This window comes from Frigidibacter sp. (genome assembly GCF_030695035.1).
Taxonomy (GTDB): domain Bacteria; phylum Pseudomonadota; class Alphaproteobacteria; order Rhodobacterales; family Rhodobacteraceae; genus Frigidibacter.
The window spans coordinates 54334-110492 of record NZ_JAUYTT010000025.1 but is presented as its reverse complement, the minus strand read 5'-3'; the positions used below and the strand labels follow the sequence as shown (position 1 = coordinate 110492).

The 56159-nt window shown below is 67.1% G+C and carries 55 protein-coding genes and 1 tRNA gene (1 of these 56 running past the window's edge); 22 read left to right on the top strand and 34 right to left on the bottom strand.

The features are described 5' to 3' along the window. On the bottom strand, positions 1-743 hold the 5' portion of the coding sequence (locus Q8S30_RS20480) for a LysR family transcriptional regulator (RefSeq protein WP_305667875.1). It extends 220 nt beyond the left edge of the window; the window shows 743 of its 963 coding nt (coding positions 1-743); it begins with the start codon at positions 741-743; its stop codon lies beyond the left edge, outside the window. A 260-nt stretch (positions 744-1003) separates the two neighbouring features. Here Q8S30_RS20480 and Q8S30_RS20475 point away from each other — a divergent pair, with 260 nt between their 5' ends. Next, positions 1004-2371, top strand: a complete 1368-nt coding sequence (locus Q8S30_RS20475) for an aminotransferase (protein WP_305667874.1) — start codon at positions 1004-1006, stop codon at positions 2369-2371. Positions 2372-2470: 99 nt separating this feature from the next. Here the strand turns inward: Q8S30_RS20475 and phaR are convergent, their stop codons facing one another. The 3 genes from phaR to phaC form a co-directional block, all read right to left on the bottom strand. Then, positions 2471-3034, bottom strand: coding sequence for a polyhydroxyalkanoate synthesis repressor PhaR (gene phaR / locus Q8S30_RS20470; protein WP_305667873.1), 564 nt, complete (start codon positions 3032-3034; stop codon positions 2471-2473). A gap of 245 nt (positions 3035-3279) precedes the next feature. Further along, positions 3280-3732 carry a phasin family protein gene (locus Q8S30_RS20465; protein WP_305667872.1) on the bottom strand — a complete coding sequence of 151 codons (453 nt, stop codon included), beginning with the start codon at positions 3730-3732 and terminating at the stop codon, positions 3280-3282. Between the two features lie 175 nt (positions 3733-3907). After that, entirely contained in the window at positions 3908-5725 is a 1818-nt protein-coding gene (gene phaC / locus Q8S30_RS20460) for a class I poly(R)-hydroxyalkanoic acid synthase (RefSeq protein WP_305667871.1), read from the bottom strand. A 108-nt stretch (positions 5726-5833) separates the two neighbouring features. On the opposite strand from phaC, the gene phaZ reads away from it, so the two are divergent. After that, positions 5834-7108: a polyhydroxyalkanoate depolymerase gene (gene phaZ / locus Q8S30_RS20455; protein WP_305667870.1), complete on the top strand. Its 1275-nt coding sequence runs from the start codon at positions 5834-5836 to the stop codon at positions 7106-7108. 49 nt (positions 7109-7157) lie between these two features. Here phaZ and Q8S30_RS20450 read toward each other — a convergent pair whose 3' ends face one another. The 3 genes from Q8S30_RS20450 to Q8S30_RS20440 all read right to left on the bottom strand — a co-directional run bounded on the left by Q8S30_RS20450 (position 7158) and on the right by Q8S30_RS20440 (position 9728). After that, positions 7158-7895: an alpha/beta fold hydrolase gene (locus tag Q8S30_RS20450; protein ID WP_305667869.1), complete on the bottom strand. Its 738-nt coding sequence runs from the start codon at positions 7893-7895 to the stop codon at positions 7158-7160. A gap of 88 nt (positions 7896-7983) precedes the next feature. After that, positions 7984-8976, bottom strand: a complete 993-nt coding sequence (locus Q8S30_RS20445; RefSeq protein ID WP_305667868.1) for a carboxylesterase — start codon at positions 8974-8976, stop codon at positions 7984-7986. Further along, positions 8976-9728, bottom strand: a complete 753-nt coding sequence (locus Q8S30_RS20440) for an alpha/beta fold hydrolase (protein WP_305667867.1) — start codon at positions 9726-9728, stop codon at positions 8976-8978. The genes Q8S30_RS20445 and Q8S30_RS20440 overlap by 1 nt, the downstream gene beginning before the upstream one ends. Positions 9729-9892: 164 nt before the next feature. Here Q8S30_RS20440 and thrS point away from each other — a divergent pair, with 164 nt between their 5' ends. Both thrS and Q8S30_RS20430 read left to right on the top strand, forming a co-directional pair. Continuing rightward, on the top strand, positions 9893-11839 hold the full coding sequence (gene thrS / locus Q8S30_RS20435; protein ID WP_305667866.1) for a threonine--tRNA ligase: 1947 nt from the start codon (positions 9893-9895) through the stop codon (positions 11837-11839). Between the two features lie 210 nt (positions 11840-12049). Continuing rightward, a complete protein-coding gene (locus tag Q8S30_RS20430) occupies positions 12050-12256 on the top strand; it encodes a cold-shock protein (protein ID WP_161346994.1) in 207 nt (68 codons plus the stop codon). Positions 12257-12308: 52 nt separating this feature from the next. Here the strand turns inward: Q8S30_RS20430 and Q8S30_RS20425 are convergent, their stop codons facing one another. From Q8S30_RS20425 to pdxH, 9 genes are all read right to left on the bottom strand, one after another. Then, complete coding sequence (locus Q8S30_RS20425; protein ID WP_305667865.1) at positions 12309-12632, bottom strand: hypothetical protein; 324 nt, start codon at positions 12630-12632, stop codon at positions 12309-12311. Positions 12633-12702: 70 nt separating this feature from the next. Then, a complete protein-coding gene (locus Q8S30_RS20420) occupies positions 12703-13038 on the bottom strand; it encodes an arsenate reductase family protein (protein ID WP_305667864.1) in 336 nt (111 codons plus the stop codon). Between the two features lie 53 nt (positions 13039-13091). Beyond that, a complete protein-coding gene (locus Q8S30_RS20415; protein WP_305667863.1) occupies positions 13092-16781 on the bottom strand; it encodes a vitamin B12-dependent ribonucleotide reductase in 3690 nt (1229 codons plus the stop codon). 560 nt (positions 16782-17341) lie between these two features. Then, positions 17342-17512 (bottom strand): hypothetical protein, encoded by a 171-nt coding sequence (locus tag Q8S30_RS20410; RefSeq protein ID WP_305667862.1) that lies wholly within the window; start codon positions 17510-17512, stop codon positions 17342-17344. 55 nt (positions 17513-17567) lie between these two features. Further along, a complete protein-coding gene (locus Q8S30_RS20405; RefSeq protein ID WP_305667861.1) occupies positions 17568-17813 on the bottom strand; it encodes a hypothetical protein in 246 nt (81 codons plus the stop codon). Positions 17814-17997: 184 nt separating this feature from the next. Beyond that, a tRNA-Pro gene (locus Q8S30_RS20400) sits at positions 17998-18074 on the bottom strand. Positions 18075-18138: 64 nt separating this feature from the next. Continuing rightward, positions 18139-18600 carry a DUF192 domain-containing protein gene (locus Q8S30_RS20395; protein ID WP_305667860.1) on the bottom strand — a complete coding sequence of 154 codons (462 nt, stop codon included), beginning with the start codon at positions 18598-18600 and terminating at the stop codon, positions 18139-18141. Then, complete coding sequence (locus Q8S30_RS20390) at positions 18597-19148, bottom strand: cold-shock protein (protein WP_371135568.1); 552 nt, start codon at positions 19146-19148, stop codon at positions 18597-18599. Before Q8S30_RS20390 ends, Q8S30_RS20395 begins: the two co-directional genes overlap by 4 nt. Positions 19149-19262: 114 nt before the next feature. After that, the gene (gene pdxH / locus Q8S30_RS20385) at positions 19263-19883 is read right to left on the bottom strand and encodes a pyridoxamine 5'-phosphate oxidase (protein WP_305667859.1); all 621 of its coding nucleotides are present in this window, start codon (positions 19881-19883) and stop codon (positions 19263-19265) included. Positions 19884-19998: 115 nt separating this feature from the next. On the opposite strand from pdxH, the gene fabI reads away from it, so the two are divergent. The 6 genes from fabI (at position 19999) to trpE (ending at position 26777) form a co-directional block, all read left to right on the top strand. Further along, complete coding sequence (fabI, locus tag Q8S30_RS20380; RefSeq protein ID WP_305667858.1) at positions 19999-20823, top strand: enoyl-ACP reductase FabI; 825 nt, start codon at positions 19999-20001, stop codon at positions 20821-20823. A gap of 3 nt (positions 20824-20826) precedes the next feature. Beyond that, positions 20827-21441 carry a LysE family translocator gene (locus Q8S30_RS20375; protein ID WP_305667857.1) on the top strand — a complete coding sequence of 205 codons (615 nt, stop codon included), beginning with the start codon at positions 20827-20829 and terminating at the stop codon, positions 21439-21441. A 24-nt stretch (positions 21442-21465) separates the two neighbouring features. Beyond that, positions 21466-21969: a xanthine phosphoribosyltransferase gene (gene gpt / locus Q8S30_RS20370; protein WP_305667856.1), complete on the top strand. Its 504-nt coding sequence runs from the start codon at positions 21466-21468 to the stop codon at positions 21967-21969. A gap of 68 nt (positions 21970-22037) precedes the next feature. After that, positions 22038-23216 (top strand): aminotransferase, encoded by a 1179-nt coding sequence (locus Q8S30_RS20365; RefSeq protein ID WP_305667855.1) that lies wholly within the window; start codon positions 22038-22040, stop codon positions 23214-23216. A gap of 94 nt (positions 23217-23310) precedes the next feature. Further along, positions 23311-25173, top strand: coding sequence for a peptidylprolyl isomerase (locus Q8S30_RS20360; RefSeq protein ID WP_305667854.1), 1863 nt, complete (start codon positions 23311-23313; stop codon positions 25171-25173). Positions 25174-25265: 92 nt separating this feature from the next. Next, the gene (gene trpE / locus Q8S30_RS20355) at positions 25266-26777 is read left to right on the top strand and encodes an anthranilate synthase component I (RefSeq protein WP_305667853.1); all 1512 of its coding nucleotides are present in this window, start codon (positions 25266-25268) and stop codon (positions 26775-26777) included. An 83-nt stretch (positions 26778-26860) separates the two neighbouring features. Here the strand turns inward: trpE and Q8S30_RS20350 are convergent, their stop codons facing one another. Next, positions 26861-28723 (bottom strand): divergent polysaccharide deacetylase family protein, encoded by a 1863-nt coding sequence (locus Q8S30_RS20350; RefSeq protein ID WP_305667852.1) that lies wholly within the window; start codon positions 28721-28723, stop codon positions 26861-26863. Between the two features lie 251 nt (positions 28724-28974). Here Q8S30_RS20350 and Q8S30_RS20345 point away from each other — a divergent pair, with 251 nt between their 5' ends. From Q8S30_RS20345 to lexA, 7 genes are all read left to right on the top strand, one after another. After that, on the top strand, positions 28975-29556 hold the full coding sequence (locus tag Q8S30_RS20345; RefSeq protein WP_305667851.1) for an aminodeoxychorismate/anthranilate synthase component II: 582 nt from the start codon (positions 28975-28977) through the stop codon (positions 29554-29556). Then, complete coding sequence (gene trpD, locus Q8S30_RS20340) at positions 29553-30569, top strand: anthranilate phosphoribosyltransferase (RefSeq protein WP_305667850.1); 1017 nt, start codon at positions 29553-29555, stop codon at positions 30567-30569. Before Q8S30_RS20345 ends, trpD begins: the two co-directional genes overlap by 4 nt. After that, positions 30566-31231, top strand: coding sequence for a uracil-DNA glycosylase (locus tag Q8S30_RS20335; RefSeq protein ID WP_305667849.1), 666 nt, complete (start codon positions 30566-30568; stop codon positions 31229-31231). Before trpD ends, Q8S30_RS20335 begins: the two co-directional genes overlap by 4 nt. A 301-nt stretch (positions 31232-31532) precedes the next feature. Further along, the gene (gene trpC / locus Q8S30_RS20330; protein WP_305667848.1) at positions 31533-32351 is read left to right on the top strand and encodes an indole-3-glycerol phosphate synthase TrpC; all 819 of its coding nucleotides are present in this window, start codon (positions 31533-31535) and stop codon (positions 32349-32351) included. Beyond that, on the top strand, positions 32348-32824 hold the full coding sequence (gene moaC / locus Q8S30_RS20325; protein ID WP_305667847.1) for a cyclic pyranopterin monophosphate synthase MoaC: 477 nt from the start codon (positions 32348-32350) through the stop codon (positions 32822-32824). Before trpC ends, moaC begins: the two co-directional genes overlap by 4 nt. Then, on the top strand, positions 32821-34002 hold the full coding sequence (locus tag Q8S30_RS20320) for a molybdopterin molybdotransferase MoeA (protein WP_305667846.1): 1182 nt from the start codon (positions 32821-32823) through the stop codon (positions 34000-34002). The genes moaC and Q8S30_RS20320 overlap by 4 nt, the downstream gene beginning before the upstream one ends. An 84-nt stretch (positions 34003-34086) precedes the next feature. Next, positions 34087-34800 (top strand): transcriptional repressor LexA, encoded by a 714-nt coding sequence (lexA, locus tag Q8S30_RS20315; protein WP_305667845.1) that lies wholly within the window; start codon positions 34087-34089, stop codon positions 34798-34800. A gap of 138 nt (positions 34801-34938) precedes the next feature. Here lexA and Q8S30_RS20310 read toward each other — a convergent pair whose 3' ends face one another. Then, positions 34939-36045 carry a DUF6456 domain-containing protein gene (locus tag Q8S30_RS20310; RefSeq protein WP_305667844.1) on the bottom strand — a complete coding sequence of 369 codons (1107 nt, stop codon included), beginning with the start codon at positions 36043-36045 and terminating at the stop codon, positions 34939-34941. A 222-nt stretch (positions 36046-36267) separates the two neighbouring features. Here Q8S30_RS20310 and Q8S30_RS20305 point away from each other — a divergent pair, with 222 nt between their 5' ends. Further along, on the top strand, positions 36268-36612 hold the full coding sequence (locus Q8S30_RS20305; protein ID WP_305667843.1) for a DUF6477 family protein: 345 nt from the start codon (positions 36268-36270) through the stop codon (positions 36610-36612). 73 nt (positions 36613-36685) lie between these two features. Here Q8S30_RS20305 and Q8S30_RS20300 read toward each other — a convergent pair whose 3' ends face one another. Then, the gene (locus Q8S30_RS20300) at positions 36686-38227 is read right to left on the bottom strand and encodes a trimethylamine methyltransferase family protein (RefSeq protein ID WP_305667842.1); all 1542 of its coding nucleotides are present in this window, start codon (positions 38225-38227) and stop codon (positions 36686-36688) included. Between the two features lie 245 nt (positions 38228-38472). On the opposite strand from Q8S30_RS20300, the gene guaA reads away from it, so the two are divergent. Together guaA and Q8S30_RS20290 are read left to right on the top strand one after the other, a co-directional pair. Then, positions 38473-40029: a glutamine-hydrolyzing GMP synthase gene (gene guaA, locus Q8S30_RS20295; RefSeq protein ID WP_305667841.1), complete on the top strand. Its 1557-nt coding sequence runs from the start codon at positions 38473-38475 to the stop codon at positions 40027-40029. A gap of 122 nt (positions 40030-40151) precedes the next feature. Then, the gene (locus tag Q8S30_RS20290; RefSeq protein ID WP_305667840.1) at positions 40152-41066 is read left to right on the top strand and encodes a bifunctional helix-turn-helix transcriptional regulator/GNAT family N-acetyltransferase; all 915 of its coding nucleotides are present in this window, start codon (positions 40152-40154) and stop codon (positions 41064-41066) included. A 3-nt stretch (positions 41067-41069) separates the two neighbouring features. Here Q8S30_RS20290 and Q8S30_RS20285 read toward each other — a convergent pair whose 3' ends face one another. The 14 genes from Q8S30_RS20285 to Q8S30_RS20220 all read right to left on the bottom strand — a co-directional run bounded on the left by Q8S30_RS20285 (position 41070) and on the right by Q8S30_RS20220 (position 54036). After that, complete coding sequence (locus Q8S30_RS20285) at positions 41070-41687, bottom strand: TetR/AcrR family transcriptional regulator (protein WP_305667839.1); 618 nt, start codon at positions 41685-41687, stop codon at positions 41070-41072. Continuing rightward, positions 41687-42622, bottom strand: coding sequence for a polyphosphate kinase 2 (gene ppk2, locus Q8S30_RS20280; protein ID WP_305667838.1), 936 nt, complete (start codon positions 42620-42622; stop codon positions 41687-41689). Before ppk2 ends, Q8S30_RS20285 begins: the two co-directional genes overlap by 1 nt. A gap of 85 nt (positions 42623-42707) precedes the next feature. Beyond that, the gene (locus tag Q8S30_RS20275; protein ID WP_305667837.1) at positions 42708-43646 is read right to left on the bottom strand and encodes an alpha/beta fold hydrolase; all 939 of its coding nucleotides are present in this window, start codon (positions 43644-43646) and stop codon (positions 42708-42710) included. Position 43647: 1 nt separating this feature from the next. Further along, entirely contained in the window at positions 43648-44583 is a 936-nt protein-coding gene (gene metA / locus Q8S30_RS20270; protein WP_305667836.1) for a homoserine O-succinyltransferase, read from the bottom strand. A gap of 65 nt (positions 44584-44648) precedes the next feature. Continuing rightward, positions 44649-45512, bottom strand: coding sequence for an ATPase (locus Q8S30_RS20265; protein WP_305667835.1), 864 nt, complete (start codon positions 45510-45512; stop codon positions 44649-44651). 31 nt (positions 45513-45543) lie between these two features. Further along, the gene (locus Q8S30_RS20260) at positions 45544-46443 is read right to left on the bottom strand and encodes a DMT family transporter (RefSeq protein ID WP_305667834.1); all 900 of its coding nucleotides are present in this window, start codon (positions 46441-46443) and stop codon (positions 45544-45546) included. A gap of 162 nt (positions 46444-46605) precedes the next feature. Next, positions 46606-47724, bottom strand: coding sequence for an outer membrane protein transport protein (locus Q8S30_RS20255; RefSeq protein ID WP_305667833.1), 1119 nt, complete (start codon positions 47722-47724; stop codon positions 46606-46608). Positions 47725-47868: 144 nt separating this feature from the next. Then, positions 47869-48804: a DMT family transporter gene (locus tag Q8S30_RS20250; RefSeq protein ID WP_305667832.1), complete on the bottom strand. Its 936-nt coding sequence runs from the start codon at positions 48802-48804 to the stop codon at positions 47869-47871. A 53-nt stretch (positions 48805-48857) separates the two neighbouring features. Beyond that, positions 48858-49127 (bottom strand): putative quinol monooxygenase, encoded by a 270-nt coding sequence (locus Q8S30_RS20245; protein WP_305667831.1) that lies wholly within the window; start codon positions 49125-49127, stop codon positions 48858-48860. Positions 49128-49138: 11 nt separating this feature from the next. After that, positions 49139-50215, bottom strand: a complete 1077-nt coding sequence (locus Q8S30_RS20240; protein WP_305667926.1) for an ABC transporter ATP-binding protein — start codon at positions 50213-50215, stop codon at positions 49139-49141. Between the two features lie 47 nt (positions 50216-50262). Next, the gene (locus Q8S30_RS20235) at positions 50263-51069 is read right to left on the bottom strand and encodes an ABC transporter permease (protein WP_305667830.1); all 807 of its coding nucleotides are present in this window, start codon (positions 51067-51069) and stop codon (positions 50263-50265) included. A 31-nt stretch (positions 51070-51100) separates the two neighbouring features. Beyond that, positions 51101-51994: an ABC transporter permease gene (locus Q8S30_RS20230; RefSeq protein ID WP_305667829.1), complete on the bottom strand. Its 894-nt coding sequence runs from the start codon at positions 51992-51994 to the stop codon at positions 51101-51103. Between the two features lie 150 nt (positions 51995-52144). Beyond that, complete coding sequence (locus Q8S30_RS20225; RefSeq protein WP_305667828.1) at positions 52145-52621, bottom strand: aldehyde dehydrogenase family protein; 477 nt, start codon at positions 52619-52621, stop codon at positions 52145-52147. Positions 52622-52626: 5 nt separating this feature from the next. Next, positions 52627-54036: a PLP-dependent aminotransferase family protein gene (locus Q8S30_RS20220; RefSeq protein WP_305667827.1), complete on the bottom strand. Its 1410-nt coding sequence runs from the start codon at positions 54034-54036 to the stop codon at positions 52627-52629. Positions 54037-54122: 86 nt separating this feature from the next. On the opposite strand from Q8S30_RS20220, the gene Q8S30_RS20215 reads away from it, so the two are divergent. Next, complete coding sequence (locus tag Q8S30_RS20215; RefSeq protein ID WP_305667826.1) at positions 54123-54347, top strand: DUF1127 domain-containing protein; 225 nt, start codon at positions 54123-54125, stop codon at positions 54345-54347. Positions 54348-54435: 88 nt separating this feature from the next. On the opposite strand, the gene Q8S30_RS20210 is transcribed toward Q8S30_RS20215, so the two are convergent. Continuing rightward, positions 54436-55077 carry a lytic transglycosylase domain-containing protein gene (locus tag Q8S30_RS20210; RefSeq protein WP_305667925.1) on the bottom strand — a complete coding sequence of 214 codons (642 nt, stop codon included), beginning with the start codon at positions 55075-55077 and terminating at the stop codon, positions 54436-54438. Between the two features lie 308 nt (positions 55078-55385). Between Q8S30_RS20210 and ssb the strand changes: the two genes are divergently transcribed. Continuing rightward, positions 55386-55925 (top strand): single-stranded DNA-binding protein, encoded by a 540-nt coding sequence (gene ssb / locus Q8S30_RS20205; RefSeq protein WP_305667825.1) that lies wholly within the window; start codon positions 55386-55388, stop codon positions 55923-55925. Positions 55926-56159: the final 234 nt, after the last annotated feature.

The window sequence follows — 56159 nt, the reverse complement described above, 5'->3', positions numbered from 1 at the left end:
AACCCCAGCGGCGTGAGGATCGTCCAGCCCGCCCCCTCGGCCACCATCGCCATGATCGCGTGATAGCTGTCCAGCTCGAACCGGTGCGACAGGCGCAGGTTCTGCCGCGCCAGATGCGCCGCGATCTGCCGGCCCATATGGTGCCGCGCGGTGTACTGGATCAGCGGCAGAGCGGAGAGTTCCGCCAGCCCCGCCCCCGCCATCCGCTTGGGCACCGCCGCCACGAAGGGCTCGGTCAGCAGCGGATGCACCTCCATCCACTCGGCCGAGGCGCCCATATCGGCGGCCACCACAATGTCGAGCGCGCGGGCGTCAAGCTGGTCCAGCAGCCAATGGCTCGCGCCGGTTTCCAGCAGGAACTGCCAGCCGTGAAGGTCCGCCGCCATGCCCGACAGCAGCCGCGGCGTCACCTCGGCGTCGAAATCCTCGATCATCCCCAGCCGGAACGAGGTCAGCCGCGACAGGTCGGCGAGGCCAAGGCTGGTGCGCGCCTGAGTAAGTTCGTTGAGGATGGCCTGCGCATGGCGGCGGAAGATCTCGCCTGCCGGGGTCAGCGCCACGGGCCGGGTGGAGCGGTCCAGAAGCTCCGCCCCAAGCGCCGCCTCAAGGCCCGTCAGCTGCTGGCTGATGCTGGAGGGGCTGGCCCCCAGCCGGCGCGCGGCCGCCGAAATGGCGCCCTCTTCCGCGGTGACAAGGAACACCTCGATGGCCCAGAGCGTGACGCGACCTTGCGTTTCGACCATGCGCGCGTCCTTTGCGGGTTCGCCCGACCGGGCCGGTTGCTGCGACGCTAGGGGCAAACGTTGGCGCGTGCAATCGGGGCCTTGTCCCGCCCGATCAATCCGCTGCCCACGACAAAATGGCGGACGGCGTGCCCGGCCAACCGTCACTTCGCCCGCCCGCCCGGCCATTCCGCGCAAGTCCTGCTGGCTGGGTGTTGAACGCCGCCCGCGCTCCAGATAGCGTGGCACCCAACACGACATGTACATAAAGGATGATGATCATGCGCGACGATACGCCGAACAGCTGGGAATCCCGCGCCGACAATTCCTCGCTTTACGGGTTCACCGACCTGCCCTCGGTCCACGAGCGCGGCGCGGTGGTGCTGACCCATGGCGAGGGGCCCTATGTCATCGACGTCCACGGCCGCCGCTATCTCGATGCCAATTCGGGCCTGTGGAACATGGTCGCCGGCTTCGATCACCCCGGCCTGATCGCCGCCGCCAAGGCGCAATATGACCGCTTCCCCGGCTATCACGCCTTCTTTGGCCGAATGTCGGACCAGACGGTGATGCTGTCCGAGAAGCTGATCGAGGTCTCGCCTTTCGAGAAGGGCCGGGTGTTCTACACCAACTCCGGCTCCGAAGCGAATGACACGATGGTCAAGATGCTGTGGTTCCTGGCTGGCGCCGAGGGCAAGCCGCAGCGCCGCAAGATCATCACCCGCGTGAACAGCTATCACGGCGTGACGGCCGTCTCCGCCAGCATGACCGGCAAGCCCTACAATTCGGTCTTCGGGCTGCCCCTGCCCGGCTTCATCCATGTCGGCTGCCCGCATTACTGGCGCTTTGGCCGCGATGGCGAGACCGAGGAGCAGTTCACCGCCCGCATGGCGGCAGAGCTGGAAGCGCGGATCATCATGGAAGGCCCCGACACCATCGCGGGCTTCTTCGCCGAGCCGGTGATGGGCGCGGGCGGGGTGATCCCGCCGTCCAAGGGCTATTTCCAGGCGGTGCAGGTGGTGCTGAAGCGCTACGGCATCCCGCTGATCGCCGATGAGGTCATCACCGGCTTCGGGCGTACCGGCAATACCTGGGGTTGCGAGACCTATGACTTCATGCCCGACGCGATCATCAGCTCCAAGAACATCACCGCGGGCTTCTTCCCGATGGGCGCGGTGATCCTGGGGCCGGACCTTGCGGACCGGATGCAGGCGGCGGCGGAAGCCATCGAGGAGTTCCCGCATGGCTTCACCGCCTCGGGCCACCCGGTCGGCTGCGCCATCGCACTGAAGGCCATCGACGTGGTGATGAACGAGGGGCTGGCCGAGAACGTTCGCGCCCTGACCCCGAAGTTCGAGGCGGGGATGGCCTATCTGGCCGAGAACCCCAATATCGGCGAATGGCGCGGCAAGGGCCTGATGGGTGCGCTGGAGGCGGTCAAGGACAAGGCCACCAAGACGCCCTTCGACGGCTCGCTCTCGGTCTCTGAGCGCATCGCCAATACCTGCACCGATCACGGGCTGATCTGCCGGCCGCTGGGGCAGGCCATCGTGCTCTGCCCGCCCTTCATCATGACCGAAGCGCAGATGGACGAGATGTTCGACAAGCTGGGGGCTGCGCTGAAGAAGGTCTTCGCCGAAGTCGCCTGACCCCTCCGCCGGTCCGGTCGCCAGAGACAAGAAAGGGGGCCGCAACCGGCCCCCTTTCCCATGTCCCGCCTTTCCTCCCTGAACGGCGGGACGAAAGCGTCAGAGCTTGGACAGCTTGGATTGCAGATCGGCGAGCTGCTTCTTGATCTGCGCCAGCTCTTCCTTCTCGCCGGTGCGGGCCGGCGCATCGGTCTCGGGTTCGGGACCCGAGGATGCGCCGCTCCAGCCGCCCATCATGGTTTTCAGGAAGGCCTGCTGCTGGCGGGTCAGCGCGTCGAAGCCCGGCATCGTCGCCATCGGGCTCGGAAAGTTCGACAGGTTTTCCATCATCTTCGACTGGCTCTCGCGCAGCATCTCGAACGACATCGCGAGGAACTGCGGCACAACGCTTTGCGCCTGCGTGGTGTAGCTGCGCACGAGGTCGGTCAGCACATCCACCGGCAGCACGCTTTCGCCGCGGCTTTCATGTTCGGCCACGATCTGCAGCAGATACTGGCGGGTCAGGTCGTCACCCGATTTCAGATCGATGATCTGCACCTCGCGCCCGTCGCGGATGAACGAGGCAATGTCCTCGAGGGTGACGTAATCGCTGGTCTCGGTGTTGTAGAGCCTGCGGCTGGCATAGCGCTTGATCAGCAGCGGCTTTTTCACTTCGTCGGCCACGTCCACCTCCCCATCTGTAACTTTTTGCACTGCGGAAAGATTACGCAAGCAGCGCAGCAAAATACAAACGAAAAGAACGTCCCGGCCTCGCTCATCTGCAGGCGACCGGGGAAAATCCGGCGCGCATAACGAAAAAGGGCAGACCGAAGTCTGCCGCGCATAACGAAAAAGGGGCAGACCGAAGTCTGCCCCAGGGCCCCGCGCCAGCAGGGAGGAGGTCGCTGGCGCCGGGTCTTCTTGCCTGATTACTTCGCAGCGGTCGAAGTGGCCTTCTTCGCAGCGGTGGTCGCCTCGGCGGTGGCCTTCTTCACGGCGGCGCTTGCGTCCTCGGAGAAGTCCTTGCCAGCGGCCATCATCAGTTCGACGGTTTCCATCTGCACTTTCTTCGCCACTTCAGCGAAGGCAGCCATGTGCTCGGCGGCCATTTCGGCAGCCGACGACGCGAAATCGGTCATCGCCTTGGTGTATTCGGTCGGCTCGTCCTTGGCTTTGGCCAGGGCGCCGATCTTGGCGATGGTGTCTTTGGTCCAGCGCGAGGAAATCTCGGTCGATTTCTCGGCGGCTTCCAGGGCGACCTTGGCCATTTTCTCGGTCATGGCAGCCTGGGTCTTGAAAGCGTCCTGCAGAGCAGAACCGTCGACCGGGAAGGACGACATCATGTCTTGGATGACTTTGGTGAAATCTTGGGGTTTTTGCATCTGAAGTGCTCCTCGATCGTGTGGTTAGCCTGTTTGCGTCACGATGAAGATAAATGCTGCAGCGCAGCATTGCAAGTACAAATGCTGCGCTGCAGAAGAAATTTTTGCGACGTTTTTGCGTCGGGTGCGACATATTGTACCGGGTCAGGCCGAAAACTGCCCCAACCGGGCCCGTTCAGACCTCCACCACCTCACTCACATAGGTGCCCGGCGCCGGCGCAAGAACCGGGTGATCCGGCCCGCCGGGCTGCCGCGCCGACACCATCGCACCCGATTTGCCAGCCAACCATGCCCCCCAATGCGGCCACCAGCTGCCCCGCTCAAACCGCGCTGCGGCTTTCCAGTCGGCCGGTTCGCCCTCGACCGGGCCATCGCTGACATAGTGCCCATATTTGTCGCGGCCCGGCGGATTGACGATGCCTGCGATATGGCCCGACTCGGTCAGGATGAAGGTTTTGTCCTTGGACGCCATCTGCCGAATCCCGGCAAAGCTGGCCTGCCAGGCGGCGATATGGTCAGTCTCACAGGCGATGGCACAGAGCGGCACCTTCATGTCGGACAGCCGCACCACCTCTCCCAGCACCGGGAAGCCCGCCGTCGCCAGCCGGTCCTGCTGGCACAGCAGCCGCAGATACTGCACCGCCATCTTGGCCGGCAGGTTGGTGCCATCGCCGTTCCAGAACAGCAGGTCGAACGCGGGCGGCGCCTCGCCCATCATGTAGCTGCGGATCGCCGGCTGATAGATCAGGTCGTTCGACCGCAGGAACGAGAAGGTGCGGTTCATGAAGTATTTCGACAGCACCCCGTCCTGCGCCACCTGCGTCTCGATCCCATCCACGAAATCATCGTCAAGGAACGGGATGAACTCTCCCTGGTCGGAAAAGTCGGTCAGCGTGGTGAAGAAGGTGGCCGCGTTCACCGACTTGTCGCCACGCTTGTCCATCAGCCCCAGCGTCAGCGTCAGCGTGGTGCCGGCGATGCAATAGCCGACGGCATTGACCTTCTTCTGCCCGGTGATTGCCTTCACCTGCTCGATGGCAGCCAGGTAGCCATCCTGCACATAGTCATCCATGCCCTTGCCGGCATAGCTGGCATCGGGGTTCTTCCAGCTGACCACGAACAGCGTGAAGCCCTGATCGACAATCCATTTCACCATGCTGTTCGACGGCTTCATGTCGAGGATGTAGAACTTGTTGATCCAGGGCGGGAAGATGATCAGCGGGATGCGGTGCACCTTGTCGGTCGTCGGGGCATATTGGATCAGCTCGAACAGTTCATTGCGCCAGACGACAGACCCGGGGCTGGTGCCGATATTCTCGCCAACGCGGAAGGCATTCTTGTCGGCCAGCGTGATCAGCAGGTCGCCGTGGCTCGCCTCGATATCGCGCACGAGGTTTTCCATCCCGTCTACCAGGCTCTGCCCGTCGGTCGCCACCGCGCGCTCCAGCGCATCGGGGTTCGTCGCCAGGAAGTTAGTCGGCGACATCATGTCGACGATCTGCTTGGTGAAATACTCGATCCGCCGGCGGTCGCGGTCCTCCAGATGGTCGAGCCCCGCTACCGCGGTCTGCACCGCCTCTGCCGAGATCAGGTATTGCTGCTTGAGGAAGTTGAACCAGGGATGCGTGTCCCACAGCGGGTTGGCAAAGCGGCGATCCTTGGGCCCCGGATCGGCGGGCGCGACCAGCTTACCCTTGGCCAGCGTCTGCTGCGCATCGACGTAATGCTTCAGCGCCTTGCCCCAATAAGCCACCTGATGCTCCAGGATCCGCTCGGGATGCTCCATCACCTCGGCCATATAGGCGGCGCCGGCCTTCATGAACAGCTCCTGCCCCGGGCCTTCCAGCGCCGGATTGGCCGGCCGTTTCTGGGTCAGCGCCTTGGTCAGACGCTGGGTCAGCGCCTCGACCTTCTGCAGGTTTTCTTCCAACTTTTCGCGCTGTCGGGCCTCCGCCTCGCGGACCCGCAGGGCAGCCTCCTCCGCTGTTGTCATGTTAGTCTTTCCTCCCTATCCTCCGCCTTCGTACCATAACGTCGCGGCACTGGGGGGGAAAGCGACGAATCTGTTCGAGTAGTCCGGGGGCCCCGGCAAGGAGACGCGATGAAGGGCATGCTGACTTACGATCTGATGGAGACTGCGAGGAACACGAATGAGTGGCTTGGCGCCACCGCGCGTGCCATGGCTTCCTACCCGGCTTTCGGCCTTACGCCGCATCCGTTCTTTAACATGGTCTCGGCCTGGGGCGAGGTTACCGAGCGCAGCTTTGCCCGGATGGTTGCCAAGCCCGACTGGGGCATCCGCAGCGTGGTGGGCGATGACGGGCGCGACCATATCATTACGGTCGAGACGCTGGTCACCAAGCCCTTCGGCAACCTGATCCACTTCAAGGCCGCCGGCCGCCCGCCCAAACCACGCCGGGTGTTCCTTGTGGCCCCGATGTCGGGACACTATGCCACACTGCTGCGCTCGACCGTCGCCAGCCTTCTGCCCGATTGCGAAGTCTATGTGACCGACTGGCACAATGCCCGCGACATCCCGGTGTCCGAAGGCAAGTTCGATATCGAGGATTACACGCTCTACCTCGTGGACTTCATGAAGTTCCTCGGCCCCGATATCAACGTCATCGCGGTCTGCCAGCCCGCCCCCCTGACCCTCGCCGCCACCGCCTATCTGGCCGAGCAGGAGCCAGAGGCGCAGCCCCGCACCCTGACGCTGATCGGCGGGCCGATCGACCCCGACGCCGCCGCCACCGATGTGACGGACTTTGGCCGCCGGGTGACGATGGGCCAGCTGGAGCAGTCGATGATCCAGCGCGTCGGCTTCAAGTATCGCGGCGCCGGGCGAAAGGTCTATCCGGGCCTGCTGCAGCTGCACTCGTTCATCTCGATGAATGCCGAACGGCACGGGCAAGCCTTCACCGACCAGATCATGCGCGCGTCGAAGGGCGAGGCGGGCGACCATGATCATCACAACCGCTTCTATGACGAATATCTTGCCGTCATGGACATGACCGCCGAGTTCTACCTGTCCACCGTCGAACGGGTGTTCAAGCGCCGCGTCATCGCGCGCAACGTCTTCACCGTCGGCGACAAGCAGGTCGATATCGGCAAGATCACCCAAGTGGCGGTGAAAACCGTCGAGGGTGAGAAGGACGATATCTCCGCCCCCGGCCAGTGCCTTGCGGCGCTTGCCCTCTGCACCGGCCTGCCGGACAGCAAGAAGGCCAGCCATCTGGAACCGGGCGCCGGCCATTACGGCATCTTCGCCGGCAAGTCCTGGCGCGACAATATCCGGCCGCTGGTGTTGCAGTTCATCGACGACAATGCCGACAACGGTGCGCCGATGAAGTCCAAGCCGGTGATCCGCGCGGTCTGATCTGCGGGCACGTTGTGAAAGGGGCCGTCCTTTGGGGCGGCCCTTTTGCCTAGCGCAGCAGCAGCGGGGCCGTGAGCCAGCCCAGTAGGGCCGCCGTCACCGCCTCGGGCTGTTCGAGCATCGGCAGGTGGCCGGCATTGCGGATCAGCTCGAACCTTGCATGGGGCATCAGTTCCGCGAGGAACTCATGCCGCCGCACCGGGCAGAGTGTGTCATGCTCGCCGCACAGCACCAGCGCCGGCAGCCGCGCGGTGCGCAGGGTGCGCTGATGGTCGGGGCGCCGCACCAGCGCGCGCGACTGCGCAAGATAGGCGTCCACCCCCATCGCATCGGCCATGTCCTGCACGATTGCCTGCACCTCGATCAGCCCCGGCCCCGGTGCTAAGGTGCTCGCTGGCACCTCCTGCAGCATCATCTCCGCCAGCCGCCCGGCGCGCGCGCCGACCAGCCGCGGCTCGCGCGCGGCGGCGACCTGCGGGTTTTCGGGCAGCGGGTTCACATCCATCAGCGCGATCCGCGTCACCCGTTCCGGCGCGCGCTTCAGGATCTCCATCGCCACCAGCGCGCCCAGCCAGTGCCCGGCCACGGCAAAGCGCGGCGGCGCATGCTCCAGCACGGCGCGGGCCATCTCCTCGACCGAAGGCAGGGCGCCGAGGCTCGCCACCTGCACGGGGCGTGAGGACGAGATGGTGATGATCTGGTGCCAGTAGGCGCGGGCATCCATCATCAACCCGGGGATCAGCAGCAGCGGCTCGGGGCCAGAGGTTGGCGGGGTCGGACCGATCATCGCGTTCCGCCCACTATCGCATTTGTGCAAGTTTCAGGCGACAACTGCCCCGAGGTTCGGGCGAGGATGCCGTAATACCGCAAGCCCATCAACGTTCACCAATCCACTCGGCAATGATCCGCGCGGTCTCGGCCGTTTGCCCCGGGCTCAGCGCATCCCCGGCGATGACATGGGCGTAGGGATCGTCCCCCTCGCCCATCGTCCGCTCCACGCTGACCATCGGCCCGCCCCATTGACCCGACACCTGACGGATCGCCGGGACCGAGATCACACTGTCCTCGGGCGAGAACACGAACAGCGACGGCGTGGCAACGGTGAAGTAATCCAGCGCCGCGGCCGCCTTGGTCAGCGCCGCCATCGGCATCACCGCCTGCGCCGGATAGCGCGTGGTCCAGAACGCCCCATGCGCCTCGTTCAGCGGGGTGAAGCCGACCTCCGCCCCCAGCACAAGCGGCACCCAATACCGCGCCAGCGGCCAGGTCAGCAGCCCGGCAAAGCGATGGTTCAGCCCGAAATTCGGCGAGACCAGCACCACCCCCGCGATCCGCTGCGATAGTTCGCGGTCATTCGCCGCCACCGCCGCCAGCGTCCCGCCGGTCGAGGTACCGATCAGATAGACCCGCTCCCCCAGCACGCCGCCAATCGCCACCGCCTCGGCCAGATCGTCGATCCAGTCCTGCACGTCAGGCTCGGCCATCGCCGCGCCGCCGCGGCCATGCCCCGCAAGCCTTGTGTAGAACAGGTTCGCGCCAAGGCTTTCCGCCACCAGATCCGGCACCGGGCGAATCTCTTCGGAGCTGGCCGAGAACCCGTGCAGATAGACCAGCGACACCGGCGTCGCCTGCCCGGCCCTCCCGGCCCAGACCACCCGCTTCTCCAGCCCCGGCACGATATCCGGCACCTCGCCCTCGCGCCCGGCCAGCCAGGCCTCGATCAACATCGGACCCGGCACCTCGGCCATGTCGAAGCGCGGCACCAGCGGCGCCGGCTCGCGCGGCGCAAACAGCGCAACCGCCGCGACAGCGGCCCCGCCGAACACGATCACCCGGCCCAGCCATTTGCCGACCTGCCGCACATCCATCAGGCGGCCCCCCGCGCCAGCACATCCGCCACCGCCGCCTCGATCAGCGCGAGGCAGTCAGGGCTGGAAAAGCGGTGATCGGCGCCCTTGACCAGCGTCAGCCGGATGTCGGGGCCCTGCGCATGGTCCAGCAGTCGCAGCGCCGTCGCCATCGGCACATCCACATCCGCCGTGCCCTGCAGGAGCCGCACCGGGAACGGCAGCTCCAACGGGCTGCGCAGCACCAGCTGGTCCCGCCCCTCCTCGATCAGCCGCCGGGTGATGACATAGGGGCCGTCCGAATACTCCGACGGCAGCTCCACCCGCCCCGCTTCGATCAGCTGCACCCGCTGCGCAGGCGAGAACCCGGCCCACATCGCATCCTCGGTGAAATCCGGCGCGGCGGCAATGGTCACCAGCCCGGCCACCCGGGCCCCCAAAGCCTTGCAGCACAGCAAGGAGATCCAGCCGCCCATAGAGGAGCCGACCAGCACCTGCGGCCCCGTCGTCAGTGCCGTGATCGCCGCCAGCGCATCGGCAGCCCAATCGCCAATCGCCCCGTCCAGGAAATCGCCCGACGACTGCCCGTGCCCAGAATAGTCGAAGCGCAGGAAGGCCCGCCCCTCGGCGAGCGCCCAGTCCTCCAGCGCCTGCGCCTTGGTGCCGGTCATGTCCGACCGGAAGCCGCCCAGAAACACCACCCCCGGGCCTTTGCCCAAGCTGCGCTGATAGGCGATGCGCCGCCCCTCGGGGGTGATCAGGAAATCCGGCATGGGTGCTGCTCCGCTCTTTTTTACCATCCTACCCGGCCGGGGCACGGGTGCAACTGCCGCATCGCCGCCGCGTTGACAGCGGCCCCGGAAACGGGAATAGAAGGCCGCATCATAACCCGCAATCGGGCGTTCCGTGGGCGCCAAACCGACGAGGAGTGCCTTAGATGGCCCAGATTTCCCTGACCTTTCCCGATGGCAATGTGCGGAGCTACCCCGCGGGCGTCACGCCTGCCGAGGTTGCCGCCTCCATCGCGCCCAGCCTTGCCAAGGCCTCCATCTCTGCCAGCGTCGATGGCGCGCATTGGGATCTGGCCTGGCCGATCACCACCGACGCCGCCATCGCCCTGCACACGCTGAAGGACGAAGCCCCGGCGCTGGAGCTGATCCGCCATGACCTCGCCCATGTCATGGCCCGCGCCGTGCAGGAGATCTGGCCCGAGGTGAAGGTCACCATTGGCCCGGTCACCGAACATGGCTGGTTCTACGATTTCGACCGCGCCGAACCCTTCACCCCCGAAGACCTTGGCGCCATCGAGAAGAAGATGCGCGAGATCATCAACTTGCGTGATCCGATCCGCACAGAGATCTGGGACCGGGGCCGCGCCATCGCCTATTACGAAGATCGCGGCGAGCCCTACAAGCTGGAGCTGATCGACCGCATCCCGGCCGACGCGCCGATCCGCATGTACTGGCATGGCGAGTGGCAGGACCTCTGCCGCGGCCCGCATCTTCAGCATACCGGGCAGCTGCCCCCCGACGCGTTCAAGCTGATGGCCGTCGCGGGCGCCTACTGGTTCGGCGATGCCAGCCGGCCGATGCTGCAACGCATCTCGGGCGTCGCCTTCCGCAACCGCGAGGATCTGAAGGCCTACCTCACGCTGCTGGAAGAGGCCGCCAAGCGCGACCACCGCAAGCTGGGGCGCGAGATGGAGCTGTTCCATCTGCAGGAAGAAGCGCCCGGCATGGTGTTCTGGCACCCGAATGGCTGGTCGATCTACCGCACTCTGGAAGATTACATGCGCCGCCGCCAGCGCAGCGCGGGCTACCGCGAGATCCGGACGCCGCAGGTGGTGGACCGTATCCTGTGGGAGAAGTCGGGCCACTGGGAAGCCTATCGCGAGAACATGTTCCTGGTGGAAGTGGACGAGGAAGGCGCGCGCGAGAAGCGCATCAATGCGCTGAAGCCGATGAACTGCCCCTGCCATGTGCAGATCTACAATCAGGGCCTGAAGTCCTACCGCGACCTGCCGCTGCGGCTGGCAGAGTTCGGATCGTGCCACCGCTACGAATCCTCGGGCTCGATGCATGGGCTGATGCGGGTGCGCGGCTTCACGCAGGACGATGCCCATATCTTCTGCACCGAAGACCAGATCGAGGCGGAATGCGCCGATTTCATCAAGCTGCTCTCCTCGGTTTACAAGGACCTCGGCTTCGAAGGCTTCGAGATCAAGTTCTCGACCCGCCCCGAAGTGCGCATCGGCTCGGACGAGGCCTGGGACAAGGTCGAGGGCGCGCTGGAGAACGCCATCCGCAAGGCAGGCGCGGAATATGAGCTGGACCCCGGCGAAGGCGCCTTCTACGGGCCCAAGCTCGACTTCAAGCTGACCGATGCCATCGGCCGCAAGTGGCAATGCGGCACCTTCCAGGTGGACCCGAACCTGCCCACCCGCCTTGGCGCCGAATATGTCGGCGAAGATGGCGCGCGGCACCGGCCCTATATGCTGCACCGGGCGATCTTGGGCAGTTTCGAGCGGTTCATCGGCATCCTGATCGAGAACTACGCCGGCAAGCTGCCGTTGTGGCTCGCACCGCGGCAGATCGTCGTTGCCTCCATCGTGTCGGATGCCGATGCCTATGTGAAGGAAGTCGCCGCGGCGCTGACCGCCCGCGGCCTGCGCGCAGAGGCCGATACGCGCAACGAGAAGATCAACTACAAGGTGCGCGAGCACAGCCTTGGCAAGGTGCCGGTGATCCTCGCCATCGGCATGAAAGAGGTGGAAGAGCGCAGCGTGTCGATGCGCCGCCTGGGCGAGACCCGCAGCGAAACGCTCTCGCTGGACGATGTTCTGGCGCAACTGGTCACCGAGGCGACGCCGCCCGACCTGCGCTGATCTCGGCCAACGCCCTGCCCCACAGGCCCGCCCCATCCCGGGCGGGCCTTATTGCATCTTGATTTTTCGCGCGAATCTCGCATGAATTTTGCTGCGTGATCGCAGACTTTCTACCGCCTCCCTGCAACGGGGCAGCCGGACGACCTGAAAGACCTGACTGCACGGCCCGGGCAATACCGCCTCGGGAATTACGATCTAAGGAGAGACGGGATGGCCACCGGCACCGTGAAATGGTTCAACGCGACAAAGGGCTTCGGCTTCATCGCCCCCGATGGCGGCGGCCAGGACGTCTTCGTCCACATCTCGGCCGTGGAACGCGCCGGGCTGCAGGGGTTGAACGACAACCAGAAGATCGCCTATGAACTGCAATCTGGCCGCGACGGTCGGGCATCGGCCAGCGATCTGAAGCTGCTCTGACGCTTCCACATCAAGACCTGACACGGCCCGCCCGCGCGGGCCGTTCTCGCGTTCAGCGGCAGCGCACCGAATAGGACAGCGCCGTCATCGCGCTGCTGCCCGACCCGCCGATCACCACCGTCGCCGGCTTGTAGCCGACCACCGCCTTGGCGCGGTTCGCGCAGAGCGGCTGGATCGCCCGCGCCGCCTCGGCCGGGCCGACGAAGCCGGTCTTCACCTGCACGGCATAGCGGTCCTCGGTATAGGACAGCACCCGGTAGACATAGGGCATCAGCTGCGGCGGGAAGGACACCCGCTTGGGCTGGTCGGTCTGGGCGAGGGCCGGAGCTGCAAGGGCAAGCGCCGCAACGGCGGACAGAACGGTAGCACGGATCATCTTCGGGTCTCCTGCAAGGGACGTCCCCCAGAGGATAGCACCCCTGCCCCCGGCTTCAACCCGGGTCCCGTCACCCCGCCTGCGGCAGCAGCGCCGCCTGCACGTCCGCGTCCCAGCCCAGGAACCAGCGCCCTTCATGCTCGATCACCGGGCGCTTCATCACCGTCGGCTGCGCCGCCATCTGCGCCTCGGGCTCCGACTCGCGCAGGAAGGCGTTGAAGCTGCGGAAGGTCGGCGAGGTGCGGTTGATGGCGCGGGTGCCGAACTCATCGACGATCTGCGCGATCTCGGCCTGTGACAGCGGATCGGCGCGCACATCGCGGAACACCGGCTCCAGCCCCGCCGCGCGCAGGGCGGCCAGCGCCTTGCGGCAGGTGTCGCAGGTGGGAATGCCGTAAAGGGTCATGCGCGCCGTCCTTTTGTTGCGGCGAGGGCCATGGGGCCCCCGCCTGCCATGCCTCAGCTACAGCCGCTGGTGCCGCCGCAGGTGTTGCACTTCATGCAGGTGCCGTTGCGCACCAGCGTGTAATTGCCGCACTCACCGCAGGCCTCGCCCTCATAGCCCTGCAGCCGGGCCCGGGTGCGCGCGTCGATGCTGACGGTGCCCGACGAAATCGCCGTGGCCCCGCCCCCCGCCGCCCGCGCGATTTCCGGCACCAGCGTCGTCAGCGCCTCCATCGCGTCGACGCCGCCGGCAAAGGCCGTCGCGCCGCTGATCCCGCCCTGCAGCACCACCAGTTCTTGCGGAAGCCGCTTGCGCAGATAGCCGGTGGACGAGATCTGCCGCAGCACCTCCAGCGATTTCGACGCCGCGCTTTCCGAGACCGGCGCCACGTTCACCGCCCCCTCATAGCTGCCGCCGCCCAGATCATCGAAGCTCGCGCCCTTCGGGGCCACATGCGCCAGATCGGTGCGGTCGAGATAGGACACCGCCAGCTCACGGAACACATAGTCGAGGATCGAGGTCGCCGACTTGATCGCCTCGTTGCCCTGCACCATGCCGGCCGGTTCGAACTTGGTGAAGGTGAAGGCATCCACGAACTCTTCCAGCGGCACGCCATATTGCAGGCCCACCGAAACCGCGATGGCGAAGTTGTTCATCATCGCGCGGAAGCCAGCGCCCTCCTTGTGCATGTCGATGAAGATCTCGCCAAGCTGGCCGTCCTTGTACTCGCCGGTGCGCAGATAGACCTTGTGGCCGCCGACCACGGCTTTCTGGGTATAGCCCTTGCGCCGGTCGGGCAGCTTTTCGCGGTGGCTGCGGATGATCTCCTTGACGATGATCTTTTCCACGATCTTCTCGGCAATCACCTGCGCCTTCTCGGTCGGCGTGCCGGTGGCGAGGATTTCCTCGGCCTCCTCGTCATCCTCGACCAGCGCCGAGGCCAGCGGCTGCGACAGTTTCGATCCGTCACGATACAGCGCGTTGGCCTTGATCCCCAGCGACCAGCTGAGTTCATAGGCCTTCTGGCAATCCTCGATGGTCGCGGTGTTGGCCATGTTGATGGTCTTGGAAATCGCGCCCGAGATGAAGGACTGCGCCGCCGCCATCATGTAGATATGGCTGTCCACGCCCAGATAACGCTTGCCCTTCTTGCCGCAGGGATTGGCGCAGTCGAAGACCGACTGGTGCTGCGGCTTCAGGAAGGGCGCGCCTTCCAGCGTCATGGTGCCGCAGATATGATCGTTCGCCGCGTCGATCTGCGCCTTGGTGAAGCCAAGGTGGCGCAGCATGTCGAAGCTGGGATCGTTCAGCTTGTCGGCCGGGATCCCCAGCGTCTTGGTGCAGAAATCCTCCCCCAGCGTCCATTGGTTGAACACGAAGCGGATGTCGAAGGCCGAGGGCAGCGCCGCCTCGATCTTCTGCAACTCCGCCGCGCCAAACCCGTGGCCGATCAGCGAGGTGTGGTTGATGCCGGGGCAGTTCCCAAGGCTGGCATGGCCGACGGCATAGGCAATCATCTCCTCGATCTGGGCCGAGGAATAGCCCATCGCATCCAGCGCCGCCGGGACCGAACGGTTGATGATCTTGAAATAGCCACCCCCCGCCAGCTTCTTGAACTTCACCAGCGCGAAGTCCGGCTCGATGCCCGTGGTGTCGCAATCCATCACGAGGCCAATGGTGCCGGTCGGCGCGATCACCGTCGCCTGCGCGTTGCGGTAGCCATGCGCCTCGCCAAGGGCCAGCGCCTCGTCCCAAGCGGATTTGGCAAGCGCCACAAGCCCTTGGTCGGGACAGTTCGCGTGATCCAGCGGCACCGGATTGACGTTGACGCCCTCATATCCGGTGATCTTGGCATAGGCCGCCGCGCGGTGGTTGCGGATCACCCGCAGCATATGGGCGGAGTTGCGGGCAAAGCCCGGGAACGGCCCCAGTTCCGCCGCCATCTCGGCCGAGGTGGCATAGGCCACACCCGTCATCACCGCCGTCAGCGCGCCGCACAGCGCCCGGCCCTCGGCGCTGTCATAGCCAAGGCCCATGGTCATCAGCAGGCCGCCGATATTCGCGTATCCCAGCCCCAGCGTGCGGTAATCATAGCTGCGCTGCGCGATCTCCTTCGACGGGAACTGCGCCATGGCGACAGAGATTTCGAGCGTCACGGTCCAGAGGCGCGAGGCATGTACATAGGCTTCGGCGTCGAAGCGGCCACCCTTCTGGAAGGTCAGCAGGTTCATCGACGCCAGGTTGCAGGCGGTATCATCCAGGAACATGTATTCCGAGCAGGGGTTCGACCCGCGGATCGCCCCGTCTTCCGGGCATGTGTGCCAGGCATTGACCGTGTCGTGGAACTGGATGCCCGGATCGGCGCAGGCCCAGGCGGCATGGCCGATCTGGTCCCACAGCTCGCGCGCGCCGACGGTCTTGGCGACCTTGCCATCGGTGCGGCGGATCAGCTCCCACGGGGCATCGTCGCGGACCGCCTTCAGGAAGCTGTCGGTGACGCGGACCGAGTTGTTGGAGTTCTGGCCCGAGACAGAGATATAGGCCTCGGAATCCCAGTCGGTGTCATAGGTCGGGAACTCGATCGAGGTGAAGCCCTGCCGCGCATATTGCAGCACCCGGTTCACATAGGTCTCCGGGATCGACACCTTCTTGGCCGCGCGGATCGCCGCCTTCAGCCCGGGGTTCTTGGCCGGATCGACCGCATCCTCGCTGGCGCCGTCCCAGGCGCGGATTGCCGCGAAGATCTCGTTCAGCTGGCGTTCATGCATCTTGGAGCCGGCGACGAGGCTGGCCACCTTCTGCTCTTCGATGACCTTCCAGTTGATGAACGCCTCGATATCGGGGTGATCCATGTCGCAGATCACCATCTTGGCCGCGCGCCGCGTGGTGCCGCCCGACTTGATCGCCCCCGCCGCCCGGTCGCCGATCTTGAGGAACCCCATCAGGCCCGAGGATTTGCCCCCCCCCGACAGCTTCTCGCCCTCGCCGCGCAGGGACGAGAAGTTGGTGCCGGTGCCGGAGCCGTACTTGAACAGCCGCGCCTCACGCACCCACAGGTCCATGATGCCGCCATCGCCGACCAGATCGTCGCGGACCGACTGGATGAAGCAGGCATGGGGCTGCGGGTGTTCATAGGCGGATTCCGAGCGGGTCAGCTTGCCGGTCTTGAAGTCCACATAGTAATGCCCCTGGCTCGGCCCATCGATGCCATAGGCCCAATGCAGCCCGGTGTTGAACCATTGCGGGCTGTTCGGCGCGGCCATCTGCGCGGCAAGCATGAAGCGCATCTCGTCGAAGTACGAACGGGCGTCTTCCTCGGTGGTGAAATAGCCGCCCTTCCAGCCCCAATAGGCCCAGGCGCCGGCCAGGCGATCGAAGACCTGTTTACCTGAAGTTTCGCCCGTAAAGCGTTGATCCTGCGGCAGTTTCGCGAGTGCGTCCTCATCCGGGACCGACCGCCACAGAAACTCCGGCACGCCCTTTTCGCGGACCTTCTTCAGCACCGCCGGCACGCCGGCCTTGCGGAAGTACTTCTGCGCCAGCACGTCCGAGGCGACCTGGCTCCATCCGGCCGGCACCTCGACGCTGTCATTTCGGAAAACGACCGTTCCGTCCGGGTTGCGGATTTCGGAAACGGTGGTGGTAAAGCAAAGCGCCGCATAGGCATCAGCGCCCGCGGCGGTGAATTTGCGTTCGATTTTCATGTCTGCCCCGTCGTCTTTTATGGTTCAACGTTCACGCGGCTACGCAGGCGCCGCTTGCCTCGTGACCGGGGCCCGGATGCTGGGCAAACACAAGCCGACCGCTGCCCGCGCGATGCCGCGCAGGCTTGGCCGTATCCCCCGATCGGCCATGTCGTCGGTTTGTTTTGCCGTCCCACACCACCACAACATCTGGTGGGCACTTGGTCAGTCAACACAACCTGACCCCAAATAGCCGGTCTCGCAACCGGTTTTTTCACCATGATGCGGGGTCTTTTGCATTGACCAGCGGGGGGCGCTGTGGGCCGGGCCGGGCGGGGCGATTCACGCACAAGGCCCGCGAAACTGCCCTGTGGAGGAAAACCCGTGCAGTCCCGCACCCTTGGCGCGGGAAGTTGAGAGTTTGCATGAAAAGCATCCACAGCCGCCTGTGGACAGGCCCGCCGCCGCTGCAGTGGTGGCCAGAAAGGCACAGCGCCGCGACAAATTGCACGCGCATGCGCCGCTGATGCGCGGGCCGTCACATGCGGCAGGGGGGCGAAGGGAATCGGGCGGCCGGGGCCTCAGCCCTTGGGGCCGCGCGGGCCATCGCCCGGGCCCGGTACATCGACATCACCATCCGTGTCAGGCTCCGGCATCGGCGCCTTGCCGGGCTGGTCCAGCCGCTCATAGTCGGGATTCTGCATCCCGCCGGGGCGGGGCGAGTCGGGGCTCGGGATATCTCGGCGGGACATGGGCATCACCTCGGTTGCTGCCCGGCACAACTCGCGAGCCCGCCCTGGCGTTCCGTCAGGGGATATCAGCAAGCCGGGCCTCGGCCGTCAGGTGGTTGCGGAGCGACCAGTAGCAATCGTCGGTCGTCGGCGCCCGGCAGGCGACGCGCTTGCCCTTGCTCTCAAGCTGCCAGCCATAGGCCGTGGCCTCGATCAGGTAGACGACGCCCAGATGCGAGACCGTCGCCCCCGCCGGATCGGGCGGCGGCGCAGAGGGCATGCAGGCTGCCAGCAGCAGGGCGGGAATGAGGATGCGGATCATCGGGGCCTCCATAGCTGCGTGCGCGGGATGACAGGACCCGGGGTTACTTGTGCAATGCCCGGGCGGCGGCGCGGTTCCCTGCGGCCAGCGACGCGCTGAGGGTGCCCGATCCCCCGACGGGGTTAAAGCCGGATTTTGCGTGCCGGCGCCGGGTCGGGCAAGGCAGATCATCAGTAGGGGGAATTGGTCGGAGTGGAGGGATTCGAACCCCCGGCCCTCTGGTCCCAAACCAGATGCGCTACCAGGCTGCGCTACACTCCGACTGCTGCTCTCCTAGCGCGGCGCGGCGGCGAGGGGAAGCCCCCCCGATGCCCGCCCGGCCCCGTCACTCGCAGGGCCAGACCGGCGTTGGCAGCCGCGGATGCTGCAGCTCGACCGCGCCCGACAGGCCAAGCTCGCGCGCCCGCCCGCCCGGGATCTCCAGCACCATCGCCACGGCGTTGCCGCCCGGCAGCGGGGTTTCATCATGCGGCACGGCATTTTCGTGGAAGCCGGTCAGCCGCCCTGTGACATCAAAGAACAGGATATCCAGCGGGATCAGGGTGTTCTTCATCCAGAAGGCAGCCGGCTGAGGGCGTTCATAGATAAACAGCATCCCGGCGGCGGGATCGAGGCTTTCGCGGAACATCAGCCCCTGCGCCCGTTCGGCGGCATCATCGGCAATCTCGACGGTGAATGTGGTGCTGCCGCCTTGCCAGCGCAGGCCGGCCGTCGTCTCGGAACAGGCTGCGGCGGCCCCTTGCGACAGAAGGCACAGCGCCAACGCCAGAAGACCAGCCCGGATCATTGCAGCCTTGTACCTTCGGCCTGTGCCCGCATCGCACTCTCCCATGACAGAACCTGCGCCGCCATCCGGCCGCGTTTGCCATCGACCACCCGCAGGCAGACCGCCTCGCCGGGGGCCAGATCGGCAAAGCCGGACCGGCGCAGCACCTCGACATGAATGAACACATCCTCGGGTTTGCCGAAGACATTTGCAAACCCAAATCCCTTGGCCTTGTCGAACCATTTCACCCGGGCCGGAAGCATCGGCAGCGTGGCCAGCTCGGCCATATCTCCGTCGACCAGATCCTCAAGCGGGGTCCCGGCCTCATGGACGGGTGGCACGATCTCCACCACCTCGACCGCCTGCGCGCCCCGCTGGGTCATCTGCATCAGAACGGTGATCCGCGCCCCATCCGCGACCGAGCTTTGCCCGAAATTCCGCAGCACATTGGCATGCAGCAAGATGTCGGGACCGCCGGCATCAGAGACGATGAAACCAAACCCTTTACTCGGGTCGAACCACTTAACACGCCCCTCGACCCGGGTCTGATCCTCGTCGCTGTCCATCATGCTGCGCACTCCCCGTGTGCTCGCCCCCTTGGCGGAGTTGTCACAACAGACCAACAGGTTGCAACCCCCCAAAGCATGGAATTCCATGCCTGTGCCATTCACGAAGCGCGAATTTCAGGGATTTAGTCGCACTATTTCCCATTCATCTTTAACTGTGGCGCGCGACCAACGGAACCTGTCATGCAGCCGAAATGCGCCATCCGCCCAAAATTCGATCTCAAGCGGGACGATACGGATACCACCCCAGAAGGGCGGCCGTTTCGGCAATGGCCCTTCGCGAAGCGTAACCTTTGCAACTTCCGCCATCAATGTGCCGCGACTGTCCAATGGCTGCGATTGCGCCGAAGCCCAGGCACCCAGGCGCGACTTCAAGGAGCGCGAGGCATAGTAGGCGTCGGCCTGCGCCCCCTCCTCGCGGCTGGTGAGCCCCCGCACCCGGATCTGCCTGCGCAGCGACTTCCAGTGCATCACGAAGGCGGCCTTGCCGCTGGCCTCGATCTCTTGCCCCTTGGCGCTGGTGTAATTGGTGTACAAGACAAAGGCCCCGCCAAGCGGCCCTGCCAGCTCAATCTCTTTCAGCAGCACCATCCGCGCATTGGGCAGCCCGGCGGCATCCACCGTTGCCAACGCAATCGCATTGGGATCGTTCGGCTCGGTAGGGTCTGCCTCGGCCAGCCAGTCCTGGGCGATGCGGAACGGATCGTCCCCCGCGAAGATCCCTGTCCTGTCGGTCATGTCACTTTTCCCCTCATGGATTTGCGCCGGGATGCCCGGGGCTTGCGCCTGCCCTTGATGCAGGCCCGGCAATCGCCTAAAGCTCTCGCACTGCAGGATGCGCGGGAGATGGGAAATGTCAAACGGCCTCATGGCAGGCAAGCGCGGGCTTATCATGGGCCTCGCCAACGACAAGTCGATTGCCTGGGGAATCGCCAAGGCGCTCGCCGCACAGGGCGCAGAGCTGGCATTCTCGTATCAGGGCGATGCGTTCCGCAAACGGGTGGAGCCGCTGGCGGCCGAGATCGGCGTGACCGAGCTTGTCGAATGCGACGTGTCGGACGGCGCCTCGCTGGATGCGGTCTTTGACCGGCTGAAAGAGATCTGGGGCACGCTCGACTTCGTGGTCCACGCCATCGGCTTTTCCGACAAGAATGAGCTGCGCGGCCGCTATGTCGATACCAGCGCTGCGAATTTCCGGATGACGATGGATATCTCGGTTTATTCCTTCACCGCCGTGTGCCAGCGCGCCGCCGCGATGATGGGCCCCGGCGGCAGCCTGCTGACGCTCACCTATTACGGCGCCGAGAAGGTGATGCCGCATTACAATGTTATGGGCGTCGCCAAGGCCGCGCTGGAGGCGAGCGTGAAATACCTCGCCGAAGACCTCGGCAAGGACGGGATCCGCGTCAACGCCATCTCGGCCGGGCCGATCAAGACGCTGGCGGCCAGCGGCATCGGCGATTTCCGCTATATCCTGAAGTGGAACGAGCTGAACTCGCCGCTGCGGCGCAACGTGACGCAGGACGAGGTCGGGAAATCTGCCCTCTATCTGCTGTCGGACCTTGGCAGCGGCGTGACCGGCGAGACCCATCATGTCGACGCCGGCTACCATGTCGTGGGCATGAAATCGGTCGATGCTCCGGATATCGACGTGGTGACAGGTCGCAAGGAAGCGTAGTCCATGACACTCGCGGGCTTCATCGCATTCTATATGCTGTCGCTGCTGGCGGCGGTGTCGCCCGGCCCTGCGGTGCTGATGGCGGCGCGGACGGGCCTCAGCGAGGGGTTCCGCACCGGCGCGCTGCTGGCGGCCGGGATCGGCGCTGGCGCCGCGCTCTGGGCCGGAGTGGCGATGTTCGGGCTGAACCTTGTCTTTGCTGCGGCCCCTGCGCTGCTCTGGGTGCTGAAGATCGCCGGTGGCGGCTATCTGATCTGGCTGGGCGTTGCGCTGTGGCGCAAGGCGGACAAGCCGTTCATCACTGCCGATGCCCGCCCGGTGCCGCGCTCGGCGCTGTCGGCCTTCCGGCTGGGGCTCTTCACGCAACTGGCCAACCCCAAGGCGCCTGTGGTGTTCTCGGCGATCTTCCTGGGCACCGTGCCGCAGGGCACGCCCGCCGCGGTCTATGCCGCGCTGCTGGCGGTGGTATTCGGCAACGAATTCGTCTGGAACATCGGCGTCGCGCGCATCTTCTCGCTTGAACGCAGCCGGGCTGCGTATATCAGCCTCAAGACCATCATCGACCGCAGCTTTGGCGGGCTTCTGGCCCTGCTGGGGCTGAAGATCGCCGCCACCTGAGGAGAGACCCCATGTCTGAGAGCCATGTCTGACCGGCTGCCGCACGAAAAAGGGTTTCACGTCAGCTGGGACCAGATCCACCGCGACGCGCGGGCGCTGGCCTGGCGGCTGGACGGGCACGGGCCCGATGGCGGGGCCTGGCGCGCCGTGGTCGGCATCACCCGCGGCGGGCTGGTGCCCGCGATGATCGTAAGCCGCGAGCTGGATATCCGGGTGGTCGATACGATCAGCGTGAAGAGCTACAGCCATCAGGCGCAGAAAGATGCGGTGGTCACCAAGAGCCCGCAGGCCGATCTGATGGGCGACGGCACCGGCATCCTGATCGTCGATGACCTCGTCGATACCGGCAAGACGCTGGAGCTGGTGCGCAGCCTCTACCCCAAGGCGCATTTCGCCACGGTCTATGCCAAGCCGCAGGGCCGCGGGCAGGTCGATACCTATGTGACCGAGGTCAGCCAGGACACCTGGATCTTCTTCCCCTGGGATATGGCGCTGCAATATGTGCAGCCGTTTCGCGGGGCGGACTGACAGCAGCGGGGGCCAGCCCCCGCACCCCCGGGATATTTGGGCCAAAACGAAGAATAGGGCGCGCCGCGATGACCATGCCTCTCAATCCCGCGATGGAAGCGACGTTCCTGCCTCCGGTGATGGAGGCGCGGCGGTGGCTGGACGGGGTGGTGTTTCCGGAAGGGCGGCCGCTGATCAATGTCAGCCAGGCGGCGCCGGTCGATCCGCCGCCGCTGGCACTGCGGCAGGAGATCGCGCGGGCGGCGCTCGACGATCCGGCGGCGCATCTCTACGGGCCGGTGCTGGGGCTGCCGGCCTTGCGGGCCGAGGTGGCGGCGCAGTGGTCGGCCGCCTATGGCGGCTCGGTGGCGCCCGATCAGGTGGCGATCACACAGGGCTGCAATCAGGCGTTCTGCGCGGTGATGTCGACGCTGGCCGGCGCGGGCGATGAGGTGATCCTGCCGACGCCGTGGTATTTCAATCACAAGATGTGGCTGGACATGCAGGGCGTGAAGGCGGTGCCGCTGGCGACCGGCGATGGGCTGATCCCGGACCCCGAGGCTGCCGCGCGGCTGATCGGGCCGCGCACCCGGGCCATCGTGCTGGTGAGCCCGAACAATCCGGGCGGGGTGGAGTATCCGGCGGAGGTGTTGCGCGGGTTCTACGATCTGGCGCAGGCGCGCGGGCTCGGGTTGATCGTGGATGAGACCTATCGCGATTTCGACAGCCGGACCGGCGCGCCGCATGACCTGTTCACCGATCCGGATTGGGCGGGCACGCTGATCCAGCTTTACAGCTTCTCCAAGGCCTACCGGCTGACGGGGCACCGCGTGGGCGCGATCACCGCCAGTGCCGCGCAGCTGACCGAAGTGGAGAAATTCCTTGATACCGTCGCCATCTGCCCCAGCCAGCTTGGCCAGATCGCGGCGCTGTGGGGGATGCGGAACCTGGGGGATTGGGTCGCGGGCGAGCGGCTGGAAATTCTGGCGCGGCGGGCGGCGATGGTGCAGGGCTTTGCCCGGTTGGAGGGCTGGCGGCTTCTGGGCTGCGGCGCCTATTTCGCCTATGTCGAGCATCCGCACCCCCTGCCCTCGCCCGCCTTCGCCAAGGCGCTGGTGCGCGAGGCGGGCGTGCTGCTGCTGCCCGGCACGATGTTCATGCCCGCGGAAGACCCGGCGGGCGCGCGGCAGCTGCGCATCGCCTTTGCCAATGTCGATGCCGCCGGGATCGGCGCGCTGTTCGACCGGCTGGAGCGGCTGGCGTTCTGAGCCCCCCGTTCCAAGCCCACGTTCTGAGCCTTGCCCCCGCGGGGGCTAGGCCGTAAACAGCCCGGAACAGTTGGATAATGTGCAGGGGATGGGCATGGCCAAGGGACTTCGGCGCAAGGGTGCCAACACCGTCGTCTGGCTGCTGATGGCCATGCTGATCCTGGGCCTTGGCGGCTTTGGGGTGACGAGCTTCGGCGGCGCGACGCAAAGCGTGGCAACTGTCGGGGACCGCGAGGTGGACGTGAACGACTACGCCCGCGCCCTGCGGGCCGAGGTGGATGCGCTCTCTGCCCAGTTCGGCCAGCCGATCAGCCTTGCACAGGCGCAGGCCTTCGGGCTCGACCAGGGCGTGCGCGCCCGGCTGATCGCCGGGGCCGCGATGGATGTCGAGGCGGACCGGATCGGGCTCTCGGCGGGGGATGCCCAGGTGGCCGACCAGATCATCGGCGCCAGCGCCTTCCGCGGCATCGACGGCAAGTTCGACCGCGAGCTCTACACGCTGACACTGCGCCAGCAGGGGCTGACCGAGGCAGCGTTCGAGGCCGAGCTGCGCGATGAGGCGGCGCGGGTGCTGCTGCAGGGCGCGGTGGCGGGCGGGATTGCCGCGCCGGCGACCTATGTCGATGCGATTGCCAGCTGGGCCGGCGAGGCGCGGGGCTTTGACCATGTGGTGCTGACGCCGGATCTTCTGACCGAGCCGGTGCCGGCACCGACCGAGGACGAGCTGACCGCCTTCCACGCCGAAAACCCTGGCCCCTTCACCGCGCCCGAGACCCGCGTCCTGTCCTATGCCTGGCTCTCGCCCGAGGCGGTGCTGGACGAGGTGCCGCTGGACGAAGCGGCGCTGCGCGCGGAATACGATGCGCGGATTGCGGAGTTCGTGCAGCCGGAGCGGCGGCTGGTGGAGCGGCTGGTCTTCGGAACCGAGGAAGAGGCGGCGGCGGCGAAGGCCAGGATCGACGCAGGGGAAGCGACCTTCGAGGATCTGGTGAACGAACGCGGGCTGGCCTTGCAGGATGTCGATCTGGGCGAGGTGACCGAGGCCGAGCTTGGTGCGGCGGGGGCAGGCGTCTTCGCGCTGGAGGCCACCGGCGTTGTCGGGCCGCTGCCCTCGGATCTGGGCCCGGCGCTTTATGCAATGAACGCGATCTTGCTGGCGCAGGAGGTCAGCTTCGAAGAGGCGCAGGACAGCCTGTCCGAAGAGGTGGCGCTGGACCGCGCCCGCCGGATGATCGCAGACCGCGCGCAGGAGCTGAACGATCTGCTGGCCGGCGGCGCCACCTTGCCGGAGCTGGCGGCCGAGGCGGGGATGGAGCTTGGCACCGTCGAGGTGACTGCCGAGGGCGGCGAGGGGCTTGCGGCCTATGTCGAGGTCCGTGAGGCCGCGCTGGCCGCGACGCCGGACGACTTCCCCGAACTGCATGAGATGGAAGATGGCGGCGTCTTCACGCTGCAGCTCGAGGAGATCCGCGAGCCGACCCTGCGCCCGCTGGCCGAGGTGCGCGAGCAGGCGGCCGAGCTGTGGACCGCGGCCGAGACCGGCAAGCGCCTGCTGGCCGAGGCCGACGCGCTGGCGACGGCGCCCGACCTTGCCGCTGCTGCTGCCGAGCGCGGGCTGGAGGTGACGCCCGTCGCCCCGATCACCCGTGACGGCTTTGTCGAGGGGCTGCCCGAGGGCGGCGTCGAGGCGGTGTTTGCAATGACCGAGGGCGAGACCCGCGCTTTGGCCGGCGATGGTGCCGAGGGCGCCTCGGCCCATGTGGTGCGGCTGACCTCGGTCGCGCTGCCCGCCGCCGAGGATGAAGCGGCGGTGCAGATGCGGGCGGGTCTGGGCAACCAGGCACGCCAGGGCATCGCGCAGGACGCGCTGGAGCTGTTCACCCGGTCCATCGAAGCCGAGGCGGGCGTGACGCTGAACCAGTCCGCGATCAACGCCGTGCACGCGCAGATGCCATAAGACACTGGGCCGGGCACTGTCCCGGCCCGCGACACCCAGACCTTGACACCCAGACCGCGCCGCCAAAGGCCGGCAATCCAAGGACGAGACCCGTGGCCCTGACCCCTTCCTTCGCCGAATTCGAAGCCGGATATGATGCGGGGAAGAACCAGCTGGTCTGGACACGTCTGGCCGCCGATCTCGACACGCCGGTATCGCTGATGCTGAAACTGGCCGAGGCGGGGCCGCTGTCCTTCATGCTGGAAAGCGTGACCGGGGGCGAGGTGCGCGGGCGCTATTCCGTCGTCGGCATGAAGCCCGACCTGATCTGGGAATGCCGCGGCACCAAGGCCCGGATCAACCGGCAGGCGCGGTTCGATGCGGCGGGGTTCGAGGATCAGGAGGGCCACCCGCTCGATGCGCTGCGCGCCCTGCTGGCCGAGATCCATATCGACATGCCCGCCGGGCTGCCGCCGATTGCCGCGGGCCTGTTCGGCTATCTCGGCTATGACATGATCCGGCTGGTCGAGCATCTGCCCAACATCAACCCCGACCCGATCGGCGTGCCCGATGCGATGCTGCTGCGCCCTTCGGTGGTGGCTGTGCTGGACGGGGTGAAGGGCGAGGTGACGGTGCTTGCGCCGGCCTGGGTCAGCTCTGGCCTCTCGGCCCGCGCCGCCTATGCGCAGGCGGCAGAGCGGGTGATGGACGCGGTGCGCGACCTCGACCGCCAGCCGGCCAGTGACAGCCGCAGCCTGAACGAAGCCACCGTGGTGGGCGAGCCGGTGTCGAACTTCACCAAGGATGGCTACAAGGCCGCGGTCGAGAAGGCCAAGGACTATATCCGCGCCGGCGACATCTTTCAGGTGGTGCCGAGCCAGCGCTGGACGCAGGACTTTCCGCTGCCGCCCTTCGCGCTCTATCGCTCCTTGCGCCGCACCAACCCCTCGCCCTTCATGTTCTTCCTGAACATGGGCGGCTTCCAGATCATCGGTGCGAGCCCGGAGATCCTTGTGCGGCTGCGGGATGGCGAGGTGACGGTGCGGCCCATTGCCGGCACCCGCCCCCGCGGCGCGACGCCGGAAGAGGACCGCGCGCTGGAGGCGGATCTGCTGGCCGACCAGAAGGAACTGGCCGAGCATCTTATGCTGCTCGACCTTGGCCGCAACGATGTCGGCCGGGTCGCCAGGATCGGGTCGGTGCATCCGACCGAGAAATTCGTGATCGAGCGCTATTCGCATGTGATGCACATCGTGTCGAACGTCGTCGGCCAGATCGCGGAGGGTGAGGATGCGCTGTCGGCGCTGCTGGCGGGGTTGCCGGCGGGCACTGTGTCGGGCGCGCCCAAGGTCCGCGCGATGGAGATCATCGACGAGCTGGAGCCGGAAAAGCGCGGCGTCTATGGCGGCGGCGCGGGCTATTTCTCGGCCAATGGCGAGATGGACATGTGCATCGCACTGCGCACCGCGGTGCTGAAGGATCAGAAGCTCTATGTGCAGTCCGGCGGCGGCGTGGTCTATGACAGCGATCCCGAGGCGGAATGGCTGGAGACGGTGAACAAGAGCCGGGCGCTGATGCGCGCGGCCGAGGATGCCGGGATCTTCGTGCGGCGCGGGAACGGCTGAGGGCGCGTTTGCGGCCAGCGCCGGGGGTTTTCCACCCCCGGACCCCCGGAGGATATTTGTGCCAAAACGAAGCCTGAAGGGCTTCAGAAGTCCCGCATCAGCACCGCCGAGAGCGGGGCCAGGGTGACGGAGCGGCTTTGGCCGACGGCCCAGTCCAAGAGGGCGGCCAGCGTCTCGGGCCTTGTGCTGGCGGTCACCACGACGGCGCCGCTGCGGCTCGCCTCGAAGGCGGCGCGGTCGAGGTAGCGGCCGATGACGGGGGCGCTTTCCTGCTCGGCATCGAGGCGGCGGAACACCTGCGCCTGCGGCACCGAGGCGTTGGCGGCCAGCTGCGCGGCGGGGTTGAGGCCAATATCCCAGGTCAGCAGCCCATGCCCCTTGTCCGCCGCCAGCAGTACCAGTTGTTCAGCGAGGCGGCGGTCATTCTGCAGGCGCGCAGCCGGGGCATCGAGGACCGCGACGGCTTCAGGGAGGGCTTGCACGAAGGCCTGCCATGAGACTTCCAGATCCGACGGCGTGGCGCCGCGCGGCAGGGCAGCAAGGATTGCCACCTCCTGCCCCGCGGCGCGGTAGGCGCGTGCAGCCTCTGCGGCGCCCGGAGCGGCGGGATCGAGCGCGATGGTCACCGGGAAGGGCAGATCGGCCAGAAGGTCCGCGGCAATGCCGGGGCCAGAGCGGTCGTCGATCAGAACGATGGAGAGCAGCGGGGCATCGGGGGCGGCGTTGAAGACGGCGGCATGGGCGACGAGGGCGGGAAGGGCTTCGGGGGTGAGCTCGGCGGGCGGCTCCGCGCCGGGCAGCGGGCCGGGGAGGACGGCGTCGCCGATCTTCGGCAGCTGGTTGACCTTGATGCCGGGGGCATGGCGGAAGCCGGGCTCGGGGGCGGGGCCCGGGGGGGTGGGTTCGATGGCCGGCAGGGCCTCTGATGCGGGAGGCGCTGTGGGATCAGCCCCTGGAGCCGGGTTGATGGAAGGTTCGGGCTCAGGTTCGCGGGCGGCAGACCCGGCTGCGGACCGTCCGGTTGCGGGCCCATCGGTGAGGGGCGCTTCGGCGGAGGGAGCTTCGGTGGAGGGAGCTTCGGTGGAGGGAGCGGGCAGCGCCGGTTCCGCCCCGCGCTGCGGCAGGGGTTGCACGAGGCCGGGGGCGTTGGCCTCGGGGCGCGCAGAGGCCGTGGCCGAGGCGACAGCGCCGGAGGTTTCGGGCGGGCTTGCGGGCGCCATCGGGGCGGCTGGCGCGGCGCTTGCCGAGGGCTGCGGCGCGGGGGCAGCATCGAGGCCGGCGGTGGTGGGGACATCGGGGGCCGCCTCGGCCGGGCGCGGGGCCGGGCTGGCGGCGGGCGCGGCTTCGGTGCCGGGCAGCGCGGGCGAGACGTCGGGGGCCTCGCGGGCGAACTCGCTGCCATAAGGGGTGGGGATCAGGCTGGCGACGGGGGCGGCGGGGTTCGCGGAGGGGGCTGCAGCGTCGGCGGGTGCGGTCGGCTCGCTTGCGACCTCGGCGGAGGTGTTGGCTGTGGGAGCGGCGACCGGCTCGCTCAAAGCATCGGCGGTCTCCTCGCTTGGGGCAGGCGATGCGGTGTCACTGGCGATTGCGTCGCCAACAGCGGGGTCGGCAGGGGCATCCCCTGCGGGATCGACCGGCGCCGCCTGCGCAGGCGCATCCCCTACCCCGCCCGGCGCTTGCGGAGCCGCGGCAAGCCCAGGCGGCAGGTCAGGCGCCTCGGGCATTGGTTCGGGCATGGCCGGGCCGTTTTCGGCGGCTTGAGGGGGGGCGAGGGTGGGGGCGAGGTCGGCGGAGACCTCGGGTGCAGCGCGGGCTGGCGCGGCGGGCTGAACCTCCGCCACCTGCCCCTGCGGCACGGGCGCGGCGAGCGACAGCACCACCAGCAGCAGCGCCGAGGCGAGCATGCCCCAGATCGCCCCGAACATCACGCCCCTGCCCAGACCCATGCCTGCCCCCCTTACCAGCCCCGCTGCGCCACAGGGGCGCCGGGATCTTGCCATTCCTGCGGGCCCATAACACGGACCGCAGGTCTTCCGCATTCTGCGTCCGTCGCCGCGCGCAGTGCAAGCCCCGCCGCAGCAGCCAAGCGCCCATGCGCCCTTGACCCCGGCGGCCCCGCGGGGGCATCTATAGCCGGACCGGCGGCGGGGTGCATCCCCCAGCCTCCAGACCCAGGCCCCAGACGAAAGCGCGCCCGATGCTTCTGCTCATCGACAACTATGACAGCTTTACCTACAACCTCGTGCATTATCTGGGCGAGCTTGGCGCCGAGGTTCTGGTGCGCCGCAATGACGCGCTGGACGTGCAGCAGGCGATGGCGCTGAACCCCTCGGCCATCGTGCTCAGCCCCGGCCCCTGCGATCCGGCGCAGGCGGGGATTTGCCTGGCGCTGACAGCCGCCGCCGCCGAAACCCGCACGCCGCTGCTGGGGGTCTGCCTCGGCCACCAGACCATCGGCGAGGCGTTTGGCGGCAGGGTGATCCGCGCGCCGCAGATCGTGCATGGCAAGATGGGCACCGTGATCCATGAGGGCAAAGGCGTGTTCGCCGGCCTGCCCTCACCCTTCCAGGCCACGCGCTACCACTCGCTCATGGTGGAGCGCGGCAGCCTGCCCGATTGCCTCGAGATCACCGCCGAGGTCGAGGATGGCACCATCATGGGCCTGCGCCACCGCGAATTGCCGATCGAGGGCGTGCAGTTCCACCCCGAAAGCATCGCCAGCGAGCATGGCCACCAGATCCTGCGCAACTTCCTGGATCTTGCGGCGGTACCGGCATGAGCGACCGGCTGAAGCCGCTGCTGGGGCCCGCCTGTGACCGCCCTCTGACCGAGGCGGAGGCGACCACGGCCTTCGAGGCGCTGTTCGAGGGCGAGGCGACCCCGGCGCAGATCGGCGGCTTCCTGCTGGCGCTGCGCAGCCGGGGCGAGACGGTGGCCGAGATCACCGCCGCCGCCCGGGTCATGCGCAGCAAATGCGTGGCGGTGAATGCGCCAGCGGGGGCGATGGACATCGTCGGCACCGGGGGCGACGGCAAGGGCACGCTGAACATCTCGACCGCGACCGCCTTCGTGGTGGCGGGGGTCGGGGTGCCGGTGGCCAAGCACGGCAACCGGAACCTTTCCTCCAAGTCGGGCGCGGCGGATGCGCTGTCGGCGATGGGCATCAACGTGATGGTCGGGCCGGAGGTGGTGGAGCGGGCGCTGGCCGAATGCGGCATCGGCTTCATGATGGCGCCGATGCACCACCCGGCGATGCGCCATGTGATGGGTCCGCGGACCGAGATCGGCACCCGCACCGTGTTCAACCTGCTGGGGCCGCTGACCAATCCGGCGGGGGTGAAGCGGCAGCTGACCGGGGCCTTCTCGCGCGACTGGATCCGGCCGATGGCCGAGGTTCTGGGCGCGCTTGGCTCCGAGCGGGCCTGGCTGGTGCATGGCGGCGATGGCACGGATGAGCTGTCGATCTGCGGGGTCAGCTGGGTCGCGGCGCTGGAGGATGGCGCAGTGCGCGAGTTCGAGCTGCATCCCGAAGAGGCCGGCCTGCCGGTGCATCCGTTCGAGGCGATCCTCGGCGGGATGCCGGCGGAGAATGCGGTGGCGTTCCGGGCGCTGCTGGCGGGGGCGCCGGGTGCCTACCGCGATGCCGTGCTGCTGAACGCCGCTGCCGCGCTGGTGGTGGCGGAGCGGGCGGCGAGCCTGCCGGAGGGCGTGGCGCTGGCAGCGGAGAGCATCGACAGCGGTGCCGCCGCCGCGCGTGTGGCGGCGCTGGCGGCGCTGTCGCCGCTGGCATGAATGCGCCAGCGGAGGTGGTTGCGGCAGGCTGGGGCCATCTGCCCTTCTTCGCGCGGGACTGGCCGGGGATTGCTGCCCGGCTGGCCTCTGAGCCGGGGCCGGTGCTGCCCCCCGCCCCGCAGCGCTTTGCCGCGCTGGCGCTGACCCCGCGGGATGCGGTGCGGGTGGTGATCCTCGGCCAAGACCCCTACCCCACGCCGGGCCATGCCAATGGCCTCGCCTTCTCGGTGGCGCCTGGGGTGGCGCTGCCGCGGTCGCTGGCGAATATCTACCGCGAGATGGAAGGCGATATCGGCGCGCGCCCGGCGGATGGCGACCTGTCGCATTGGGCGCGGCAGGGCGTGCTGCTGCTGAACACGGCTTTGAGCGTGCCCGCCGGGGCGGCCGGGGCCCATGCGCGGTGGGGATGGGACCGGCTGGCGGCGGAGGTGCTGGCGGATGTCTCGGCGCGGCACCGGGCGGCCTTCCTGCTCTGGGGCGCCCATGCGCAGAAGGCGAGCGCGGCGATTGTGCCGCCGCCGCAGGGTGCGCATCTGCGGATCGAGACGGCGCATCCCTCGCCCCTGTCGGCGCGGCGGGGGTTCTTCGGCTCGCGCCCGTTCAGCCGGATCAATGACTGGTTGGTGGCGGAGGGGGATGTGCCAGTCGACTGGGCGGGGTGACCTGAAAGCCTGTTTCGGCGCGAACAGGGGACTTGCCAGTGGCAAGTCCCCCGCGACGGTTGCCCGGAGGCGCAAGCCGCAGGGCAAGGGGGGTGAAGCTTGGTCCGAACGGCTCCAAATTCTGATGGGCCCGCCCGGGTGGGCACGATTGTGCCCACCCCCCGCAGGGCGGGCACAGCAGAATTTCGTCGACAGCCGAAATTCTGCAAGAGGCCACCGGCGCACCAAGAACGACAAGGGAGCGGAGAGGTCACACCGCCCCTCCCTTCCCAAGCCCGCCCCGCCCCGCTATGAAAGCCGCATGGATATTCTCGACAAGATCAAGCGCTACAAGCTGGATGAAATCGCTGCCGCCAAGGCGGCCCGTCCCCTCGCCGGAGTAGAGGACGCGGCCCGCACCGCGAACCCGCCCCGCGGCTTTGCGGCGGCGCTCGCTGCGGCCTCGGTCACAGGCTATGGCCTCATCGCCGAGATCAAGAAGGCCAGCCCCTCCAAGGGCCTGATCCGCGCCGATTTCGACCCAGCATCGCTGGCCCGGGCCTATGCGGCGGGCGGTGCGACCTGCCTGTCGGTGCTGACCGACAGCCCCTCCTTCCAGGGCGCGCCGGAGTTCCTGACCGCCGCCCGCGCCGCCTGCGATCTGCCGTGCCTGCGCAAGGATTTCCTCTACGACACCTATCAGGTCGCCGAGGCGCGGGCCTGGGGCGGCGATTGCATCCTGATCATCATGGCGAGCGTGTCGGACCAGCAGGCGGCCGAGTTGGAAGCCGCAGCGCAAGCCTGGGGCATGGATGTGCTGATCGAGGTGCATGACGAGGACGAACTGGACCGCGCGCTCGCCCTGCAATCGCCGCTGATCGGCGTCAACAACCGCAACCTCAAGACCTTCGAGGTGACGCTGGACACCACCCGCCGTCTGGCCCCGCGCCTGCCGGCTGACCGGCGGCTGGTCTGCGAAAGCGGCCTCTTCACCCCCACCGATCTGGCGGCGATGGCCGAGGTCGGGGCCCGCTCTTTCCTCATCGGCGAAAGCCTGATGCGGCAGGCGGATGTGACGGCGGCCACCCGCGCGATTCTGGCGAACCCCGTGCAGACCCCGGCAGATGGGGGCACCGCATGACCCTCACCCATTTCGATGCCGAAGGCCAAGCGCATATGGTCGATGTCTCGGACAAGGCGGTGACGGACCGGGTGGCGGTGGCGGAGGGCTGCGTGGTCATGAAGGCTGAGACCTTGGCGCTGGTCATCGCCGGCACCGCGAAGAAGGGCGACGTGCTCGGGGTCGCACGGCTGGCGGGGATCATGGCGGCCAAGAAGACCGCCGACCTGATCCCGCTCTGCCACCCGCTGCCGATCACCAAGGTGTCCGTGGAGCTTACAGCAGACGAAAGTCTGCCCGGCGTGCGCATCACCGCCACCGTCAAGACCACCGGCCAGACCGGAGTGGAGATGGAAGCGCTGACGGCCGTGTCGGTCGCGGCGTTGACGGTCTACGACATGCTCAAGGCCGCCGAAAAATCCATGCGGATAGAGGGGTTGCGCGTCGTTCTTAAAGCAGGCGGCAAATCCGGCCGTTACGAGGCCGCGCCGTGATCTCCGTCGCCGAAGCGCTCGCCCGCGTGCTCGTGCTCGCGCCGAAGCCGGTGCCCGAGCAGGTTGCCCTGCGCGCCGCGGCCGGACGGGTGCTGCTGCATCCAGCGCAGGCCAAGCGCGACCAGCCGCCCTTTGCCGCCTCGGCGATGGATGGCTATGCGATCCTCGAGGCCGACCATGTCCCCGGCGCGGTCCTGACCGTACAGGGCGAGGCGGGCGCGGGGCATGGCTTTTCCGGCATCATCGCCCCCGGAACCGCCGCCCGCATCTTTACTGGCGCGCCAGTGCCGCAGGGGGCGGAGCGCGTCGTGCTGCAAGAGGATGTGACCCGCGAGGGCGACCGCATCGCCCTTGGGGGCAAGCTGGAAGCGCAAACCCATATCCGCCCGCAGGGCGCCGATTTCCGCGCGGGCGATGCCCTGTCCGCCCCCCGCCGCTTGCGGCCGGTGGAGCTTGCGCTGCTGGCCAGCATGAACCTGCCCGAACTTACCGTCGCGCGGCGGCCCGAGGTGGCGATCCTCGCCACAGGGGATGAGCTGGTGATGCCGGGCGAGCAACCCGCGCCCGACCAGATCGTTGCCTCGAACGGCTTTGCGCTGGCGGCAATGGCCGAGGCGGCGGGCGCCAAGGTGCGGATGCTGCCGATCGCGCGCGACAACGAGGCGAGCCTGCGGCAGTGCTTTGCGCTGACGGAGGGGGCGGATGTGATCGTCACCATCGGCGGCGCCTCGGTCGGGGATCATGACCTCGTCGGCAAGGTCGCCGCCGATCTGGGGATGGAGCGCGCCTTCTGGAAGATCGCCATGCGCCCCGGCAAGCCGCTGATGGCGGGCAAGCTTGGCGGCGCGGTGATGCTGGGGCTGCCGGGCAACCCTGTCTCCTCCATCGTCTGCGCGCATCTGTTCCTGCTGCCGCTGCTGGCGGCGATGCAGGGGCTGCCGGGGGTGGTGGCGACGCAGCGCGCGGTGCTGGCCGAGGATCTGCAGGCCAACGGCCCCCGCGCGCATTACATGCGCTCAGCGCTGGAGGCCGGCGACGGCCTGCCCCGCATCACGCCCTTTGCCAGCCAGGACAGCTCGCGCCTGCGGCTGCTGACCGAGGCGGTGGCGCTGCTGATCCGGCCTGCCGAGGATGGGCCCCGCGCGGCGGGCGGCGTGGTCGAGTACATCACGCTATAAGCCGTCGAAACCGTTGACACAAAACGGGAACGCGGTTAGAACATTCGGGAAACGGGCTTGGCCCGGATGCGCGGGGGATAGGCGATGCTGACACGCAAGCAACTGGAACTCTTGGACTTCATCCAGAAACGGATGGACCATGACGGCGTTCCCCCCTCATTCGACGAAATGAAGGAGGCGCTGGACCTGCGGTCGAAATCCGGCATCCACCGGCTGATCACGGCGCTGGAGGAGCGGGGCTTCATCCGCCGCCTTGCCCACCGCGCCCGCGCCATCGAGATCGTGAAACTGCCCGAGGCGATGGAGCGCAGCCGCGCCGCCGCCGCCGCAGAGCCCGCCGCCTTCACCCCCCGCGTGATCGAGGGCGACCGGGTGGACCCGCCCGCCGGGGCCATGTCTGTCGCCGCCATGCATTCGATGGAAGTGCCGGTCATGGGCCGCATCGCCGCCGGTGTGCCGATCGAGGCGATCTCCGAGGTGTCGCACCATATCGCCGTCCCGGGCTCGATGCTTTCGGGGCGCGGCCAGCATTACGCGCTGGAGGTGAAGGGCGATTCGATGATCGAGGCCGGGATCAACGATGGCGACATCGTGGTGATCCGCGAACAGTCCACCGCCGAGAATGGCGATATCGTGGTGGCGCTGGTCGAGGGGGCCGAAGCAACGCTGAAGCGCTTCCGCCGCAAGGGCGGGATGATCGCGCTGGAGGCGGCGAACCCGGCCTATGAAACGCGGATGCTGCCCGACCATGCGGTGAAGGTGCAGGGCCGTCTGGTCGGGCTGATCCGCAGCTACTAAGGACGGGACGGCGCAGGAAGCGCCGTGACTGAGGGGCGGTAACGAGGCTTGGCTCGTTGCGGTCGGGCGCGGTGGTGCCGGATACCAGATGCCTTTCCAGATCATGGTCGGCTCTTGGGCTGATATCAGCGCCCCTTGTTAGCCGATCATCGGTGAGGCCCCACCATAAGTCTCGTCGTAATGCCGTTTCAGCCGCATCAGCGCGATGCGCAGCACGATCTTGCCGGATCGCGCCGACCAGCCCATCCGGCGCTCGGCCGTCTCCAGCCCCTCCAGATAGCAGCAGCAGCGCAGCGCCATGTCGCCAAGGCCGGGACCAAGGTCGCGCAAAGCCGCCGCCACCCGGTCGCGGGCGCGGCGGGGGCCTTCCGCCGGGCCACCCTCGGGCTGAAAGCTGCCGCGGTCGCCGCTGGTGAGGAACCGGTCCCAGTTCTGCGCGACGCGCGGGCCCATCTGCGCCAGCTCGAAATCCTCGCGCAGCCGTTCGGCGGCCGCCACCAGGTCGGGCGTCAGGAACGGCTGGCCATCCTTCTCGCGCCGCCGGGCCAGCACCGCCAGCGGGCTTTCGGCAAGATTGACCCGCAGCCGCCGCGGCTCCTCCCCGCCCGGCTCCATCACCGAGCGTTCGGCCCAGACCCGGTGCTGATCGGCAAAGGGCTGCGGGTCGAACCCCGCCTGCGCCTCGGCAAACCCGCCCGCCTCCTCTGCCAGCATCCGCTTCAGCGCCGCCCGCCCCGCCGCGGTGATCTCATAGATCCCGACCCGGCCCTGCTGGCGGGCGCAGGCGATCCAGTCCTTCAGCGCGAAGGCCTGCGCCGCGGTGCGCTCGGTCACCGCGATGCGGACCGCGCCCTTCAGGACTGCCGCCTTCTCCATGTCGGGCGCGACGGCAAGGATCGCCCCGGGCTCGCACAGCCGGCGCAGCACCCGCCGCGCCTCGCGCAGCACGGTCTGCTCTTCAGGTGCGGCGAGGGGGGTACGGATCGGTGCGCTCATCGGCGGGGTATCCTTGGCTGGGGTGGGGTGGTCGGGGTGGCCGAGCCGCGACAGCGCCTCGTCCACCAAGGGATCGTCGCGGCGGTTCTCGATGCGCCGCACCCGGCGCAGGATCGTCGAGGCGTGGCAGCCCTCGGCCCGCGCAATCTCGCGGATCGACTGGCCACCCTCGATATGCCGCAGATAGAGCCGCGCGCCATCGGGCAGCCAGGCAGGCATCGCCGAAGCGAGCTCCACGGACATGGTCATGGTCTTCCCCCGTATCTGCTGCGGCTGCATCGCCGCAGGTCGTGAACGATTTCAACCGTGGGTTGCAATGGTTACCCGTTCGTTAATCTCCACAGGTCAGAGCCATAATTGTTTCCAAAACATGAACACAGGCCGAAACCAGCGAACGGGGGCAGTGCAATTTGCGCAACGCCCCTACAGGCCATTGCATGGTCCGTCATCACCTTCAGAAAGGGACCAGACATGACCGGCCCAGCTACTCCTCCCGCCACCGAGGCAGCCATGCCCGCCACTCACCCGCTCGCCCTCCTCGTCACCGGGCTGCGCCGCCCGGCGCTGCTGATCCGCGCCGCACGGGCCGGCCTTGTGGAATACAACCGCAACCGCGACCTCAAGCGCTTGATGCGGCTGCCGCATCCACCCGCACCGGAACGGGCACTGGATGCGCTGCTGACCGAGGAGGCGATGCTGGAGGAGACGCGCAAGGCCGGCGATGGCCGCTATTCGGTGGCCCGGCATATCGAGGTGCTGATCGCGATGATGGCAGAGGTGCGGCTGCTGCCACGTCCCGCGACGACAGGGGCGTGACGAAACGTAGCGCATAAAACGAAAGGGCACCCTTCGGGGCGCCCTTTCATTCGTTTCTGATTTCGCAACAAACCTAGAGGAAGGCGTCCGCCATGCCCGCCTTCTTCTGCGCGACATACTCGGCCAGCGCCTCTTCCACGGCCGGATCAATGGCCGGTTTCTGGTAATCCGCCAGCAGCTTCTTCACCCGCTCGGAGGCCAGCGCCACGGTATCGCGCGCGCCCTCCTCCTCCCAGGTCTCGAAGGGTTTGTAGTCCAGAAGGTCGGTGCGCCAGAACGCATCCTTGAAATTCGCCTGCGTATGCGCGCAGCCAAGGTAATGCCCGCTCGGCCCCACCTCGCGGATCGCATCCATCGCCTGCGCTTCCTCATCCACCTGCACCCCGGCGGCGAGGCGGTGCAAGATGCCCAGTTGATCGGCATCCATCACGAATTTCTCGTAGGAGGAGACCAGCCCCCCCTCCAGCCAGCCGCAGGCATGCAGCATGAAGTTCACGCCCGACAGCAGCCCCATATTCAGGCTGTTGGCCGATTCGTAGGCCGCCTGCGCATCGGGCAGCTTCGATCCGCAGAACGCCCCGGCGCTGCGATAGGGCAGCCCCAGCCGCCGCGCCAGTTGCCCCGCGCCATAGGTGATGTGGCTGGCTTCCGGCGTGCCGAAGGTCGGCGCACCGGAGTTCATGTCGATGGACGTCACGAAGGCCCCGAAGATCACCGGCGCGCCCTTGCGCACCAGCTGGCTATAGGCGACCCCCGCCAGCACCTCGGCCAGAACCTGCGTCAGCGTGCCTGCCACCGACACCGGCGCCATCGCGCCACCGACGATGAAGGGCGAGATGATGCAGGCCTGACCCGCCTTCGCATAGACCTCCAGCGCGCCCATCATGATCCCGTCGAAGGTCATCGGAGAGTTGATGTTGATCAGGCTGGTCATCACCGTGTTCTGGCCCACGAACTCCGCCCCGAACAGGATCTTCGACATCTCGACCGAATCCGCCGCCCGGCTGGGTTCGGTGACCGATCCCATGTAGGGCTTGTCGCTGAGGGTCATGTGCGCGAACAGCATGTCCAGATGTCGCTTGTTCACCGGTACATCGGTCGGCTCGCAGACGGTGCCACCCGAATGATGCAGCCATTTCGACATGTAGCCGAGCTTCACGAAGTTGTTGAAATCCGCCATCGTCGCGTAGCGCCGCCCGCCCGAGGCATCGCGCACGAAGGGCGGGCCATAGACCGGGGCCAGCACCAGCGACCGCCCGCCAATCTCCACCGTCCGCTCAGGGTTGCGCGCGTGCTGCACGATGCGGTTTGGCGCCGTCGCGCACAGTTGCCGCGCAAGGCCGCGCGGGATCCGCACCCGCTCACCCTGCACATCCGCCCCCGCCGCGCGCCAGAGCTCCAGCGCGCCCGGATTCTCGACGAAGTTCACCCCGATCTCGGCCAGGACCGTCTCGGCATTGCGCTCGATGAGCTCCAGCGCCTCCTCGTTCAGGATCTCGAGGTTGGGGATGTTGCGTTCGATGAACCGCGCGGTCTCGAAATGCACCGCGCTGCGCTCTGCCCGCCGCGCCGCGCCGCCCCCGCCCCGCGCCCGCCGTCCTGCCTGTTCATTCATCGCACCAGTCCTCCATCACGGGCTTTGCCAAAGGTTCTACTCCGATCCGGCGCCCCTCGATGTCGGTTTCCGGCATCCGGCACCAAAAAACGACATGCGCCCCCGCCCGGCTCCCCCTCTTCTTTGCTCAAGTATCCCCGGGGGGAGGCCGAAGGCCCGGGGGGCAGGCAGCCCCCCGTCCGCGGCTGGCCAAAACACCGCGCGGGCCTCTTGCACGCCAGCGGGGAAGGCCATATTCCCCATTCATGACCCAGCATGATCGCCTCCTCATCATCGACTTCGGATCGCAAGTCACGCAGCTCATCGCCCGGCGCCTGCGCGAGCTGAATGTCTATTGCGAAATCCATCCCTTCCAGAAGGTGACCGATGCCTTTCTGCAGGACTTCGCGCCTCGCGCGGTGATCCTGTCGGGCGGGCCGGCCTCGGTCTTCGCGGAAGGCGCGCCGATGCCGCCCGAGGGCGTGTTCAACCTTGGCGTGCCGGTGCTTGGCATCTGCTACGGCCAGCAGGTGATGATGCATTGCCTTGGGGGCCGCGTCGAACGCGGCCACAAGACGGCCGAGTTCGGCCGCGCCTATGTGACGCCCGAGCCCGAGGCGCTGCCGCTGCTGGAGGGCTGGTTCGCCGAGGGGCGCGAGCAGGTATGGATGAGCCATGGTGATCATGTCTCCGCCATCGCGCCGGGGTTCCGGGTGTTCGGCACCTCGCCCAACGCCCCCTTCGCCATCACCGCCGACCCGGACCGCCATTTCTACGCCGTGCAGTTCCACCCCGAGGTGCATCACACCCCCAAGGGCGCGAAGCTCTACGAGAATTTCGTGCGGCTGGCCGGCTTCAAGGGCGACTGGACAATGGACGCCTACCGCGACGAGGCGATCCGCAAGATCCGCGAACAGGTGGGCGATGCCAAGGTGATCTGCGGGCTTTCGGGCGGCGTCGATTCCTCGGTGGCCGCCGTGCTGATCCATGAGGCGATCGGCGACCAGCTCACTTGCGTCTTCGTCGATCACGGGCTGCTTCGGCTGGGGGAGGCGGAACAGGTGCTGACCATGTTCCGCGACACCTACAACATTCCGCTGATCCATGCCGATGAATCGGACCTGTTCCTTGGCGAGCTGGAGGGCGTGTCCGACCCCGAGGTCAAGCGCAAGACCATCGGGCGGCTGTTCATCGACGTGTTCCAGAAACACGCGCATGAGGTGGGCGGCGCGAAATTCCTGGCCCAAGGCACGCTCTATCCCGACGTGATCGAATCGGTCAGCTTCTCGGGCGGGCCCTCGGTCACCATCAAGTCGCACCACAATGTCGGCGGGCTGCCGGAAAAGATGGGGTTGAAGCTGGTCGAGCCGCTGCGCGAGCTGTTCAAGGACGAGGTCCGCGCCCTGGGCCGCGAGCTTGGCCTGCCCGAAAGCTTCATCGGCCGCCACCCCTTCCCCGGCCCCGGCCTTGCGATCCGTTGCCCCGGCGAGATCACCCGCGAGAAGCTGGAGATCCTGCGCCAGGCCGATGCGGTCTATATCGACCAGATCCGCAAGCATGGGCTCTACGACGAAATCTGGCAGGCTTTCGTGGCGATCCTGCCGGTGAAGACCGTGGGCGTGATGGGCGACGGGCGCACCTATGAATTCGCCTGCAGCTTGCGCGCCGTGACCTCGGTCGACGGGATGACGGCGGATTACTACCCCTTCACCCATGACTTCCTGGGCGAGACGGCGACGCGGATCATCAACGAGGTCCGCGGCATCAACCGGGTGATGTATGACATCACCTCGAAACCGCCGGGAACGATTGAGATGGAATAAGGCGGGCGAGATGGAATGACGGCCCGCCCGCTGCCCCTCGGGCGGCGGCCTGCCTGCGCGAGACATGTTGACTCAGTCATCATTTTACGATCTTGATTGTGCCAACATTCAGGAGCGGCAGCATGATCCCGGCCGAAGACATCGACGCCCTGCGCGCCTTCAACCGCGCCTATACCAACCGGCTGGGGCTGCTTGACACAAGGCTCGACAATAGCCCCTTCACGCTCAGCGAGGCGCGGGTGCTCTACGAGCTTGCGCACCGCACCGATCCGACGGGGGCAGAGCTTGCCCGCACGCTGCGCATGGACCCGGGCCAGATCAGCCGCACCATCAAGCGCTTTGTCAGCCGCGGTCTCGTCGCCGCGCGGGATGACCCCGCGCATGGCCGCCATCAGCTGCTGTCGCTGACCGAGGCGGGGCGCAGCACCTATGCCGCGCTGGAGCAAAGCACCCGCACTGCCATGGGCGCGCTGCTGGAGGCGCTGCCGCCCGTCCGCCGCGACAGCCTGCGCCGCGCGGCGGAGACGCTGACCCGCATCTTCGAGGACGGCGCCCCGCCGCAGCCGGTGCTGCGCGGTCTGCGGCCCGGCGATCTCGGCCTCGTCGCCTCGCGGCAGGCGGTGCTCTACGCCCGGGACTATGGCTGGACTGCCGAGTTCGAGGCGCTGGCGGCGCGCATCCTGGCCGATTTCCAGAGCAACTTCGATCCGGCCTGCGAGGATGCCTGGATCGCCGAGATCGACGGGCAGATGGTCGGATCCGTCTTCCTCGTGCGCGGCGAGGCGGGGGCGGGCAAGCTGCGGCTGCTCTATGTGGAGCCTGCGGCGCGCGGTCAGGGCATCGGCGATCTGCTGGTGCGGACCTGCATCGCGCGGGCGCGGGCCGCAGGCTACACCCGGCTCGACCTCTGGACCAACTCTGTGCTGGGTCCCGCGCGCCGGATCTATCAGCGCACCGGCTTCGTACTGGTGGAGGAGGCGCCGCATCATTCCTTCGGCCATGACCTGATCGGTGAGAGCTGGTCGCTGGCTCTGTAGGGCTCAGCTATCGCCCGGCAGTAGCCCCAGCCCGCGCAGATAGATGCCGATGCCGGTTTCCAGCAGGTCTTCTGGCGGGAACGGGCCGCGGGCGCCGGGGGTGCCGCGGGCGAAGAGCTCTACCACCCCGTGGCTCATCGCCCATATATGGGCCGAAACCATGCTGGCGGGCGGGCGCCGCCCCTCGGGCAGATGCTGGCTCAGCGCTGCGGCGGCGCGGGTCAGCACGGCCTGAGCGCGGGCGGTGGCGGCCGAGAGTTCGGGCGTGGTCTCCGGCGCAATGCCGCTTTCGAACATCGCCATGTAATGCCCCGGAAACCGCCGCGCGAAAGCCAGATAGGCCCGCCCCGTCGCCTCGAAGGCCGCAAGCGACGAAGGTTTGCCACCGTTCCAGGCATGGTCCATCAGGTCGGCGAAGATGCCAAAGCCCTGCCGCGCGCATTCCGCGATCAGGTCCTCGCGCCCGGCGAAGTGGCGATAGACGGCAGCGGGCGTCACCCCCGCCGTCTTCGCCGCCTCGGACAGCGTAAAGCCCTGCGGCCCCTGCGCCTCAATCAGCGTCAGTGCCGCCTCGACCAGCGCCTGCCGCAGGTTGCCGTGATGGTAGCCCTGCTTGCCCATCAGCCGGCTTTGCCCTCGCGCCCCGAAGGACTGGCCGCCATCACCTCGGCCGGCATGATCTCGGGCCCGCCGCAGACCTTGGTGTCGATGGTACCGATGGCGTCCAGATCCTTGCCCGGATAGTCCACCGCCAGCAGCAGCGTCTGGATCGCGGCGATGCGGGCGCGGTCCTTGTCGTCGGACAGCACCACCGTCCAGGGCGCGCCGGCCAGATGGCTCAGCGCCATCGTCTCGGCAATGGCGGCGCAGTACGTGTCCCATTTCTTCAGCCCCTCAACGTCGATCCAGCTGAGCTTCCACTGCTTCAGCGGGTCCTTGGCGCGGTCGAGGAAGCGGCGCAGCTGCTCGGCGCGGCTGACCTCCAGCCAGATCTTCACCAGGGTGATGCCCTCATCCACCAGCATCCGTTCGAAATGCGGCAGTTGCTGGAAGAACTGGCCGCGCTGCACCGGGGTGCAGAAGCCGAAGACCTGCTCGACCACGCCGCGGTTGTACCAGCTGCGGTCGAAGAGGGCGACCTCGCCCGCTGCGGGCAGCCAGTCGACATAGCGCTGGAAATACCACTGGCTCGCCTCGCGCTCGCTCGGCTTGGGCAGGGCGACGATATAGGCGTTGCGCGGGTTAAGGTTCTCGCGCATCCGCTCGATGGTGCCACCCTTGCCGGCGGCGTCGCGGCCTTCGAAGAGCACGCAGACGCGGCCGCCCGTGGCCTTCTGGCCGGCCAGCATCTTCACCAGCTCGATCTGCAGCTTCTCCATCTGCGCGTCATAGTCCTTGCCGGACATCTCTTCGGCATAGGGGTAGCTGCCGGACAGCATGTCCTTCTTGCCAGCCTTTTCGATGGCGTGGCGCAGTTCCTTGGGGGCCTCGTCGTTGTAGAAGCTCAGGATATCGGCAACGAAGGGGATCTCGGTCGGGGTCTTGTCAGACGGCATCGGGCACCTCGAAGTTTCGCACCAGTATGGCGATTGGGGCACCAGCCGCAATGGAGCCCGCACCGGAGTCCTTTGCGGCGGGGCCTCAGCGCAGCCCGGCGCGGGCGGCGGCGCGGTCGATGACAGAGACGACCGCTTCAGGGTCGGCATGGTGCGGCATGTGGCCGACGCCCGGCAGCACGGTCAGCCGCGCCCCCGGCACCTCGCGCGACAGGGCGCGGGAATGGATGTCGAGCCAGACGGTCCGGTCGGCATCGCCGTGCAGCACCTCGACCGGCATGTCGATTGCCGGATACTGCCGCGATTGCGCCGCAAGCTCGTCCTTCAACGTGGCGCGCTGCTGCGCATTGGCGGCCAGCGTCTTGCGCGAGGCGGACATAAGCGGGCCGAAATGCTCGGCATAGCCCTCGGGCTCGGATTGCGGGGCAAAGACGCCCTCAACCATGCCGTTCACCGTGTCCGCCGGTACCAGCGCGGCGATGGCAGGCACCGCGACGACGCGGCCCACGGCCGAGGAGGTGACCCGGTAGAACAGCGACAGATCCCCCTCCCACGGATGCGAGGCGGCGGCGAGCGTGACAAGGCCCGCGACGTTCTCGGGCCGATGCACCGCCCAAGCCAGCGCGACGGAGCCACCATAGCTGTGCCCCACCACCAGCGGCCGGTCGGCCCCCAGCTCCACCGCCAGATCCGCCAGCAGCTCTGCCTGCTGCGCCAGCGTGCCGCCACCGGGCAATGCGTCGGAATAGCCAAAGCCGGGGCGGTCAGGCACGATCACGCGGTAGCGGTCGCTGAGCCGGCCCACCAGATCGAAGGTCATGTCGCGGCCAGAGCCGGAGGCGCCGTGGATCAGCACCAGATCCGGCCCCTGCCCCGCCACCACCACATGCAGCCGGTGCCCGCCCACGGTGACGAACTGGCCCTGCGGCGGGTTGGCGGCGCGCGTCGCCGCCTCGCGCGAGGCGGCGCAGGCGGTCAGCCCGAAGCTGGCCAGCAGCGCAAGGGCTGCAGCGACACGGCCCATCCTACGCCGCGGCCGGCGTGCCGATATCTGCGAGCTCGAACGGGGTGGTTTGGTAGATTTCGTTGATCCAGTTTCCATAAAGCAGATGTGCGTGGCTGCGCCACCGGTTCAAGGGCGGGCGCGCGGGATCGTTACCGGGATAGTAATTCATCGGCACATTGATGGGCTTACCGGCCGCGGTGTCGCGGTCATATTCCTCTTTCAGCGTGCCGGTGTCGTATTCGAAATGGTTGAAGATATAGAGCGCGCGGTGCGCCTCATCCTGCACCAGACAGGGGCCCACCTCATCCGACCCCAGAAGCGTCACCAGCCCCGGCGCGGCGTCGATCTCGGCCTGGCGCATCTCGGTCCAGCGGCTGACCGGGATCACGAAATCATCCGAAAACCCGCGCAGCAGCGGCGAGGCGGGCGCGAGGTTCTGGTGGCGGAAACAGCCGAAGGCCTTGGCCGGCAGGATGTGCTTCTGGACCCCGTGGAAATGCCAGATCATCGCCATCCCGCCCCAGCAGACGCCAAAGGTGGAATGCACATGGGTCTGGGTCCAGGCAAAGACCCGGGCCAGTTCTTCCCAATAGGTGACGTCCTCGAAGTCCAGATGCTCGATCGGCGCGCCGGTGATGATGAGGCCATCGAACTTGTCGCCGCTCGCCTCCACCTCGGCGAAGGGGCGGTAGAACTCTTCCATATGCTCGGCGGCGGTGTTGCGCGTCTCATGGTCGGTCATGCGGATCAGCGACAGGTCGATCTGCAGCGGCGTCGCGCCGATCAGCCGGGCGAACTGGTTCTCTGTCTGGATCTTCTTGGGCATCAGGTTCAGCAACCCGATGCGCAGCGGCCGGATATCCTGCATCGCCGCCCTGCCCGGCGACATGACCATGACGCCCTCTGCCGACAGGATGTCGAAGGCGGGAAGCGTCTCGGGCAGGGTGATGGGCATGGTGCTCTCCTTCAGAGCTGGCGGAACGGGCAGAGCAGGTCAGATAAGCCGTGCGGGCCGCGCACTCAAGCCCTGCGATCCAGCGCGGTCGCCACCAAATCGGTGAAGTCCTGGGCGCTGCGCAGGCGGGCGACGTCCTCGGCGCGGACCTTCAGGCCCCAATTGGTCGCCATCGCGGCATAGCGGGGCTGGCGATGGGCCAGCGCGCGGGCATAGGTCCAGCGCACGAAGGCATCGGGATCGACGGCGGCTTCATCGGCGCCGGTCTCGGCCAGATAGTCGGCCCAGGCGGCGTGCAGGAAGGCGGGTTGGTAATACATCGGCTTCGGGGCGCGGTCGAAGCGGCGGACGAGTTCGGCGGTATGCGCGTCGGACCCTTCGATCCAGATCATCAGCGTGTCTTGCGACAGCGCCGTCAGCACCGGGTCGGCGGGGTCATGCGGGTTCACCACCTCGCAGATGCTGCCGCCGGAATCGCAGACGAAATTCGGGTAGCCATAGATCCCTTGCGCGCGGCGGGCGAAGTGGCCGGTGTCGAGCAAGGCCGCGATCTCGGCCAGCCGGTGCTGCTCTTGCCGCTGCATGTATTCGGCGAAGGGCAAGCCGCCCTTGGCCGGGTCGCCCGGCTTGCCAAGGTAGGTGGAAAGCGGCGCCAGATTGTCGAAGGTGATGTTGGACGCGATATAGACGCTGTCGGTCATCAGCAGCTCGCGCAGCAGCGGAACCTTCATCGCCTCGCGCTTGAAGTTGTCGGCGATATGCTCGCCCATGTAGCGGGTGCCGATGCGGTAATCGACGGAGTAGTGGAACCAGTCCCCGCCCTCACGCAGCAGGTTCGCAAGGTGGGTCTTGCCAAGGCCGGACATGCCGAACAGCAGCACCCGCTTGTCCGGCGCCGCCCGCCACTGTGCCGCATCCGCATAGATCATCGCCGCCCCCTGCCCGCTTCTTAAGGGGGATTTAACCTTGCCCCGCCGCAGGGTCACGGCTTTTCTGCAGGGCGGCGCGCAGCCGAAAGACCCGCCCGTCGATCACGATGAGCCCCGCGGCCAACAGCGCGAAGCCCAGATAGGCGCGCAGCGGCAGCGCCTCGTCGAACATCACCGCGCCAAGGACGATGGCGACCGGCGCGACCAGCAGCGTCACAAGGCTGAGGTTGCCCGCCCCCGCCATCTGCATCACCCGGTAGTAAAGGACGAAGGCCCCCGCCGTGGCGATCACCGACAGGTAGAAGAGCGCGCCCCAGGTGGCCGGCGCAAGGTCCAGCGGCGGCGGCCCCTCGACCAGCAGCGCGGCGGGCACCATCACCAGCGCGGCGGCCGTCAGCATCCCGGCGGCGGCAAGTTCCGGCGCCATGCCGCGGGTGGTCACGCGGCCAAAAGCCCCGGCGAAGGCATAGCTCAGCGCCGCCCCCAGCACCGCCAGTTGGCCGAGCGAGCTGGGGTCGAACCGCGCCAGCGCGCCGATGCCGATGGCGACAGCCACCCCCGTGAAGCCCAGAAAGACGCCCGCGCCCTTGCGCAGCCCCAGCCGCTCATCCCGGAACACCGCCGCGGCAACGGCCACCCCAAGGATCGCGGTGGCGGCATTCAGGATCGCCGCCAGCCCCGAGTCGATCCGCGTCTGGCCCCAGACGATCAGCGTGAAGGGCAGCGCGTTGTTCAGCAGGCCCATGACCATGAACGCCGCCCAGACCCGCGGCCCCCGCGGCAGTGCGATCCCGCGCAGCGCCACCACGCCCCACATAACCAGCGCGCCGATCCCGACGCGGAAGGCCACGGTGGTCAGCACCCCCACCTCGGCCAGCGCCAGCCGGTTGGACGGGAAGGAGCCGCCCCAGATCAGGGCGAGCGCGGCCATCAGGGCCCAGGCGAGGGGGGAGATCGTTGTCTGTTTCATGATGGGCGGACGCTAGGCCCGTGCCGGCCGCTCCGCCACCCGGATCTTGTGCCAAATACAAAAGGGCAAAAGCAAAAGGCCCCGCCGGAGCGGGGCCTTTCCAGACCGGCGCAGGACGCCGTATCAGAAGCTGTAGCCGACCCGGAACCCAAGGGCGACGCCCTCGTTGTCCTTGAAATCGCCGAAGGTGGTGCCAGCCGGATAGGCCAGCTGCGTTGCCTCGGTCTCGGTATCCCCCAGCCAGATATAACGCACACCGCCGGTGATCTTCATCGGGCCGCGCGTATAGGTCGTGGCAAGGCCCACCGAGGTGGCGCCGTCGGTCGGGCCGAGGTTGCCCGAGAAGCCGCCGATGGCATCTTCATAGCTGGCAGTGATCGCCCCGGACCAGGTGTCATTGAACTTGCGGCCCAAGCCGATACTGTAGGTCACGGTGTCGCCATCGTAATCAACCAAGTTGTCAAGGAACGCCTGGGTATAGAGCGGAGGCGCGATCTTGAACTCGGACCAATCCACCCAGCGGACCGAACCGAACAGCAGCGTATCGGCCGCGATCCCGGTCTGCGCTTCAAGGAGCAGCGATTGTGGGATAGTGGTCGTGAATTCGTTCTGCTGCACGAGCGCCCCAAACGATACGCTTTCCTGCACGCGGAAGTCATGGTCGATGGCCGAATTATAGGTCAGCGCGACGCGGGCGGCGATCTCGGGCTTTTCCCAGGCAACACCCAGCACGTAGCCAAAGTCGGTCTCTTTCTTGGACTTCATGTCATAGCCGTTGAACAGCGAAACCTCGCCCTCGGTCTGCACGGCGCGCAGGCCGCCGATCACCGAGAAGGACGGCGTCGCCTTATAGCGCAGCAGTCCCGTCAGGGCATGGCTGTCGATGGTGGCGGTGGACCCGGCATAGGAATAGCCGGTTCCCGTGGCGTAGTCGACATCGGCGCCAATAGGCTCATCGAGGATCAGCGCGAAGTCCAGCTTGTCCGTCAGCGCGGTTTTCACCGCCAACGACCAGGTGGTGTAATCCCCCGCCATGTCGCCCGACGAGTTGCCAGCCGGCGTGGTCAGCGGAACCTGCTGCACACCGCTGACATCGGGCGAAACGCTGCCGAGGCTGAACTCGACATAGTTGCCCTGTTCGAACAGGATTGCGACAGATTGGGTCGAACGCTCGATGCCACCGGCAAAGGCCCCCGTTGCAGTCAGAGCCGTGGCGCTGACCGTCATCAAGACACGTCTCATATTTAGAACCTCATCCCTACGAGTTCACTTGTAACGTCCACGTAACCGGCCCTTGCGTCAATCAATGACGTGACGTCGCGACATGGCTGCGTTGCAATTTTTGCAATGCAGAAAAATCCCCATATATTTGCGGCAGCGCAGCATTCAGGCCGCCACCTGTGGCACGGGGCGCCGCCCTGCCCGCGCATCGGCGGCCAGGTTGATCCAGTTGGCGCCGAAGATGATCGCGCCGCCGGCAAAGACCCAGATGTCCAGCGGCTCGCCATAGAGCAGCATCCCCACCACCCCGATCAGCGGCAGGCGCAGGAAGTCGATGGGCGTGACGATGGAGGCAGGCGCCAGCGACAGCGCCGTGGTCAGGCAGTAATGCGCGCCGAGGCCCGACAGGCCGATCACCACCAGCGGCAGCCAGCTGGCCGGGGCGGGCCAGGTCATCTGCCCATCCCACAGCGCAAAGACCAGCGCCAGCCCCAGCTGGATCGCGCAGAGCCAATGCAGGATGCCAAGTGTGGTCACCTTGCGCGTCAGCCGTTTGGTCACGATGGCAGAGCCCGCAAAACCAAGCGCCGCGCCAAAGGCGGCAATGATCCCGGGGCTGAAGCCGCCCACGCCCCAGGGTCGCGCCACCAGCAAGATGCCGGCAAAGCCGATGGCCGCCGTCAGCAGCTTGACCGGCATCAGCCGTTCGCCCAGCAGCAGCGGCGCCGCCAGCGCCACCATGATCGGGTAGGAAAACTCCACCGCGAACAGCTGCGCCAGCGGGATCAGCGTCAGCGCATAAAGCCACAGGTTCTGCCCGGCGAAATGCGCCGAGTTGCGTAGAAGGTGCTGGCCCATGAAGCGCGGCGCCAGTTCCTCCCGCCGCCGCAGCGTCAGCGCGATGGCATCGACGATGATAAGGCCCAGAAGCGAGCGCCAGAGCATGATCTCGAAGGTGTCGAGCTGCCCCTGCACCTCGCGGCCCGCGACCGCCATCGCCGAAAAGCCGAAGATCGCGCCCAACATCCACAGCGCGGCCAGAAGCGGTCGGTGCTGGGTTCCGCGCGCGGGCGCAGGGTATTCAAGGTTTGTGGATGTCATTACGCGTCCCCCCGACATCGGACTTGTCGGGCGGGCCCTGGGAAATGTCCAGCCTAGCCGGTGCGTGGAAAATCGCGCTGTATCCCGATGGTCGCACGGAACCAGTCCGAGGCGCGGTTGCGCGCCTGATGCGCTGCGAAGGCCGCCGCATCGACAAAAGTTTCATTGACGCTCCAGACGAGCGGGTCTTCGGTCTGCTCGATCGAAAACCGGACGCATCCCGGCTCGGCCAGTGTCAGCCGCACATGCTCGGGCAGATACTGCGCCACCGTTTCCGACTCGGCGGCATCCTTGCAGCGCAGCCAGCCGTTCAGATGGACCAATTGCGACTCCGTCACCGGAACAGTACCAGCGCCCCGGCGCTCCACGCCACGCGGGTGCGGGTGCCGATGTCGAGCACCGGGCGGCCAAAGACGTTGCGCATGGAGATCCGCACCGGGCTGTCCACCCCGTCGAGCCGGACGTCGTAATAGGTCATGTCGCCGTAATAGACGACCTCCTCGATGGTGCCGGGGGTCTCGCGCTCGGTGGTGGTCTGGCCTTCATAAAGCATGGTCAGCGTCTCGGGCCGGAAGCCCACGCTGGTCTCACCGCCGGTGATGGCGCCCGGCGCTTGCGTCGCGTCGATCTCGGTCTGGCCAAGCCCCTGCACGTCGATGGCGATGCGGCCCGCGGCCTCGGTCAGCACGCGTGCCGGAAGGAAGTTCATAACGCCGATGAAATTGGCCACCTGCCGCGAGTTCGGGCGGCGATACAAAGTCTCCGGATCGGCCAGTTGCGCGATCTGCCCCTCGAACATCACCGCGATGCGGTCCGACATCACCAGCGCCTCTTCCTGGTCATGGGTCACCAGAATGAAGGTGATGCCCACCTGCCGCTGCAGGCGGATCAGCTCCACCTGCATCTGCTCGCGCATCTTCTTGTCCAGCGCCGACAAGGGTTCATCCAGCAGCAGCACCTTGGGTTTGAGGATCAGCGCCCGTGCCAGTGCCACGCGCTGCCGCTGCCCGCCAGACAGCGCATGAGCGGCGCGCTTGCCATAGCCCTTGAGGCCGACCATCTCCAGCGCCTCTTCCACACGGCGGGCCTTCTCGGCACTGGTGCCACCCTCGCGGCGCAGGCCGAAGCCCACGTTCTGCTCTACCGTCAAATGCGGGAAGATGGCGTAGGACTGGAACACCATGTTCGTGGGCCGCACGTTCGCCGGCACATCGGCCATGTGCTTGCCATCAATCAGCACCGCGCCGGACGAGATATCCTCGAACCCGGCAATCGTCCGCAGCAGCGTGGTCTTGCCGCAGCCCGACGGCCCCAGCAGCGAGAAGAACTCACCCGCCTTGATGGTGGCGTTGATCCCGCGCAGCGCGTGGTAATCGCCGTAATATTTATGCACGTCCCGGAACTCGATCATCGTCGGGCGCGAGGCGATGGGCGCAGGGGCGGCGTGGGGGACGGTGTTCACAGGAAGCCTCCGGTATCCTTGGCGCCGGTCTTCTTCAGCCCGCGGCGGCGGAAATATTCAGCGATGGTCAGCAGCAGCACCGACAGCGCGACAAGAATGGTGCCAAGCGCCATGATCGCCGGGATCTGCTTGGGGAAGCGCAGCTGCGAGTAGATATAGACCGGCAGCGTCGGCTCCGACCCGGCAAGGAAGAAGGCGATGATGAATTCATCGAGGCTGATGGTGAAAGAGATCAGCAGCGAGGATATGATCCCCGGCATCACCAGCGGCAGGGTGATCAGCCGGAAGGTCGACAGCTTGCTCTCGCCCAGATCATAGGCCGCCTCCTCCAGCGACTTGTCGAGGCTCTGGAACGCCGCCGAGAGGATCGCGATGGCAAAGGGCGTGCAGATCAGCGTGTGGCCAAGGATCACCGTCCAGATCGCAAGGTCGATCCCGATCCCCAGCAGCACCATCAGCAGCGACATGGCCACGATCACCTCGGGCAGCACCAGCGGCAGCATGATCAGCCCCATCAGCCCGCCCTTGCCCGGAAACTCATACCGGGTCGAGGCGCGTGCGGCGAAGATCCCCAGCGTCGTCGCCAGCACGGACGATGACACTGCGATGATCAGCGAGTTCTTCAGCGCCAGATGCAGGGTGGGCAGATCCGCCAGCGCGGCGAACCATTTGGTGGTAAAGCCGCGCAGCGGGAAAGAGATGATGGTGGCATCGTTGAAGGCGAAGATCGGCAGCAGCACGATCGGCGCATAGAGGAAAATCAGATAAAGTATGGCGTAAAGGCGCAGACCCTGACCCTTCATCCGCGGCTCTCCTTCCGGCGTCTCGCACCCGTCATTTCTTCACCCGCAGGAACCGGGCGTTCAGCAGCACGAAGGCCAGCGCCACCACCGTCACGATCAGCATGGCCGACACCGCCAGCGCCGAACCCAGGGGGCGGTTGTCCTGATCGAGCATCTGGCTTTGGATCAGGTTGGCGATCATCGGGATCTTGCCGCCGCCGATCAGCTGCGGGGTCACATAGTCGCCAATGGTCGGGATCAGCACGATCAGCACCGCCGCCACCACGCCCGGCATCGCCAGGGGCAGCGTCACTCGCCAGAAGGTCATGATCCGCGATTCGCCCAGGTCCTGCCCGGCCTCGAGCAGCGAGCGGTCGATCTTCTCCAGTGCCACGAAGATCGGCAGGATGGCGAAGGGCGCATAGGCATGGGCCAGCGTCAGGACGATGGAGTTGACGTTATACAGGATGAAGGTCAGCGGCTCGTCGATCAGCCCCAGCGAGGTCAGGCCAGAGTTGATGACACCGTTATAGCCAAGGATCACCTTCCACAGGAACACCCGGATCAGGTAGCTGGTCCAGAACGGGATGGTGATCAGGAACAGCCACAAGGACTTGCGGTCGGGCGCGACGTGGAAGGACACGTAATAGGCCACCGGAAAGGCCAGGATCACCGTCACCGCGGTGACCATCATGGAGACGGACAAAGACCGCATCATCACCGCGCGGTAGATCGGCTGCGTCCAGGTGGTGATGTAATTGTCGAAGGTGAACTCCCAGACCAGCCGGGTCACGGAATCGCCGTCGGTCAGGAAGGAATAGGCCAGGATTGTCGCCAACGGCGCGACGAGCAGCAGCAGCGCGTAAAGCGCGGTGGGGCTGATCAGCGTGTATCCGGCGAAAGCCTCGGTCCGCCGGAAGCGGTCCCACCACGATTTTTCTTCCATGCCGCCCCGGTCCCCCGCGTCACCTGCCGCGCCGTGTTGGGCTCAGTTTGCACAGGACAGGGCGCGTGAAAAGGCCCCAATCGCCGGGACTTGCCCCCGCGGCGCGTGAAGCTTTGGCAGACGCCTAGAATTTGGGCGGCGGAGAAGGGCTCAATCGCGGCTTCGGGCGCTGGAGGTTTGCCGCAGGTCGGCAGCGTGGCCATTGAGCAGGTTCAGCACCCCCGGCGGCAACCCCGCCCCGCGCAGCGCCTCTATCAGGCCCAACATGGCGCGCGGGGTCGCGCGCGGGCTCACCAAGACCAGCGCATGGCCCGAGGCGAGCAGCACGCCAAGCTTCGCAGGTTGAGGCAGGGTGAAGCGCAGCAGCAGCGGCGCAGCGGGGGCCGTATGCGGCGCCAAAGGCACCTCCAGCCCCGCCTCGGCCATCAGCCCGGCGCGCATTTCAGTTGGCAGAGCCGCCCACTCCGGCGCAGCAGCTGCAGCCACCGCCATCGCCCGCGCCAGATCCTCGGGCCCCGCCAGCACCCGGCGGCCGCGCGGCCCGCCCGCCATCCGCTGTGACAGCGGCGCGCGCCAGGCCCCTCCCACAAAATGCGTCAGCCGCCGTTCGGAAAGATCACCGTCCACCCGGGTCAGACCGGCAGATCGCCGGGCGGCCGCGCCAGCAGCCGCGCCAGCGTCGCCAAGGCGGCGGCATAGCGCTCTTCGCTCACACCCGCCGCCACCGCGATCCGCACCGCATTCGGCGCATGGCCATCCTGCAGCGCGTATTCATCGGCAGAGCGGATCAGCACCCCCGCCCCTTCCGCCTCGCGCGCAAAGGTAGAGGCGCGCCAGCCGATCGGCAGCCGCAGCCACAGGAAGGAAAGCCCCGGTTGCCAGGACAGGTCATAGCGGCCAAGCGCGTTCACCGCCGTGGTCAGCCGCCGCGCATAGACGGCATTGACCCGGTCGCGCAGTTCCGCCGCCCGGCCGGACACCAGCAGGTCGGTAACGATATCGGTCAACGGGCGCGCAAGGCCAAAGAAGCTGTGCTGTGCCGTCAACCGCCCGGCCTCGCCCATGCCGCGCGGGGTGACGATAAAGCCCATCCGCAGACCGGCCGAGACCGATTTCGACAGGCTGGTCACATGCCACACCCGTTCCGGCGCCAGCGCGCGCAGGGCAGGCTCGGCCCCGCCGGGGACGGAATAGCAATCATCCTCGATGATCTGCAGGTCATGGGCACGGGCCACCGCCACGATCTCTTCGCGCCGTTCCAGCGGCATCCGAACCGTCGTGGGGTTCTGCGCCTCCGGCGTCAGGAACAGGATCCGCCCGCCATGGCGCCGGCAGGCCGCATCCAGCGCATCGGCGCGCAAGCCCTGCCCGTCCATCGCCACCGGCACCATCTCGGCCCGGTTCAGCCGTGCGGCATGGCGAAAGCCCGGATAGGCCAGCTCTTCGGCGAACACCACGGGTCGGTCGCCGCGCAGGCAGCATTGCAACACAAGGTTCATCGCCGATTGTCCGCCATGTGCGGGTACAATCTCATCGGCATCGAAGGCGCCAAGCACCCTGCCCTGCAGCCATGCGGCCAGCGCCTCCCGCAGCGGCTTGTCCCGTCGCAGCGAGGGATATTCCAGCCAATCCGACCCGATCTGCCCCGACACCCGCACCATCGCCTCGGCCAGCGCGGCGCTTTGGCCGACATCGGGCAATTGCGGGGACCGCAGATCCACCGGCCCGCAGCCCTGGGCATCCACTTCCGGCCGCTCGACATGCAGCGGCTGGCTCGGCCCAAGGCGGGGCGCGCGGGCGGCTACGAAGGTGCCCCGGCCTACGGCCGCTTCCAGCAGCCCCTCATCGGTGCCGATGGTGTAGGCGCGCGCCACGGTGCCGGGGGTCACGCCGATCCGCCAGGCCAGTTCCCGCACGGGCGGCAGCTTCACGCCCTCGTTCAGCCGACCATCGCGCACCGCGTCGCGCAGCGCATGGGCGAGGGCAAGATATTTGGGACCAGCGAATTGTCCCAGATCGGGACACCAAGTTGTATCAGTCACAATGTTTCTCTGGAAGGGATGCCTGCGGCTTTGTATTCATACGCCTACCAAACACCGATCATTGTATCAACACAAAAGGTTTCCAGATGTCGACCCTGCTGCTCAACGCCTCGCAATCCGCCTCCAATGGCGTGACGCTGCCGCGCCGCGCCGGGATCCTGCGTCAGGTTGCCACCGCGATTTCCACCTATACCACCCGCCGCGCCACCCGGAAGTCGCTGGCCCGGCTGGACGATTACCTGCTGCGCGATATCGGCGTCGACCCGCTGCATGCGCGGCAAGAGGTCGCCAAGCCGTTCTGGCTCAGCTGACGCCTCAAGTTTGGGTTCCGCCAACCCCTGACGGATACCCTCTTCCTGGCCGGGCCTTGTGCCCGGCCATTTTTTTGGGCCGCGGCCGTCAGCTACCCAGAATGACCTTCACGTAATTGGTGGTCTCGGCATAGGGCGGGATGCCGCCGTGCTTTTGCACCGCTTCCGGCCCGGCATTGTAGGCCGCCAGCGCGAGGCGCCAGTTGCCGAAGCGGTCATACATCATCTTCAGATAGCGGGCCCCGCCCTCGAGGTTCTCCGCCGGATTGGAAGAATCCACCCCCAACAGCGCCGCGGTCCCGGGCATCAGCTGCGCCAGACCGGCCGCGCCCTTGGGCGATACCGCCCCATGGTTCCAGCCGGACTCCTGCTGCACAAGGCGCAGGAACAAGTCCTCGGGGATGCCGTGGCGGCGGGCGGCGGCCTTCGCCACCTCCAGATACTCGCCCTTGTACTTGCCGGCATAGCGCGGCACCGCCCCCGTCACAGTGCGGCTCGCCGCATCGAAATTCGGCTGGTAGCGCACCGAGTTTTCATATTGCTGCGCGCCGCGGGTATCGAGCAGGCGGGTCTGGTTCTGGAACAGCATCGCGCGGTTCTTGGCGGATCCCGAAGCAGACAACCCCTCGGCAAGGGCCGGTCCGGCAACCAGCAAGGCGGCCAGCGAAAGTCCGGCCCGCAGCGAAGCAGACCGATACGTCCGGCGCCTGCCGACCGCATCCCGCAGCATGGCTTTTGTCACGTCTGGTCCACCCGTTGCCCACTGTCCCAGCGGCCGACTATAGCGGGTTTTCGCGTTTGTGCGAGTCTTCAGGCGCGGGGCCCTCGCTGCGATGCGGAGCGCCGCTTGCGGCGATGGGCCGCAAAGCGGCAGCATCCTGCCGATGCGGGCCAGCCCTCACCCCTGCCGCGGCGCTGGTCAGGGGAGAATTAGGCTTTCCTTAACCCTGATCGGATGGTCTAACCGGAAGCCAATTTTCGGGATTCGCGGGGCCGCCCAAGGGCGTGATCCGGCACAAGCTCAGGGGGAGGCACGCAATGGCGGGCTCGGTCAACAAGGTCATTCTGGTCGGCAATCTGGGGCGCGACCCCGAGGTGCGCAGCTTCCAGAACGGCGGCAAGGTCTGCAACCTGCGCATCGCCACCTCGGAAAACTGGCGCGACAAGCAAAGCGGTGAGCGCAAAGAGCGCACCGAATGGCATTCGGTCGCGATCTTCGACGAGAACCTCGTGCGGGTGGCCGAGCAATACCTGCGCAAGGGCTCGACGGTGTATATCGAGGGCCAGCTGGAAACCCGCAAATGGCAAGACCAGTCGGGCGCCGACAAATACACCACAGAGGTCGTCCTGCGCCCCTTCCGCAGCACCATGACAATGCTGGGCGGCCGCGGCGATGCCTCGGGCGGCGGTGGCGGGTCCAGCGACCGGGATGAAGGCTATGGCGGCGGCGAGAGCTATGGCAGTGGCGGGTCTTCGGGCGGCTATGGCGGCGGTTCGGGCGGCTCCTCCGGCGGCCGGTCGGGCGGCGGCGGTGGCGGCGCGGCGCGTCAGGATCTGGACGACGACATTCCGTTCTGAGGAGCGGGGGCGGGAGCGCCGGATCCCGGCTTGATGCGGCCCGCCGATACGCAAGCCGTGAGGGTCCGCCGAACGGACGGGGCGGACAGTAGCCGACCCACCTGTGCCGCTTGCCTTGGCGAAGGCCATCGCCTTCGCCACGCCGCGCCCTCTCCACTGTCACGGACGGGCCCACAAAGGGCCCGGCCAGCGCCCGCCCCGCCCTTGGCGGGCGCTTCTCGCCCACCAGGTCGG

Coding starts and splice junctions, on each gene's coding strand:
- Q8S30_RS20475 (WP_305667874.1), top strand. CDS start 1,004: ATGCGCGACGATACGCCGAACAGCTGGGAATCCCGCGCCGACAATTCC.
- Q8S30_RS20465 (WP_305667872.1), bottom strand. CDS start 3,732: ATGCAAAAACCCCAAGATTTCACCAAAGTCATCCAAGACATGATGTCG.
- phaC (WP_305667871.1), bottom strand. CDS start 5,725: ATGACAACAGCGGAGGAGGCTGCCCTGCGGGTCCGCGAGGCGGAGGCC.
- phaZ (WP_305667870.1), top strand. CDS start 5,834: ATGAAGGGCATGCTGACTTACGATCTGATGGAGACTGCGAGGAACACG.
- Q8S30_RS20450 (WP_305667869.1), bottom strand. CDS start 7,895: ATGATCGGTCCGACCCCGCCAACCTCTGGCCCCGAGCCGCTGCTGCTG.
- Q8S30_RS20445 (WP_305667868.1), bottom strand. CDS start 8,976: ATGGATGTGCGGCAGGTCGGCAAATGGCTGGGCCGGGTGATCGTGTTC.
- Q8S30_RS20440 (WP_305667867.1), bottom strand. CDS start 9,728: ATGCCGGATTTCCTGATCACCCCCGAGGGGCGGCGCATCGCCTATCAG.
- thrS (WP_305667866.1), top strand. CDS start 9,893: ATGGCCCAGATTTCCCTGACCTTTCCCGATGGCAATGTGCGGAGCTAC.
- Q8S30_RS20430 (WP_161346994.1), top strand. CDS start 12,050: ATGGCCACCGGCACCGTGAAATGGTTCAACGCGACAAAGGGCTTCGGC.
- Q8S30_RS20425 (WP_305667865.1), bottom strand. CDS start 12,632: ATGATCCGTGCTACCGTTCTGTCCGCCGTTGCGGCGCTTGCCCTTGCA.
- Q8S30_RS20420 (WP_305667864.1), bottom strand. CDS start 13,038: ATGACCCTTTACGGCATTCCCACCTGCGACACCTGCCGCAAGGCGCTG.
- Q8S30_RS20415 (WP_305667863.1), bottom strand. CDS start 16,781: ATGAAAATCGAACGCAAATTCACCGCCGCGGGCGCTGATGCCTATGCG.
- Q8S30_RS20410 (WP_305667862.1), bottom strand. CDS start 17,512: ATGTCCCGCCGAGATATCCCGAGCCCCGACTCGCCCCGCCCCGGCGGG.
- Q8S30_RS20405 (WP_305667861.1), bottom strand. CDS start 17,813: ATGATCCGCATCCTCATTCCCGCCCTGCTGCTGGCAGCCTGCATGCCC.
- Q8S30_RS20395 (WP_305667860.1), bottom strand. CDS start 18,600: ATGATCCGGGCTGGTCTTCTGGCGTTGGCGCTGTGCCTTCTGTCGCAA.
- Q8S30_RS20390 (WP_371135568.1), bottom strand. CDS start 19,148: ATGATGGACAGCGACGAGGATCAGACCCGGGTCGAGGGGCGTGTTAAG.
- pdxH (WP_305667859.1), bottom strand. CDS start 19,883: ATGACCGACAGGACAGGGATCTTCGCGGGGGACGATCCGTTCCGCATC.
- fabI (WP_305667858.1), top strand. CDS start 19,999: ATGTCAAACGGCCTCATGGCAGGCAAGCGCGGGCTTATCATGGGCCTC.
- Q8S30_RS20375 (WP_305667857.1), top strand. CDS start 20,827: ATGACACTCGCGGGCTTCATCGCATTCTATATGCTGTCGCTGCTGGCG.
- gpt (WP_305667856.1), top strand. CDS start 21,466: ATGTCTGACCGGCTGCCGCACGAAAAAGGGTTTCACGTCAGCTGGGAC.
- Q8S30_RS20365 (WP_305667855.1), top strand. CDS start 22,038: ATGACCATGCCTCTCAATCCCGCGATGGAAGCGACGTTCCTGCCTCCG.
- Q8S30_RS20360 (WP_305667854.1), top strand. CDS start 23,311: ATGGCCAAGGGACTTCGGCGCAAGGGTGCCAACACCGTCGTCTGGCTG.
- Q8S30_RS20350 (WP_305667852.1), bottom strand. CDS start 28,723: ATGGGTCTGGGCAGGGGCGTGATGTTCGGGGCGATCTGGGGCATGCTC.
- Q8S30_RS20345 (WP_305667851.1), top strand. CDS start 28,975: ATGCTTCTGCTCATCGACAACTATGACAGCTTTACCTACAACCTCGTG.
- trpD (WP_305667850.1), top strand. CDS start 29,553: ATGAGCGACCGGCTGAAGCCGCTGCTGGGGCCCGCCTGTGACCGCCCT.
- Q8S30_RS20335 (WP_305667849.1), top strand. CDS start 30,566: ATGAATGCGCCAGCGGAGGTGGTTGCGGCAGGCTGGGGCCATCTGCCC.
- trpC (WP_305667848.1), top strand. CDS start 31,533: ATGGATATTCTCGACAAGATCAAGCGCTACAAGCTGGATGAAATCGCT.
- moaC (WP_305667847.1), top strand. CDS start 32,348: ATGACCCTCACCCATTTCGATGCCGAAGGCCAAGCGCATATGGTCGAT.
- lexA (WP_305667845.1), top strand. CDS start 34,087: ATGCTGACACGCAAGCAACTGGAACTCTTGGACTTCATCCAGAAACGG.
- Q8S30_RS20310 (WP_305667844.1), bottom strand. CDS start 36,045: ATGACCATGTCCGTGGAGCTCGCTTCGGCGATGCCTGCCTGGCTGCCC.
- Q8S30_RS20305 (WP_305667843.1), top strand. CDS start 36,268: ATGACCGGCCCAGCTACTCCTCCCGCCACCGAGGCAGCCATGCCCGCC.
- Q8S30_RS20300 (WP_305667842.1), bottom strand. CDS start 38,227: ATGAATGAACAGGCAGGACGGCGGGCGCGGGGCGGGGGCGGCGCGGCG.
- guaA (WP_305667841.1), top strand. CDS start 38,473: ATGACCCAGCATGATCGCCTCCTCATCATCGACTTCGGATCGCAAGTC.
- Q8S30_RS20290 (WP_305667840.1), top strand. CDS start 40,152: ATGATCCCGGCCGAAGACATCGACGCCCTGCGCGCCTTCAACCGCGCC.
- Q8S30_RS20285 (WP_305667839.1), bottom strand. CDS start 41,687: ATGGGCAAGCAGGGCTACCATCACGGCAACCTGCGGCAGGCGCTGGTC.
- ppk2 (WP_305667838.1), bottom strand. CDS start 42,622: ATGCCGTCTGACAAGACCCCGACCGAGATCCCCTTCGTTGCCGATATC.
- Q8S30_RS20275 (WP_305667837.1), bottom strand. CDS start 43,646: ATGGGCCGTGTCGCTGCAGCCCTTGCGCTGCTGGCCAGCTTCGGGCTG.
- metA (WP_305667836.1), bottom strand. CDS start 44,583: ATGCCCATCACCCTGCCCGAGACGCTTCCCGCCTTCGACATCCTGTCG.
- Q8S30_RS20265 (WP_305667835.1), bottom strand. CDS start 45,512: ATGATCTATGCGGATGCGGCACAGTGGCGGGCGGCGCCGGACAAGCGG.
- Q8S30_RS20260 (WP_305667834.1), bottom strand. CDS start 46,443: ATGGCCGCGCTCGCCCTGATCTGGGGCGGCTCCTTCCCGTCCAACCGG.
- Q8S30_RS20255 (WP_305667833.1), bottom strand. CDS start 47,724: ATGAGACGTGTCTTGATGACGGTCAGCGCCACGGCTCTGACTGCAACG.
- Q8S30_RS20250 (WP_305667832.1), bottom strand. CDS start 48,804: ATGACATCCACAAACCTTGAATACCCTGCGCCCGCGCGCGGAACCCAG.
- Q8S30_RS20240 (WP_305667926.1), bottom strand. CDS start 50,215: ATGATCGAGTTCCGGGACGTGCATAAATATTACGGCGATTACCACGCG.
- Q8S30_RS20235 (WP_305667830.1), bottom strand. CDS start 51,069: ATGAAGGGTCAGGGTCTGCGCCTTTACGCCATACTTTATCTGATTTTC.
- Q8S30_RS20230 (WP_305667829.1), bottom strand. CDS start 51,994: ATGGAAGAAAAATCGTGGTGGGACCGCTTCCGGCGGACCGAGGCTTTC.
- Q8S30_RS20215 (WP_305667826.1), top strand. CDS start 54,123: ATGTCGACCCTGCTGCTCAACGCCTCGCAATCCGCCTCCAATGGCGTG.
- Q8S30_RS20210 (WP_305667925.1), bottom strand. CDS start 55,077: ATGCTGCGGGATGCGGTCGGCAGGCGCCGGACGTATCGGTCTGCTTCG.
- ssb (WP_305667825.1), top strand. CDS start 55,386: ATGGCGGGCTCGGTCAACAAGGTCATTCTGGTCGGCAATCTGGGGCGC.